The sequence below is a fragment of the Ensifer adhaerens genome, assembly GCF_028993555.1.
Taxonomy (GTDB): Bacteria; Pseudomonadota; Alphaproteobacteria; order Rhizobiales; family Rhizobiaceae; genus Ensifer; species Ensifer adhaerens_I.
Map to the genome: position 1 here is coordinate 3,576,184 of NZ_CP118610.1, position 54,378 is coordinate 3,630,561.

The window sequence follows — 54,378 nt, forward strand, 5'->3', positions numbered from 1 at the left end:
CGCCCGAGGATCATCGCGTCGGCGATGTCGGTGACGGAGAATTCGTCGAAGCAGAGCAGTCGCGCCTCGCCGAAAAGCTCCGAGGCGACGGGCGGGATCGGATCGGCTTGCTTCGTCTCACCGTTCTTCAGCTTCTGGCGATGCTTGTAGATGCGCTCGTGCACATCGGCCATGAATTCATGAAAGTGCGCGCGGCGCTTGCGCTGGATCGGCACCGTATCGAAAAACAGGTCCATCAGCATGGTCTTGCCGCGGCCGACACCCCCATGGATGTAGAGCCCCTTGACCGGAGGGTGATCCTTCTTGCGCGAGGCAAACAGCCAGCCAAGCGCATTGGTCTTGCGCGACGGGCGGCTGGCCAGCAGCTCGGCCGAAAGATGATCGAAGCGCCGCGCAATCGTAAACTGCGCCGGGTCACGCTTGCGCTCGCCGTTCGCAACGAGCGCTTCGAGCTTGCGGTAGATACTGTCGTCAGGATTGAGCACGTCTCACCCGAGAGGAGCCGGAAAACAAAAGCCCGGCGCAAGACCGGGCTGGATAAGCGTCAGCGGCTGAGGCTGACCGGCTGGCCGCCATTGGTCGAGCCGTCGAAACGGGCATCGGCCGTCTTGTAGAGACGAGCGATGGCATTGCCGCTGCGGTCCTTGAGCACCACCTGCTTGCCTGCCACTTCCCAGGAGCCCATGGTCGTCAGCTCGCCGGCGCAGCCACGCGTACCGCCGCGCGAGCCGGAACCGAGATTGGTAAGCGTCAGGAACATGTCGCAGGAACTGCCGGCGCTCGATACGCGCCAGTTGCCGACCATCGATTCCTTGGTGACGTCGAGGCCACCACCCGCCGCTGCAGCGACCTGGGTGCCGGGCTGCTGTACCGTACCGGGGGTCACCGTACCGTTCGTCGGTGCAGCCGGGAATTGTGAGGTGTTGCCGGTCGGCGCCGGAAGTTGGTTCGACGAAACCGAGGGAACCGGTGCAGCCTGGATGGGAGCGGGTGAAGCGTCCTGGGAGCTGAAACCGCCCATCGACGTCCGTTGGCATCCGGTCAGCGCAAGCACAACTGCCAGCCCCGCCGCCGCATGAATAACCCGCATATCCCTACTCCTGTTCGTGTCCGCGAACCATGATGCAACGCGATAATATAGGCCGAAATACAGCAAATCCACCTGACAAATCAAGGGACGACGAATCCTTGCGACCTGTTGCAGGATTGAAACGTCCTGACAGCCCCACCGCAAGACGCCCACTCGGGGCGATCGCCGCCACGCCGCCAATGAGCAGGCCTTGCAATCGTGGCACAATCAAAAATTGTCGATCGCCGTTTATCAAAAAGAAAACGGCGAGCCATGGCCCGCCGTCTTCTGAACTTCGTTTCCAATTCCGCCGGTCAGACGCGGCGTTCGACCAGCATCTTCTTGATTTCGCCGATCGCCTTTGCCGGATTCAGACCCTTCGGACAGGCCTGGGCGCAGTTCATGATCGTGTGGCAGCGGTAGAGGCGGAAGGGGTCCTCGAGATTGTCGAGACGCTCGCCGGTCGCTTCGTCTCTGGAGTCGATCAGCCAGCGATAGGCCTGCAGCAGCACGGCCGGACCGAGGTAGCGGTCGCCGTTCCACCAATAGCTCGGACAGGAGGTCGAGCAGCAGGCGCAGAGAATGCACTCGTAGAGGCCGTCGAGCTTCAGGCGGTCCTCGTGGCTCTGCTTCCATTCCTTCGCCGGCGTCGGCGAAACCGTCTTCAGCCAGGGCTCGATCGAGCGGTGCTGGGCGTAGAAGTTGGTAAGGTCAGGAACCAGATCCTTGACGACGGGCATATGCGGCAGCGGATAGACCTTCACCGCGCCCTTCACCTCGTCCATGCCCTTGGTGCAGGCGAGCGTGTTGGTGCCGTCGATGTTCATGGCGCAGGAGCCGCAGATGCCTTCGCGGCAGGAGCGGCGCAAGGTCAGCGTCGGGTCGATCTTGTTCTTGATGTAGAGCAGACCGTCGAGCACCATCGGGCCGCAATCGTCGACATCGATGTAGAAGGTATCGATGCGCGGATTGGCGCCGTCATCCGGGTTCCAGCGGTAGATGCGGTATTCGCGAACGTTGGTCGCGCCCTGCGGCTTCGGCCAGACCTTGCCTTCCGTCATCTGCGAATTCTTGGGGAGAGCGAGTTCAACCATTTGGCTTGTTCCTCAAGATCAATAGACGCGGGCCTTCGGCTCGATCTTCTTGGGATCGATGCCGTCGGCGATCAGGTCGGTATGAACAGGGCGGTAGTCGAGCTTGACGTCGCCGGCTTCGTTGACCCAGGCAAGCGTGTGCTTGCGCCAGTTGACGTCGTCGCGGCCGCCGAGCGCGCCTTCGGTGAAGTCCTCGCGGGCGTGCGAACCACGGCTCTCCTTGCGCGCTTCGGCGCCGTAGATCGTCGTGATGGCATTGGCCATGAGGTTTTCGAGTTCCAGCGTCTCAACGAGGTCGGAGTTCCAGATCATCGAGCGGTCGGTGACCTTGATGTCGGGCAGTTCCTTCCAGATCGCCGAGATGCGCTTGCAGCCCGATTCCAGCGATTCCTGGGTGCGGAACACGGCCGCGTCTTCCTGCATGGCGCGCTGCATCTTTTCGCGCAGCACCGCCGTCGGCGTCGAGCCATTGGCGTTACGCAGGCGGTCGAAGCGGTCCATGATCCGGTCACAGGCAGCCTTGTTAAGCTCCGGCACCGCCTCGTTGCGGTCGATCACCTGACCGGCGCGGATGGCAGCGGCGCGGCCGAAGACAACGAGGTCGATCAGCGAGTTGGAGCCGAGACGGTTGGCGCCGTGCACCGAGGCGCAGCCGGCTTCGCCGACCGCCATCAGGCCGGGCGCGATGCGCTCCGGGTTTTGGGCGTCGGCGTTCAAGACTTCGCCCCAGTAGTTGGTCGGAACACCGCCCATGTTGTAGTGCACCGTCGGCAGAACCGGGATCGGCTCGCGCGTCACGTCGACGCCGGCGAAGATCTTCGCCGATTCCGAGATGCCCGGCAGGCGTTCGTGCAGCACGGCCGGATCCAGATGATCCAGGTGCAGGAAGATGTGGTCCTTGTTCTTGCCGACGCCGCGGCCTTCGCGGATTTCCATTGTCATGCAGCGCGAAACGACGTCACGCGAGGCGAGATCCTTGGCCGACGGCGCATAGCGCTCCATGAAGCGCTCGCCTTCGGAGTTGACGAGATATCCGCCTTCGCCACGTGCACCTTCGGTGATCAGGCAGCCCGCGCCGTAGATGCCGGTCGGGTGGAACTGGACGAACTCCATGTCCTGCAGTGGCAGGCCGGCGCGCGCGATCATGCCGCCACCGTCGCCGGTGCAGGTGTGCGCCGAGGTCGCCGAGAAATAGGCGCGGCCGTAGCCGCCGGTCGCCAGCACCACCATCTTGGCGGAGAAGCGATGGATCGTGCCGTCGTCGAGGTTCCAGGCAACGACGCCGGTGCAGCGCCCGTCATCCGACATGATCAGGTCGAGCGCGAAGTACTCGATGAAGAACTCGGCATTGTTCTTGAGCGACTGGCCATAGAGCGTGTGCAGGATGGCGTGGCCGGTACGGTCGGCAGCCGCACAGGTGCGCTGCACCGGTGGACCTTCGCCGTAGTTCTGCATGTGGCCGCCGAACGGCCGCTGGTAGATCTTGCCTTCGGCGTTGCGCGAAAACGGCACGCCGTAATGCTCGAGCTCATAGACCGCCTTCGGCGCTTCCATGGCGAGATACTGCATGGCGTCGACGTCGCCGAGCCAGTCGGAACCCTTGACGGTGTCATAGAGGTGCCACTGCCAGCTGTCCGGCGTCATGTTCTGCAGCGATGCGGCGATGCCGCCCTGGGCGGCAACCGTGTGCGAGCGGGTGGGGAAGACCTTGGTGATGCAGGCGGTCTTCAGACCCTGCTCGGCCATGCCGAGGGTCGCGCGCAGACCGGCGCCGCCGGCACCCACGACGACGACGTCGAAGGCGTGGTCGACATATTGATAGGCCTTGCCGTTTGCAGCGGGTGAACTGTTCGATGCCATGGCGAAATTACCCTGCAAAAGCGATCTTCAGGATGGCGAAGAGACAGAGCCCGCCAACCGCGATCGTGAAAAACGTATTGAGCATGAGAAGAGCAATCTTCATGCCTTCGCCATGCACGTAGTCTTCGATGATCACCTGCATGCCGAGCCGCATGTGGATGAGGCCCGAGAGCACGACAAGTGCCATGACGACGGCAACGAAGGGGTTCGCAAGCGCGGCGACGACATCCGCATAGGGCGCGCCGGCGTAGCGAACGAGGAAGATGACGAAGAAGATTAGCAGCGGAACGTTGGCGACCGCCGTCAGGCGCTGGCGCCAGAAGTGATCGGTGCCTTCCTTGGCGGAACCGAGACCGCGGACCTTGCCGAGAGGTGTGCGCATATCCATGGGTGACTTTCCTCTCAGTTAGCGGACGAGATAGCCGACCACCCAGATCAGCAGCGTCAGCGCCACCGAACCGATGATCGTCGCCTTCGCCATCTTGGTGGCGAAGTGCTTCTCGTAGCCGTAGCCGAGATCCCACATGAAATGGCGCAGGCCACCGAGCATGTGGTGCACCAGCGCCCAGGTATAGCCAAAGAGCACCAGCTTGCCGATCAGCGTGCCAAACAGCCAGCTCACCCAGTCGTAGTAGGCCTCACCCGACGCAGCGGCGATCAACCACCAGGCAACGAGGATAGTGCCGAAGTAGAGCGCGCCGCCGGTGATGCGGTGCACAATGGACATCACCATCGTCGGGATCGGCTTATAGATTTGAAGATGCGGCGACAGCGGCCGGCTTCTTGTGACATCCGTCATCGGAACCTCACGGAAATGCCCGGATTTACGCCCTAAAAGTGGACGATTTTAGTCCGGTATCGCACCTGATTGTGCGCAATTCAGTCCTTCGGACCTTTAATCACCATAATGCTTAACGACAAGTGTGTTTGCAGTGCAAAATCAATTTAATCGATTAGACGAATTGCGCCATTTTTCAGCCTGCCGGAGACATGCGCATCCGTTAACGATAGCAGCAAAAAGCCAAGCAATTCCGTGACTTTCCCGCGAAAGTGGGCGAGAGTGATCTTAACCAATTGTTAAGTGTCATCCGGAGGGCGAACAGAATGACTCTGTTCAAGGCAATCCATGCGACCAAAGTGCTGGCGCTCGCCGGCCTGGTCATCGCCACGACCTGCATGCCCCTGGAGGCCCGTGACTGGGGCGGAGCACGCGGCGTTCAGACGCGAACCAACCATGTCCGCATGTATCAAGGTCACCCGGGGCGCGGCTTCGAGTTCGGCGGCATGAGCTACCGCAACGGCTGGAACCGCAATCGCATCCCCCGTCGTGACTGGGCGGGCAACAATGGTCCACCGGAAGTGAACACCCGCACCCGGCACGTTCGCTTCCCCCGATATCGCCCCTATCCCGGCCCCTACGCTGGACGCTGGGAGCATCGCGGCGGATGGGTCCGTGACAGGGCAGGCAACGACATCTGGACATCGGGGGGCCGTCGCCACGGTGGTCGCACGGACATCGCCAACGGACTGCCGGGAGTCGAGACACGCACGCGGCATGTTCGCCTCCCGCAGTATCGCCCCTATGCCGGCCCCTATGTCGAACGCTGGGGAAGCGGCGGCGGATGGGTTCGCGACAGGGCCGGCCGCGAGATCTGGACATCCGGTGGACAGCGCCGCAACTATCGCCAGGGCTACTATGGCGATGACGGGTTTCCGGACAGCATTCCGGGCCTCGGCGCCTATGGCGGCGGCATATCCGCCTATATCGACCTCGGCAACGGCATCTATTTCAACCAGGAAGGCGACTACGGCTATGCCGACGAGGGGCAGTCCGAAGCGCCGCCGCAAAACAAACGCGGCAAGATCATCAATGTCACGCCGCAGACGATGAACGGCTCCTGCACTTACGAACACGGCGTCTGCGTGATCCGGCGTTAGTCACGGCGCTGCCGGCCGGATCGCCCGACGCGCCCATGGCGCCGATGATCGCGCCCATTGCCAGCAACGCCAAGAGCCAGTGTCCGCCGTCGATCAGCGACAGGTCCCAGCCGAAGCCGTGGTTGGCGACGAGCATCGTCGCGATGAAGCCGAGCCAGAGGAAGAAGGCCGAGACGACGCCGTTGGCGAGCGCGACCGCGCCCGGCCCCAAATGCCTAACGACACCGGCGACCATGGTCGCCATCACCAATTCCGACACGAAGGAGGTGGCAAAGAGAACCGGCGACATTTTCGTCGCCGCGGGATCGATGCGCGCAGCCTTCATCCAGGGTTTGCCGAGAAGGCCTTAGTAGATCGCGCCGATGACGAACGCCGTGATCGCGGCGATCAGCACCGCCGGATAGTTCATACCCGTAAATGCCATGTTCATTCCCCCCGCTCTTGTGGGAATTGGGATCGAAGGCCTTTGGGCAGTCAATCGCCTGCAACAGTGCCGAAGCGCCAGACGGTCGTGCGCTTGACTTCGCTGTCTTCCAGCGCCCGGGTCACGGGGACTTCGTAGCTGGCAAGGGCCGTCATTATCTCGCGCGGGCAATAGGAGCGCCCGGGATCGCCGACGATCACCGTCGCCCCCTTGGCCACCAGGTCAAAAAACCACGGCTTCAATTGATCGGCAAAGGCCTTGTCGTAAAAGACGTCGCCGGCGAGATAGACATCGGCCTCAAGATCGCGGCCGGTCACATCCTCGCCCGTATAGGAAAGAGCGACCCCATTGAGGTCGGCATTGAGCCGGACCGCCGTTTCCGCCCAGGGATCGATATCGGCGGCAAGTACCGATGCCGCCCCCGCCTTCATCGCGGCGATTGCCACGAGACCGGAGCCGGAGGCGAAGTCGACGACCTGTCTGCCGCGCACCATCTCGGGATGATCAAGGATATAGCGGGCAAGCCCTTGCCCGCCGGCCCAGGCAAAAGCCCAGAACGGCGGCGGCAGGCCGATCTCCTGCAATTCTTCCTCCGTCTTCAGCCAGAGCTCATGCGCCTCGGTCGCCAGATGCAGGCGGATTTCCGGCACATGTGGCGGCGAGAGCACGTCAGTGTTTTCGAGGATGAAGCTTTCCGGATCGGTCTTCACGAAATTCTCCGCGCCTGCCCGAAGGTCCAGGCGCCACTCGGACCGCTAGCGCGGCGGATTGTCGAGCCCGCCCATACGGCAGACTTCGATCCACTCGTCCTCGGTCACCGGCTGCACCGACAGGCGCATGGAGGTGACGAGCGACATCTTGGCGAGCTTCGGATTGTCCTTGATCTCCTTCAGCGTCACCGGGCGCGGCATGTCGGCCACGGCGCGGATATCGACGCAGTCCCAGCGGGCGTCACCCTCGGCGGTCGAATCCGGATGGGAGAGAGCGCAGACCTCGGTGATGCCGACGATCTCCAGGCCTTCGTTCGAGTGGTAGAAGAAGCCCTTGTCGCCGATCTGCATCGACCGCATGTTGTTGCGCGCCAGATAGTTGCGCACGCCGGTCCATTCGGTGCCCTTGGCACCAGCGTCCTTCTGCATCTGCCAGGACCACTTGAACGGTTCGGATTTGTAGAGCCAATGCGCCATCGCGTCTCAGGCCTCCGGATTGTTGAAGACCCAGTTGAAGGCCTTGATCTCGACATTGGAGAAAAGACCCGCCTTGGCATAGGGATCCGCTCCGGCGAAAGCACGGGCCTCGTCCATGGTCTCGGCCTTGACGATCACCAGGCTGCCGGTCGGCTTGCCATCATCGCCGAGAAACGGCCCTGCCATCTTGAGGATACCCTTGGCATTGAGATCGTTAAGATATGCGACATGATCGGGGCGCGTATCGAGCCGGAGCTGCAGGGCGCCTGGCTTGTCGGTGCAATGAAGTGCGAAGAGCATGCTTCCTCCTGAAGTTGTCGTTTGGCACGGAATGCGAGCGCAGACCGCATTAATCCCGCTGCCTCTTCATTCCTGGGTGATCGGGCGTGTCATCAATTGTTCAAGTGCGGTGCGAACATCGAGCTTGCCATCGATGATCGCGGCCACCGCTTCGGTGATCGGCATTTCAACGCCGAGATCATGGGCAACGCGCGCGGCGACGGAAGCCGCAAAGGCGCCTTCGACCAGCTCGCCCTTGCGCCCATCGGCGCGGCCGTTCTGGCCGAGCGCGATGCCGAAGCGCAGGTTGCGCGACTGGTGGCTGGTGGCCGTGAGCACGAGATCGCCGAGGCCCGAGAGACCACGCACCGTATCGGCCTCACCACCCTCCGCGACAATGAAGCGAGACATCTCTGCAAGGCCACGCGAGATCAGCGCGGCGCGGGCGCTGTCGCCGAGACCGGCCCCCTCGACGATGCCGCAGGCAATTGCCAGCACGTTCTTGAGCGCACCACCGAGCTGCACGCCGATACGATCGTGCGACGGGTAGAGGCGGAAGGTCGGGCCGGAAAGCACCTCGGCAAGCATCGTCGCGGTCTCCGCATCGGCCGCGGCGACCACCATGGCGGTCGGCAGCCCCTTGGCGATATCGGCGGCAAAACCAGGGCCGGAGAGCACACCGATCGCATGGCCGGGCAGTTCCTCCGCCAGCACGTCGGTCAGCAGCCGACCGGTCGCCTGCTCCATGCCCTTGGCGCAGGTGACGATCGTAGCGTCAGCATTGATCTGCGGGCCATATTGCCGTGCTGCATCGCGATGCGCCTGGGATGGCATGGCAAAAAGCACGACTTCGGCATCGGTGAGAACCGAGACATCAGCCGTATGTTTCAGCCTCGGGGGCAGGTCGATGCCCGGCAGGGCATCCTCGTTGCGACCCGTATTGCGGCACGCTTCGGCGATCTCCTGGCGGCGGGCAAGCAGCGTCACGTCGCTGCCTTCGGCGGAAGCCGCGACTGCAGCCAGGGCGGTACCGAAGGCGCCAGCGCCGACCACGACGATTTTCGGCCCGATCTTGGAGGTGTCGTTCATTCCTCTATCCGTCATATTCTGGCGATCATGCCTTGGCGCCGCGCTTGCCGGAGCCCAGCAGTGCCTGCGCTTGCGCGTCGAGCGGCCAGCGCGAGCGCGGCGCGACATCGAGGCCATCGGCGGCCATGCCCGCCGCCAGCCGTTCGGCACCGGCCCAGGCGATCATCGCCGCGTTGTCGGTGCAGAGCGAAAGCGGCGGTGCGATGAACTCGAAGCCTGACTGCGCGCACAAGGTCTGCAGCGTCGAACGCAGCACCTGGTTGGCCGCAACGCCACCGGCAACCACCAAAGCAGGGCGCGCCACGCCGGCGTGTTCCGCCTTGAAGCGCTTCAGCCCGCGACCGACGCGATCCTTCAGCGTGCGCGAGATCGCCCGTTGGAAGGAGGCGCAGATATCGGCGATATCCTGCTCCGTCACCGGCTCCAGTGATTGCGCCGCCTGACGCACCGCCGTCTTCAGCCCCGAAAACGAGAAATCAAGCCGGGCATCGCCGACGAGCGGGCGTGGAAAATCGAAACGCTGCGGATCGCCGGCGAGCGCCGCACGCTCCACCGCCGGGCCACCCGGATAGGGAAGACCGAGCAGCTTCGCCGTCTTGTCGAAGGCCTCGCCGAGAGCATCGTCGATCGTCGTGCCCCAGCGTTCGTATTCGCCAACACCCTTGACGAGGATGAGCTGCGTATGGCCGCCGGAAACGAGCAGCATCAAGTAAGGAAAGGAAAGCCCGTCGGTCAGCCGCGCCGTCAACGCGTGGCCTTCGAGATGGTTGACGGCATAGAGCGGTTTGCCGGTTGCCCGCGCGATCGCCTTGCCGGTCATCAAGCCGACAATCAGCCCCCCGATCAGACCGGGACCACTTGTCGCAGCTATGGCATCGATGTCGGAAAGCGTCACGTCGGCGCGCAAGAGCGCCTCCTCGATCAGCGTATCGAGCGCCTCGACATGGGCGCGCGCCGCGATCTCCGGAACCACGCCGCCATAGGCGCTATGCTCTTCCAGCTGGCTGAGAACAACGTCGCCAAGAATGTGGCCCTTGCCGTCGGAATCGCGCAAAATGACGGAAGCGGCGGTTTCGTCGCAGCTTGTTTCTATGCCGAGGATGCGCAGGGGCGGAGACATCAGGAACTACTCAAAGATTGCGGTCGCACCGAAAGGTGGGTACACGGAACTCCGGTAACAATGGATAGCCTTTGATGCAAACAAAACCTTTCCGGATCGGCACGCGCGGCAGCCCGCTGGCGCTCGCCCAGGCCCATGAAACGCGCGATCGTCTCGCAGCGGCGCATGGTCTGGCGCCGGAAATGTTCGAGGTGATCATCCTCTCGACCAAGGGCGACCGGATCACCGACCGCTCGCTTGCCGAGATCGGCGGCAAGGGCCTGTTCACCGAAGAGATCGAGCAGCAGTTGCTCTCGGGCGAGCTCGATTTCGCCGTGCATTCATCCAAGGACATGCCGACGAAGCTGCCCGATGGGCTCTGTCTTTCCGCCTTCCTGCCGCGCGAGGATATCCGCGACGCCTTCATCGGCCGCACGGCGCGCAAGCTGATGGAACTGCCTGAAGGCGTGACCGTCGGTTCATCGTCGCTGCGTCGCCAGGCGCTGATCCGCCGGCTTCGCCCGGATATCAATGTCATTACCTATCGCGGCCAGGTGGAAACGCGGCTGAGAAAACTCGCCGAGGGCCAGGTGGATGCGACGCTGCTCGCCTATGCCGGGCTGAAGCGGCTCGGCATGACCGACGTTCCGACCGAACTGCTCGACCCTACGGATTTCCCCCCCGCCCCGGCACAGGGCGCGATCTGCATCGAAAGCCGGATCGGCGACCGCCGCATCAACGATCTGCTTGCCGCCATCGACGATCCGCGCACCCACGAAGCCGTCACCTGCGAGCGCGGCTTCCTTGCGACCCTCGACGGCTCCTGCCGCACGCCGATTGCCGGTCTCGCGACGTCGGATGGCACCCATCTCAATTTTTCCGGCATGATCCTCACGCCCGATGGCCAGACGTACCATCGCGTCACGATCGAAGGCAGGACCACCGACGCCGAAGCGCTCGGCAAGAAGGCAGGCGAGGAGATCCGCGCCAAGGCCGGCCCTGGCTTCTTTGCAAGCTGGACCTGAGCCGATGCGCGTGCTCGTCACCCGGCCGCTTCCCGCCGCCGAGTCGACGGCACGGCGGCTGGAGGCTGTCGGCCACCAGCCGGTCCTCCTGCCATTGATGCAGGCCACGCATCTCCCGGCCGCCGCCAACGCAGCACTGAAGATGCCATATGCGGCCACGATCCTGACCAGTGCCGAAACCGTCCGGGTTCTGGCATCACTCAACGGCAGCCCGACAGATCACTTGGCGATCCCGTGCTTCTGCGTTGGCGAGGCGACCGCGCGGGCCGCAGAAGATCTCGGCTTTGCCGATATCCGCGTCGGTAACGGAACCGGCGAAGCTCTGGCCGCGCTCATCGCCGCGACCATCGGAACTCGGGCAAAACGGCCGCTCCTCTATCTGACAGGAACGCCGCGCTCCGAAGGGCTGGAAAGCGCGCTTAGGCAGAGCGGCATCGATCACGAAGCGGTGGAATGCTATCGCATGGAACCCATCGCCCACTCCGCTGGCGCCTTGCAGGACGCCACCCGGACTGGGCCATTCGGCGCCGTTCTACTCTACTCCCGTGAAACGGCCAGCCGGCTCGCAATCCTCCTGTCCGAGAGTGGCATCAGCGCTCCCTCCTTCGCTTCGCGCTACCTTTGCCTCAGCGCTGCGATCGCCGATGCGCTGCCGCACGACGCGATGCGGGAGGTTGCCGCAAGGCCCGACGAAGAAAGCCTTTTCAGCATCCTCTAATGCCGAATTCAACCAAAATTGGAACGAAGGGGCTTTCCCTCGTCGTTTGGGCTGACTAGGTTTGAGAAGAGCCGACAGGAACCAACGGTAAGAGGTCACCATGGTATCGGAAAACCCGCCGCGCCGCTCGAAGTCCGAGAAGGAACCGCTGACGATCGACCTCGAAGCGGAAAAAACAGTTGTGGAACCGGAGAAGGAAGAAGCAAGCCGCGAGACGATAACGGACCCCGCGGCAACGCGCATCGAAGTCGACGCAACGTCGGATGAAGCAGCGGTCGACAGCGGTGACGACAGCGCTGCAGGCTCCCGCCTTGAGGAGGAAATCGAGGAGCAGCGCGCGGATGCGGCGGCCGATGCTGCCGCGGCTGCTTTCGCCGAAGAGCCACCACATGTCGTGACGCGTGATCCCGAGCCAACGCCGCGGCAAAAGCCGGTCTCCAGCTCCGGCGCACTTGCTGCCGGCATCGTCGGCGGCCTCGTCACGCTGCTCGGGTTCGGCGGTCTGCAATATGCGGGCTTCATCCCGGCGCTTGGACCCGATCGCAGCGCCGGCGTCGGACAATCCGTGTCCGAGGAGCTGCAGGCACTGCGCGATCAGATCGCAGCACTGCCCACGCCCGCCGCAGTCGTCGACAATACCGCGCTCGAAGGCCGCATCGCTGCTCTCGAACAATCCGCCTCTCAACCGGGCACGAACGGCGCGCCGAGCGCCGAGGTCGAACCGCTGAAGGCGCAGATCGACACCCTCACCAAGGAACTTGCAGGACTGAAGACGGCACTTGCCGACGCCCAACAGGCGGCGACAACAGAGAAGGCGGAACTGACGAGCCGCATCGAATCCGCCGAGCAGAAGCTGAACGAGCCGGTCAACGACATCCAGATGGCAAGGGCGGTCGCGGTCACCGCGCTGAAGTCGGCAATCGATCGCGGCGGCCCCTTCCTTGCCGAACTGGACGCGCTGCGTAGCATCGCACCGGACGAACAGGCCGTCGCCGCCCTGGCCCAGGATGCACAGGTCGGCGTCCCGACCCGCACCGATCTGCGCCGCGAGTTCCCCGATACCGCCGACGCCATGCTCGACGCCCTCAATCAACCCGATCCGAACGAGGGCATCTTCGACCGGCTGGTGTCCAGCGCCATGTCCGGCATTCGCGTACGCCCTGTCGGCAGCGTCGAAGGCGAGACACCGGAAGCCATCATCGCCCGCATCGAGGACAAGCTGAACAATGGCGATCTCAAGGGCGCGGCACTGGAATGGGAGGGCTTGCCGGCCGCCGCCAAGCCGGTAGGCGAGGCCTTCAAGGCCAAGCTCGACCAGCGCCTGCGCGTCGAAGGCGTGATCGATGCCGCCGTCGCCGCGACAATGGCAAAGCCAGGCACAGAGGGCTGAGGGGACCAGACATGATCCGCATTCTGATTTTCATCCTGATCGTGCTTGGTCTCGGCCTCGGCTTCGCGTGGCTCGCGGACCGACCGGGTGAACTTTCGCTCATCTGGCAGGGGCAGCTCGTCGAGATGAGCCTGATGCGCGCCGCATCGCTGCTGATCTCGTTGATCGCGGCTGTGCTGATCGCCGTCTGGCTGGTGCGCACCATCTGGCTCTCGCCCCACACGGTCACCCGCTATTTCCGCGCCCGCAAGCGCGACCGGGGCTACCAGGCGCTTTCGACCGGCCTGATCGCCGCCGGTGCCGGCGACGCCAACCTCGCTCGCAAGATGACCGCCCGCACCCGTGGATTGATCAGCGCCGACCAGGAGCCGCTGATCCACCTGCTCGAGGCCCAGACAGCGCTCATCGAAGGCAAGTATGACGACGCGCGCCGCAAGTTCGAGCTGATGGCCGACGATCCGGAGACCCGCGAGCTCGGGCTGCGTGGCCTCTATCTCGAAGCCAAGCGTCTCGGCGCCCATGAGGCCGCCCGGCAATATGCCGAACGCGCCGCCGAGAAGGCACCGCACCTGCCCTGGGCCGCGCTCGCGACGCTCGACAGCCAGAGCCAGGCCGGGCAGTGGGACGACGCTCTGCGTCTTCTCGACCAGAGCCGTGCTGCCCATGTGGTCGACCGCAAGGAGGCGGATCGCAAGAAGGCCGTGCTTTTGACCGCCCGGGCCATCACCAAGCTCGACGGCGACATGAAGGCGGCACGCGACGATGCGCTCGCCGCGCTGAAGCTCGACGAACATCTGGTGCCGGCCGCGCTGACCGCCGCCAAGGCGTTGTTTCGCGAGGACAACCTGCGCAAGGGGACTTCGATCCTCGAGAAGAACTGGAAGCACGAGCCGCACCCGGACGTGGCGCGGCTCTATGTGCGCGCCCGTGGCGGCGACACCGCTGTCGACCGTCTGAAGCGGGCGCGCAAGCTTGAAGCCTTGAGGCCCAACAATGCCGTGGCCATGGCCGCCGTCGCCGAAGCCGCGCTCGAGGCGCGCGAACTGCTTCTGGCCCGCACCAAGGCGGAAGCTGCCGCGAGACTCGATCCGACCGAGAGCGTCTTCCTGCTGCTCGCCGATATCGAAGAGGCAGATACCGGCGACGAGGGCCGCATCCGCCACTGGATGGCGCAGGCGCTGCGTAGCCCGCGGGATCCGGCCTGGACTGCCGACGGCGTGACGTCGCCGACCTGGCTGCCGGTCTCGCCGGTCAGCGGACGGCTCGATGCGTTCGAATGGCAGGCGCCGCCGCATACGCTTTCGGCGACCGTCGACCACGACCAATCCACCGCCGATGAGGCGATCCGTAGCCTGCCGCCGGTGACGGTGGAGCCACATGCACATGAACCGGCACCCGCAGCCCGCCGCAGCGAAGCGCCCGTCATCCTCGAGGCCGAGGAGCCGCGCCCGGAACCACAGCCGATCAAGGTGACGGAGCGGAAAGCGCCCGAACCGATTGCCGACAAGACTCCGGTGAAGAGGACGGCGAAGGAAGAGGCTGCCAACGGCGAGCATATGCCTGATCCCTTCTTCGGCCGCCCGCCGGACGATCCCGGCGTGCGCGATCCAGCCACCGGCGAGAAGGCGCCGGAAAAGGCCAGTTTCCGATTGTTCTGAATTCTCAAGGGGCTGTGGCAAGATACATGTTTGAACGCTTACGGACGTTTCTCGACGGCCTGACCGGCCCGGCGACGCGGATAGAGCGCGGCGATCCGCGCGTGGCCGTCATCGCCCTCTGTTTCCAGGTGATGGAGGCCGACGGCCGGATCCTCGCGTCCGAACGGCGCAAAATGCGCTCGGTTGTCAAGAAGCACTACAAGCTCGATGACGCCTCCCTTGCCGCACTGATCGAAGCGGGCGAGACGGCGGAAAGCGAAGCGATCGACTACTACCAGTTTACCGCCGAACTCAAACGCCACCTCTCGGAAGAGCAGCGCATCGAACTGGTCGGAATGCTCTGGGATGTCGTCTACGCCGACGGCGAGCGCAGCGAGATGGAAGACCACGTGATCTGGCGCATCGCCGATCTGCTCGGCGTCTCCGGTCGCGACCGGGTGCTGCAGCGGCAGGAGGCTGCGGCGAGAAGCGACACCGTCGAGGACGCCGAGCCGCAACAGGAAAACTGAAATGCCGATGCCCGACGCAAGCTCCCGAAAACCAGTCCTGATCGTGCTGCATCAGGAGCGGTCGAGTGCCGGCCGTGTCGGCCAGATTCTGGAGCAGAAGGGCTTTCGGCTCGACATCCGCCGGCCGGCACTGGGTGACGAGCTGCCACCGACCCTGGAACATCACAGTGGCACGATCATCTTCGGCGGCCCGATGAGCGCCAATGACGAGGAAGAGTTCGTTCGCCGCGAGATCGACTGGCTTTCGGTCCCGCTCAAGGAGAACAAGCCCTATCTCGGCATCTGCCTCGGCGCCCAGATGCTGGCGCGCAATCTCGGTGGCTCCGTGGCGCCTCACCATCAGGGCATGACCGAGATCGGCTGGTACCCGCTGGTCGCAACCGAAGCCGGCAGGGCGCTGATGGACTGGCCGGCCATGGTCTACCATTTTCACCGCGAAGGTTTCGACCTGCCTACCGGCGCCGAACTGCTGGCGACGGGTGATACCTACCCCAACCAGGCCTTCCGCTATGGCGACAATGCCTGGGGCATTCAGTTCCATGGCGAACTGACCCGCGCGATGATGCACCGCTGGGTCGTGCACGGCGCGCACCGCTTCGAGATGCCCGGTGCCCAGGTGGGCAAGGCGCATCTCGATGGCCGCATGCAGCACGACGGACCACTGCGCACCTGGATGGAAAACTTCCTAGAACTGATCTTCCTGCGCGACGAGCGGCCGAAGGCAATTCCAGGAAAAGGGTGAAGCGGTCTTCCGTTGGGGCGGCTTTGTTCAAAAGAACAGCCTGACGGTCCGTAACCCGCCTACTTGTGGTGGTCGGGCACGTCCAGCGTGTCGATCTTGCGCAATTGCGGGAAACCAAGAGCCCAGAGCCCGGACACGAGCAGCGTGCCCATGCCGCCGAAGGCCACCGCAAAGACCGCGCCGAAACCGGACGCCATCATGCCGGCGCGGAATTCGCCGAGCTCGTTCGACGCGCCGATGAAGACCATGTTGACGGCATTGACGCGGCCGCGCAGCTCATCCGGCGTCCAGAGGGTGATCAGGATTTCGCGCACATAGACCGAGATCATATCGGCAGCGCCCATGACGACGAGCGCAGCTATCGAGATCCACGGCGTCGCCGAAAGGCCGAAGATAACAGTACCGAGCCCAAAGAGCGCGACACCGATGAACATGTAGAAGCCGGCGCGATGGCGGATCGGATGTGCCGCCAGCCAGACGGCCATGCTGACGGCACCGATGCCGGGAGCGGCGCGCAGGAGGCCGAGACCCCAGGGACCCAGATCGAGAATATCGCGGGCAAAGACCGGCATCAGCGCCACCGCACCGCCAAGCAGTACGGCGAAGAGATCGAGCGATATCGCGCCCAGAACCACCTTCTCCGCCTTGATGTAGCGGAAACCGGCGGTGATCGTCTCCCAGCTCTGGGCGGAGGCCTGCGTACGGGTCGCCGGCTTCGGGATGGCAAAGACCATCAGCGCGGATGCCAGGAAGAAGCAGACGCCGACAGCATAGGGAACGACAGCACCGAGCGCGTAGATCAGGCCGCCCGCGACCGGGCCGACGATCATCGCGGTCTGCCAGGACGTCGAATTCCAGGCGATCGCGTTGGGCAGGTCTTCCGGCGGCACGAGGTTGGGCGCCAATGACTGGGACGCCGGCGCCAGGAAGGCGCGCTCGATGCCGAAGACGACCAGGATGGCGTAGACTGGCCAGGGCGAAAACAGTCCGGATACCGTCAGCAACAGCAGTGCCGTCGCGCAGAGCGTGCTGACGACCATGCAGATCCCCATGATCATGCGCCGGTTGTAGCGGTCCGCGGCCGAGCCTGTGACGAGGATCAGCACCAGAGACGGCAGAAACTGGAAGAGGCCGATCAGACCGAGATCGAAAGGGTCGCGCGTAAGGTCATAGATCTGCCAGCCGACGGCGACAGAAATGATCTGGATTGCGAAGTAAGCGAGGAACCGAGAGAAGAAATAGCGGCGATAGCCGACATGCCGAAAGGCGGCAAAACGGTGCGAGGCATGAACGGCGGACATGCGGAAGGGGCTCCTGGTGAGACTCGGTCGTCATGCGCTCCCATGTTAAACATGATCGCGCCCGACAAACCGGCGTACTTGCTCGTTTAGGTCTCAATGTCTACATGTCTGTCAATAACGATTTGGAGACCGGCATGCTTGCTGTCATCGGCACCTTGAACTTCATCATCAACATCGCGTGGTTTCTGGTCATCGCGTCGGCCATCTTTTCCTGGCTCTACGCGTTCAACGTCATCAACGTGAACAACCAGGCGATCAACATGATCGGCCGTTCGCTCTACCAGCTGACGGAGCCGCTCTATCGCCCGATCCGCCGCGTCCTGCCCGACATGGGCGGCGTGGACCTGTCGCCTCTCGTCGTGCTGGTGATCCTCTATTTCATCCAGCTGTTCCTGAACACGACGATCGCACAGGCACTGCTTGGCTAAACGATGGCCAATCCGGCCTTCACCGCGCATGGCGACCACGTTCGCCTGACGGTGCGCTTGACGCCAAACGGCGGTCGCGATGCCATTGATGGCTTGGAAGCGGCCGCCGACGGAGAAGAACATCTGAAAGTGCGCGTCAGCGCAGTTCCGGAAAAAGGCAAGGCCAACCAGGCGCTGATTGTCCTTCTTTCCAAGAAGCTCGGGCTCGCAAAGAGCAAGCTTTCCCTCCTTTCAGGCGAAACGCAGCGCAAAAAAATCCTCCGGATCGATGGCGACCCGGAGGACATATTGAGGCGACTTGCGGACCTTGTCGGCCGTTAAGCTTACTTGGCGCCCTTGGCGCGCTCGACGGCTTCCTTGATCAGCTGCCGCGCGACGGAAGCATCCTTCCAGCCGAAGATCTTCACCCACTTGCCGGGCTCCAGATCCTTGTAGTGCTCGAAGAAGTGCTCGATCTGCTTGAGCGTGATTTCCGGTAGATCGGTGTATTCATGCACCTTGTCGTAACGCTGGGTCAGATGGCCGGACGGAACGGCGATGATCTTTTCGTCCTTGCCGGAGTTGTCTTCCATCATCATCACGCCGATCGGGCGGACGTTGATGACGCAGCCCGGAACCAGCGGACGGGTGTTGCAGATCAGAACGTCGATCGGGTCGCCGTCATCAGACAGCGTGTGCGGCACGAAGCCGTAGTTACCCGGATAGGTCATCGGCGTGTAAAGGAAACGGTCGACGACCAGCGTGCCGGCTTCCTTGTCCATCTCGTACTTGATCGGATGGCCGCCGACCGGAACTTCAACGATGACGTTGACATCTTCTGGTGGATTCTTTCCGATGGAAATCGCGTCGATGCGCATGGATCTACTCCAGGGTCGGTTTGAGAAGTTTGCCCGTCGGATAAAGGGAAACATGCCGCGATGCAACATAACTTTCGTCCGTAGCGCAGATTCAACCGGTCGTTTCGTGCCGCCCGAGCGACCGCCACAGGTTCCCAATTCTCGTTCGAGGGAGTGCAAGATGATCGGAAGGGTTGCAAGCCTGGCGCTGTTGTTGTCCGCCGGGCCGGTGATGGCCAACGAGAGCGTCTACATCGACATCGGCCGCGACAAGTGCAAGACGATCGAGGAGGAAGAGGGCATGTATGCGCTCATGACCTGCCCCGGTCATGGCGATTACCCAGTCCGGTTCAAGGAAGCAGACATCCGCCAGAGCGTCTCGTTCGGCTATCTGAACCAGCGCTATGCCGACGAGGCATTCGAGAGCTTCATCCCGTTCAACCATACCGGCACGACGGTGGAGTGGCGTATCGCGAAGGACGGCACGCCGGTCGCGACGATCCTGCGCTGGTTCATCGAAAACACGGACGCCACGGGCGCGTCGGTCCCGGCGCTTCAGGGCCAGGTCCTCGTCATCTCCAAGGTTGCCGGGAAGGATGATGGCAAGGGCTGCGTTGCCGGCTATGTCGATGCGCTTGCCAATCCTGATCCTAATGCGCTTGCCCGCAAGCTCGCCGACGAAGTGGCGCCGACCTTCCGCTGCGGCATCGACAAGCCGGCCTATCACGGCACGCGCGGCGACAAGGCCGCCGAACCCAACAATGAGCTGCCTGAGTAAGTCCCTGGTTTCCGTATTGCGACCGGGCCGATACCAGGCCTAGTTCCAGGCGAAGCCGACCTTCTTCAGGTGCTTGTCGCCGAAATCTTCCATGCCTTCGGCAATGTCCGTGCCACCCGCACCCTGGAAGAACTGGTAGGCGTGCTCGCTGTCCTCGAGGCACCAGACGACGAGACCGCGGCAGCCGAGCGAACGCAGCAGGCTCTTCGCCTCGCCGAAAAGGACCCGCCCGAGGCCGATACCCTGATATTCGGGCCTGAGATAGATCTCGTAGATCTCGCCTTCCTGCGGCAGGGCCTTGGCGCGGCTGAGGCCGAGCGTTGCATAGCCGGCAATGGTTCCGGCGACGTCAACGACGAGCAACGTCGCAGGGCCGCGGGTCGCCTTGCGCCACCAGGTCTCGTCGCGGCGGTTGACCATCTGGACGAGCGGACGATGGGGGATGAGACCGCCATAGGCTTGCAACCACGAAACGCGGTGCACATCGGCAATTGCCGACGCTTCCTGCGGCTCTCCTGGCCGAATCTCTATCGAAACAGTCTTCATGACTCGCGACTCTAAACGCACACGGGGCGAACAGGAATCCCGCCCGGTTGCCGGCCAGCGTTAACCCACAGGCAACTTTAACGGCACCCTATGGAAGGTTAACGCCTTTTTAACTTTATCCGCAAGTCGCCCATCCGTGGCACACACAGCAAAAAACCCCGGATCGCTCCGGGGTTTTTTCAGGCTCGGCAATGTCAGAAGGCTTATGCCGCGCCGGCGGTGCGGGCCTTCTCGAAGCGCTTGCGATCGTTCGGATCGAGATGCATCTTGCGCAGACGGATCGACTTCGGCGTCACTTCGACGAGCTCGTCGTCCTGGATCCAGGAGAGCGCGCGCTCAAGCGTCATGCGGATCGGCGGCGTCAGACGAACGGCTTCGTCCTTGCCGGCAGCGCGCATGTTGGTGAGCTTCTTGCCCTTGAGAACGTTCACTTCCAGGTCGTTGTCGCGGGTGTGGATGCCGATGATCATGCCGGCATAAACCTTCTCGCCCGCGTCGATGATCATCGGACCGCGGTCTTCGAGGTTGAACATCGCGTAGGCAACCGATTCGCCGGCGTCGTTGGAGAGCAGAACGCCGTTCACGCGGCCACCGATCTCGCCCTTGTAGGGCTGGTAGGCGTGGAACAGGCGGTTCATGATCGCCGTGCCGCGGGTGTCGGTCAGAAGTTCCGACTGGTAGCCGATCAGGCCACGGGTCGGGGCGAAGAACACCAGACGGACGCGGTTGCCGCCGGACGGACGCAGCTCGACCATTTCGGCCTTGCGCTCCGACATCTTCTGCACGACGACGCCGGAATGCTCTTCGTCAACGTCGATGACCACTTCTTCGATCGGCTCGAGCAGCTGGCCGTTGTCATCCTTGTGCATGACGACGCGCGGACGCGAAACGGCAAGCTCGAAGCCTTCGCGGCGCATGGTTTCGATCAGAACCGCAAGCTGCAGTTCGCCACGGCCCGACACGAAGAACGAATCCTTCTCGGAGGATTCCTCGATCTTCAGCGCGACGTTGCCTTCGGCTTCCTTGAACAGGCGGTCGCGGATGACGCGGCTCGTGACCTTGTCGCCTTCGGTGCCGGCAAGCGGGCTGTCGTTGACGATGAACGACATGGTGACCGTTGGCGGGTCGATCGGCTGAGCGGTCAGCGCTTCGGCAACGGACGGATCACAGAACGTGTCGGCGACGGTGCCCTTGGTAAGGCCGGCGATCGCGACGATGTCGCCCGCATGCGCTTCGTCGATCGGCTGACGCTCGATGCCGCGGAAGGCGAGGATCTTCGAGATGCGGCCATTTTCGAGCAGCTTGCCATCCTGGCCCAGAACCTTGACGGCCTGGTTCGGCTTCAACGTGCCCGAATGGACGCGGCCGGTGATGATGCGACCGAGGAAGGGGTTGGCTTCGAGAATTGTGCCGATCATGCGGAACGGACCGTCAGCGACCGTCGGCTCCGGCACGTGCTTGAGCACGAGATCGAGCAGCGGCGCCATGCCCTGGTCCTTCGGACCTTCCGGGTTGACGTTCATCCAGCCGTCGCGGCCCGAGCCGTAGAGGATCGGGAAGTCAAGCTGCTCGTCGGAGGCGTCGAGGTTGGCGAAGAGGTCGAAGACTTCGTTGATGACTTCTTCGTGGCGACCATCCGGACGGTCGATCTTGTTGATCGCGACGATCGGCTTCAGGCCGACCTTCAGCGCCTTGCCGACCACGAACTTGGTCTGCGGCATCGGACCTTCGGACGCGTCGACTAGAACGATGGCGCCATCCACCATCGACAGGATGCGCTCGACTTCGCCGCCGAAGTCGGCGTGGCCGGGGGTGTCGACGATGTTGATGCGCACGCCATTCCATTCAACCGAAGTCGCCTTGGCGAGAATGGTGATGCCGCGCTCTTTTTCGATGTCGTTGGAGTCCATGACGCGTTCGGCAACGCGCTGGTTTTCGCGGAACGAGCCCGACTGCTTCAGGAGCTCGTCAACAAGGGTCGTTTTCCCATGGTCAACGTGCGCGATAATCGCGATGTTACGAATGCTCATTTTTCGTCTCGGAGGTTCAGGGCAAGCCCCGATGGGCCACGCCGCTTTTTCAATGGTCGCGCTCATACAGGTTTTTTTGCGATTGCGAAAGGGGGCGCACGCATCAGCGCCGCGGTCAAATGCCGGTAGGCCATGGGTTTGCACCCGTCAGGGGGCTCGCGTGAGGGATTTGGAAAGCGATTGGCCACGACCAGATTCGTCATGCAATCGCGGCCGGATCGAGGGTCACGCGCCAGAGTTCCTGGTCTTGCCGGTCCATCAATCGGACCGTCATCTGCTGCGTCTGACCGTTGATATCGACGATGCCGAAGAACTGCAGACCGGCCGATGGCGGCAGGTTGCTGTCGATGCCGCCGCCCGAGGCCTTGATGAACCGGACCTCAGGCCCGAAGGTCATGTCGAGCTCCTTCGGCCCATAGGTGCCGGAATGAAGCGGGCCGGAAACGAACTCCCAGAACGGTGTGAATTCCTTGAAGGCGGCGCGCGACGGATCGTAGTGGTGCGCAGCCGTGTAATGCACGTCCGCCGTCAGCCAGACGAGGTTGTCGATGCCGTTGTCACGGATGAAGGCGAGCAGATCGGCGAACTCCAGCTCGCGCCCTTTCGGCACGCCGTTGTCGCCGTTGGCGATCGCATCCGAGCCGCGCCGGTTGGCGTAATCGTCCCAGACGACGAGCCCGATCGGCATGTCGCAGGCGATCACCTTCCACACCGCACGCGAGGCGGCAAGCTCGCGCTTCAGCCAATCCGCCTGACGCCAGCCGAACAGCGTGCCGCCGCCGTCCTCGCCCTGGTTGGCGCCGCGATAGGAGCGCAGGTCGACGAAGAATACATCGAGCAGCGGGCCGTAGCCGACCTTGCGGAAGATGCGGCCGGGCTGCGTTGCCGGCGTCCGTATCGGCGTCATCTCGTGGAATGCCCGGGCGGCTCGCTCCGCATAGACGGCGACATCCTTTTCCGGATAACGCGCATCGTCGCGAAGATCCGTCGAGGCCGACCAGTTGTTCAGCACCTCATGGTCGTCCCATTGATAAAAGGTAGGACAGACGGCATTCAGCTGCCGCACGTGATCGTCGAGCAGATTGTATTTCCATTGCCCGCGATATTCCTCGAGCGTGCGCGCCACGTCGCGCTTCTCGTGGGTCACCACCCGGTTCTTCCAGAGACTGCCATCGCGCAGCGGGATCTCGTCGGGAATAGGATTGTCGGCGTAGATCGTGTCGCCGGAATGGATGAAGAAATCCGGTTCGTGCTGTCGCATGGTCGAATAGGTCTTCATGCCGACATCGTCGATACCCCAGCCCTGGCCGGCCGTATCGCCCGACCAGACGAAACGGACCGAGCGCTTGCGCAGAGGCGCCGTGCGAAAACAGCCGATCACCGGATCGGAGACACGGTTGACGTCGTAGAGATCCGTGGCGGTGAAGCGGTAGAAAATGTCCTGGTCCGGGAGCAGTCCGTCGAGCGAACATTTCACTGCGCAATCGGTCTGCGGCGTCGCCGTGAGATCGGCAAGGCGAACCGGATTGGTGAAGCTCTCGGTGGTCGAATACTCGACCGTCACCCGCGACGGCCGATCCACCCGCGTCCAGATCATGCCGGAGGACGTATCGACATCGCCCGATTGCACGCCGTGAACAAACTCCGGCCGGCCATAGCCTCGGGCGTAGAAGGGTGTCGCAAGTCCCGATGAAGCCACGAAGCCTGCGGCACCGGCGGACAGAAGGAAAGAACGCCGGGAAAGCGTCTTGAAGATATCGGTCAAACAGACCTCCGATTCGGCAGCGCAATCGCGCGTGCCGGACCTTTGGTCATGCCGATGTCAGCGACGTAACAGCGGCATGAAACTATTTGAACGGTTTGGCGACAGTTCGGTGAAGGTCGGACTGCCTCGTCGGTCGTCGGAGCCATGGCTTTCGCCGCCAATGCTGTTATCAAAGAACATGGCTCGGCAGCATTCGTGAATCCGGGCAATGATCCCGCCTCATGCCGCCGCGCGGCAACATCGAAATCGACAGGTCACATCGTGCCTCACTCCACCAACGCTCCCGCCCGCGACCGCCTGGAACAGATCCTGAGCCGGCTCAACGACCGCCGGCACGAAGAGAAAGCCTTCGTGCGCCTCTATGCGGAAACTGCCCGTGCGGAAGCCGATGCTGCAGACCGCCGCCGACGGGACGGCGCCAGCCTCGGTCCGCTCGACGGCAAGATCGTTTCGATCAAGGACCTCTTTGACGTCGCAGGCGAACCCACGCTTGCCGGCTCCATCATCCGCCGCAGCGCCGCGCTTGCCGAGAAAGATGCCCTCGTCGTCCAGCGGTTGCGCGAAGCCGGCGCGGTCATCATCGGCAAGACCCATATGACCGAATTCGCCTTCACGGCCGTCGGCCTCAATCCGCACTATCCGGTGCCCGGCAACGCCACCGACCAGCGCCTCATCCCCGGCGGTTCTTCTTCCGGTGCTGGGGTTTCAGCGGCCGAAGGCACCTGCGACATCGCCATCGGTTCCGACACCGGCGGCTCCATACGCATCCCCGCGGCGCTGAACGGCATCGTCGGCTTCAAGCCGACCGCCAGCCGCATTCCTCTCGATGGCGCCTTCCCGCTGTCGCCGAGCCTCGATTCGGTCGGCCCCCTCGCCCGCACCGTTACCGATTGTTTCTTTGCCGACACCGTGATGGCCGGCGAGCAACCGATGCCCCTTGTCGCGCGCCCGATTGCAGGCCTTCGCATTGGCATCCCTCGGGGAAGGCTGCTCGAAGAGCTTTCACCCGAGATCGCCGACGCCTTCACGGCAAGCCTCGACCGGCTCGCCAGATCGGGCGCCGAGATCGTCGACTGCACGTTCGACGATTTGATCCAAGGGCTCCGCGAGGCAACGAAGATCGGGTCGATCGCCGGCCTGGAAGCAAGCCGCGTTCATGCCGACTGGCTCGGCGACGAGGCAGCCCCGGTCGATGACAGGGTCAAGGCGCCGTTGCGGCGCCGTCTCGTCGTGCCGGATGCCGCCGTCGCTGCCCTGTTGGAAACACGGCGCGCGCTTGCCGCTGCAATGGACGAACGAATTTCGGGCTACGATCTCATCGCCCTCCCGACAACGCCGATCGCCGCCGTGCCGATCGCCAGCGTGGAGGCCGACGAAGCCGAATACGACCGGGTCGAAGGCCTGCTTCTGCGCAACTGTCAGGTCGCCAACCAGTTTGACCTCAACGCCATCACGTTGCCGATGCCGGGCCTCACGCGCCCGGCCGGCTTGATGCTGATGGGCAGGAATGGCACCGATGCGCGCGTGCTGGCGGCGGCTCTCTCGGTGGAGGCGCTGCTGCGGAACGGCTGACAGCGATCTGTCGTCGCCGCATTGCTGCTAGATTGTGAACCAACCGGGTCGGCGGGCAGGGATACCGCCCATCATGTCGGAGAAATGCACCCACTCAGTGCATGGTCTCGCCGGCAATCTCGTCGCTCAAGATACGAAAGGCGTCTTCGAGCGCTGCAACCAGCGCATCGGTCAGCTCGTCGCCGTCATTGTTGGCGAGATAGAGGGCGACCATCGAATCGGATGGGTCGCGGTAGTGCTCGATTTCATTCGACATATCATTGTCCTTCATTCGCCGTGTCACATCCCGGCCATTGAAGTGACGATAGGCGAAGGGACTTGCGTAAAGCTGGATGCATGATGCCCGACGAAGGGCACTCTGCACGCAGCATTGCGTTATTCTCCATGCGCTCCCTAACCGGATCGACCGACAAAGGATAGAGGATAGCGACCTATTTCGCTCGCGCCGGGCGCGCGAGCGCGCTAGAGCATGTCGCGGACGAATGACGCGGGAATGAGCATGTCGAAGAAAATCAAGCGCGATGAAACCGGTGACGCGCAGCGCCTGAAGCTCGATTTCCCAGACATCCATGCGGATCTCATGGCCGGTCGCATCCCGTCACTGCGCAAGGCGCTTGTCGCGGCAGGGCTCAAGGACGAGCGCACCCGTCTCGACAAGCTCAAGAATTCCTGGGCCAAGGCAAACCCCGCCGAGCGTGAGGCTTTCCTGAAGTGGCTGAGCAGCAATGGCGCCGTGGAACCGGCTGCCCCACAAGCTGAAACCGACCCGCCAATCGTCGCGCACCAAGTCGCGGCGATTGCCAGCGGTCGCTATCTGCTTCCCGAAACGATCGCCGAAATCCGCACCATCATGAATCGCCGCCGGATGCGGGCGAACGACATCATGGCCGAGATGGGTTTCGCAGGCGACGACATGTCCCTCACCCGCGCCTTGTCCAAAGGGGCGAGCCTTCGACTGTCGGTCATCGCCGCGCTGGAAAGCTGGCTCCGCAGCAACGCCGCGGGTTGAGCCGACCGGGCGATTTCAGGTCTTCGGCGTCACCTTTCTCTCCTGGTTCCGACGCGCTTTGCGCGCGTAGCGGTCGCTATCGCGTTCAATGCGGAAAAATTGCAACCTAAAACTGAGCCGCTCCTTGAAAGCACAAAAGCGGTGCTTTATGTAATTGTCCATGGCTCAGAGCAACCACACGTCGATCTTGTGCTACGATCTCGCGCCGGACGAGGAGGCCAGACACGCGCTCGAGGAAACCTTCGTTGCCTACGCCAACATGCTGGCGATGCTCGATGAACTGGCCGGTGAAAAGGCCGGCGCCAACCTCGTGACGCTGCACGAGCTTGCCTACGAGACAGTCCGGGAGCGCACCGGACTTCCGGCGCGCATGGTCACGCTGGGACTGCGCGACTTCGCGGCGAACCGGGGACAGGCGGCCAGCGCCGGAAGGCTGCCGCTGGACGACAAGCTTTTTGCCATCAAGGGACCGTCGGATCTGACCGTCGCCACCGTGCGCGGTCGCGTCGCGATCCCCTACGACGTCGCCGGTTATTCCCCCGGCACCTTGAATATCTTCGCCGCCCAGCTCGTTGCACAGGACGGCGGCTATCAGATCCACATCGGCGTCACCACGCATTCCGACCGAACGGAGAAGAAAATGATGACGAATGAAGGCATCCTATCCCGCATGGGCCGCTTGATCGCCGGCCTCGCCAACGCCGCCGTCGACAAGGCGGAAGGCAGCAACAAGATCGTGATCGTCGAGCAGGCGCTTCGCGAAATCGACGCGGCCGCCGAAGAGGCCCGGGTCGATATCGGCCAGGCACGCGCCGAGGAGTACCGCATTCTTAGCCGCCGCGACGAAATCGGCGCCGATCTCGAAAAGCTGGACGAAAAGATCCGGACCGCGATCTCGGCCGCTCGGGAGGATCTCGCCAAGGCCGGTGTCGCGCGCCAGATCGATCTGGAATCGCAGCTTGCGGCTCTGGACAAGGCGCTGGCCGGCGCCCGCACCGATCTCGAAGAGGGCCAGCAGGCGCTGCAGGCGGTCCTTGCCACCCGCCGCGAAGCCGAAGCGCGGCTCGCCGATCTCAAGCGCAGCATCGCCCAGTTCCCCGACAGCAAAGCTGCAGGCCTGACAAAGGCCAGCCCAGTGGACGGTGCGGCCCGTGCCGCCGCCGCCGTCTCCCGCGCGACGGGAGTCCCAGGCGGAGATCACAGCAACAGCGCCGAACTGGATGAGCTCGATCGCCTGCATCGCGACAGGGCAATCGAAGCAAGGCTGGCCGCGCTCAAGGCAAGGCAGCACTAACGCCCATGCTGTTCTTCCTCGCCCCGGAATCCCTGCCATTCGCGATTGCGGCGGTGATGCTGGCCGCGTTTACCGGCATCGAGATCCTCTGCCTGCTGCTCGGCTTCTCGCTGGGCGAGGCGATCGACAAGGCCTGGCTGGACGACCACAACGCGCTGGGCGGACTGATGTCCTGGTTCAATGTCGGCGGCGTGCCGCTGCTTGTACTGCTGATGCTCTTCCTCGGCCTCTTCGCCATGACCGGTTTTGTCATTCAGGCGGTGGCAGGAGCCCTGTGGGCGCCGCTGCCGGCGCTTGCCGCGGCCCTGCCGGCATTCGCCTTCTCGCTCCCCGCAGTTCGTGTGTCGAGCCGGTGGGTGGCGAAGATCGTCCCGCGTGACGAAAGCTATGTCGTCGACCTCGGTGATTTCGTCGGCCGCAGCGGCGAAGTCACCGTCGGTCCGCTGGACCAGGGCCTGCCGGGGCGCATCCGCCTCAAGGATCGCCACGGCAACTGGCATGTGCTGCGGGCGAGGGCCGCCCGCAACGAGCAGCCGATCGCCATCGGCGCGCAGGTGCTGATCGTTGATCGCGCATCAGACATTTTTATCGCGATATCCGCGCCGTCGGACCTGCTGACGCCGCCAAACCCTTAATCCTTCCTCATCGGAGCAACCATGTTTTACGACCTCTTGGTGCCGGCCGGCATCGGCATTGTCCTGATCCTCGGCATCGGTTTTGTACTTGCATCGCTCTATACCCGCTCCAGCCGCGACGAGGCCTATGTGCGCACCGGTCTCGGCGGTCAGAAAGTGGTCCTCGACGGCGGCTCGATCGTGCTGCCGATCTTCCACTCGATCGCCCGCGTCAACCTGAAGACGCTGCGCCTCGAAGTCCGGCGCGGCGAAGGCGATGCGCTGATCACCAAGGACCGCATGCGCGTAGACATCGGCGCGGAATTCTATGTCCGGGTGAAGCCGGACGCATCCTCGATCGCGCTCGCAGCCCAGACGCTTGGCGACCGCACCAATGATGCCGAACAGTTGCGTGTTCTGATCGAGGCCAAGTTCGTCGATGGCTTGCGCTCGGTCGCCGCGACGATGAGCCTCGACGCGCTGCAGGAGCAGCGCATGGATTTCGTCAAGGCGGTGCAGGAGGCGGTCGGCGCCGACCTGCAGTCGAACGGTCTCGAACTGGAATCCGTTTCGCTCACCCGCCTGGACCAGACGGACATCAAGCACTTCAACGCCAACAACTTCTTCGACGCCCACGGCCTGGCGGCGCTGACGCGCATTACCGAGGGCCGCAAGAAGGAACGCAACGAGATCGTCCGCGACACCGAAGTCGCGATCGCCCAGAAGGATCTCGAAGCCCGCCAGCAGTCGCTGGCGATCGAGCGCACCAAGCGCGAGGCGGAACTGAACCAGGAACGCGACATCGCCAACAAGTCGGCCGCCACCCGCGCCGAAACCGCCCAACAGGAGCAGGCTGCCAAGCGCGCGGAAGAAGAAGCCCGCATTGCCACCGAACAGGCGATCGCCGAGCGCGAAGCCGCCGCCAAGCAGGTCCGTGAAAGCGCCAACATCGACGCGACCCGATCCGTCCAGCAGCGTGATACCGAAGCCAAGCGCGACCTGCAGATCGTTTCCCAGGAAAGCGCGATTGCCGTCGCCAACAAGAGCCGCGAGGAATCGGAAGCCAAGGCCAAGGCCGAGAACGCCCGTGCGCTGGCGATCGCCGCGGAAGAAAAGGTTGAGACCGCAAAGGCCGTGGAAATTGCCGAACGCGAACGCCAGATCGCCGTCATCGACGCCCGCAAGAACGCCGAAACCGAAGCAACGGCCGTGACCGTCGGCGCCGAAGCCGAAAAGCAGGCGGCCCTCGACCAGGCCGATGCGATCAAGACGCTCGCCACCGCCGAAGCCGAAGCCGCCATCATCAAGGCCAAGGGCGTGCTCGAAACCGGCAAGGCGGCGGCCGAAAGCGAAGCCCTGCTCAACGACGCCCGCAACAAGCTGAGTTCGGCGATCATCGAATTCGAGATCCTGCGCGAACGCATCCGCATCATTCCCGAAGCGCTTGCCGAAGCGGTCAAGCCGATCGAGAAGATCTCGGATATCCGCATCTTCGACACGGGCGGCATGCTCGGCCGCGGCGCCGGCGGCGAAGGCGCCAAGAACGGCATCGGCCTCGGCGACGGCCTGGCGGGCCAACTGCTCGCCTACCAGGCCAACAAACCGGTCCTCGACCAGTTGTTGAAGGAAGCCGGATTTAACGGCGAAAACGCCATCACCTCTCTGCTCGGCGACCTGCAGGCCCCGGCCCCCGTAGAGAAGGCACCGAAGAAGTAAGGCAAGACTGACGCGATCCCTGGCCCCTTGCGGGGCCGGGGACCAACTGGTGAGCACCATCACCGGACCGGTACCGTCAACGGGGCGTCGGCGCGGCATCGGCCCTGCGACAGGCATTGCCCGACCGGCGAAACCGGCGCAACGAGCGGAACGTCCGCCGCCTTGGCTCCCGCTTCTGCAAATATGTAATCGGCTGGTCGAAACACGAGCGCACTTTGGCGGGTGTTGCACGCGTTCAACTTCGCTAGTTCCGCAAGTTGCCGAGAACTGGGCAAATACATCCACAAGTGCTAATATTTTCGCGCCGAGGGTTCCAGACGACCCGGTCTCGCGGACGATATTCATTTAAACGCGAATTGCTTGCAGCCAATTGCCGCGCCGTCGGACGACCGCTCCATGAGTGCTGTCGATGTCCGACGACATCAACGTGGAGGAAAAGCCAATGGCCAGCAATCTTGTTTCCTACATCGCGCAGATGCTTACCCCTGACATGATCGCACGCATCGCTTCAGCGCTCGGGCTGGATAGCAGCAAGGTGCAAGGCGCCGTCAGCGCTGCCATTCCCGCGGTGCTGGCGGGACTGTCCGGCGTTGCGACGCAACCAGGCGGAGCGCAAAAGATAGCCGTTACTGCCAGGCAAAGCGGCGGATCGCTCGACAACCTCATCGGAATGCTCTCGGGCGGCGATCAGACAACGCTTGCCCAGAATGGGTCGCAGATCATTTCGTCACTCTTCGGGGCCAAGAATGGCGGTGCGCTTGCGAGCGCGATCGGCGGGGTCTCCGGCATGGACCAGCGGGCGAGCGGTTCGCTCCTGGCGACGCTTGCTCCCCTCGTCCTGGGTGGCCTTGCCCGGCAGAGCGGCGGGGATCTTAGCGCCAATGGCATCGCCGGACTGCTCGCGAGCCAGAAGGACAACATCGCGGCCGCACTGCCCCCCGGTGCAAGAGAGCTGCTTGGCGGAACGGGTCTGCTCAGCGCACTTGGCGCTTCGGCGCAGACGGCCGCGACCTCGGCAAGCCAGGCCGCCGGTAGCGCCGCTGCAGCGGCGTCGTCCGTCGGTGCAGCCGGTCAACGTGCAGCCGCCGCTGCGGCTCCGTCCGGGTCGCGCAGCTGGCTCTATTGGGTGATTGCCGTGCTCGCGCTTGCAGCCGTGCTCTTCTATCTGTTCGGCAGGCCGAGTGGAGAGGTTGCGCCGCAGGCTGGCACGGCGGGGCCGAGCTTGACGGTCGGCGGGATCGACATCGGCCAGCAAGTCAAGGACAGCATGGCCAGCCTGCAGACAACGCTGACCGGTATCACTGACGCCGCCTCGGCCACGGCGGCCCTGCCGAAGCTTGAGGAGGTCGCAAGCGGGCTCGACAAGGTCAGCGGCGCGGCCGGGCAAATGTCGGCCGAACAGAAGGCAGCCCTTTCGGCTTTGGTCGGACCGATGATGTCGCAACTCAATGGTTTGTTCGACAAGGTTTTGGCCATTCCCGGCGTTTCCGACATTCTGAAGCCCGCGATCGACACGTTGAAGGCCAAGCTCGCCGCCTTGTCTGCCTGATCGGAGACAGCCGCGAGAAGCCATATCCATCGCCGCCGGCCCGGCGAGCATCGCGTGGACCGGCGGCAATTGTCATGGACGAAAGAGAACGAAGGAGGGTCAGCCATGGCTGACAAATCGACATTCACCGCAGACGAATGGACGTTGCTGCTGGAGAGCGTGATGATGGCCGGCATTGCCATGACCGCGGCAGAACCGAGCGGCCTCTGGGGCATGATGAAGGAAGGCATCGCCAACAGCAGCGCGCTTCTGCAGGCAAAGACGGATGCGGCGGCAAGCCCGCTCGTCAAGGCGCTGGTCGCCGACTTCGAGACCTCGGAAGGGCGGACCGCCGCGCGCGACGGACTGCAGGCAAAACTCAAGGGTGCCAAGGCGGCGGACATGAAGGCCAGATGCATCGAAACGTTGCAACAGGCCCGAACGGTAGTCGAGACCAAGGCGCCGGGCGATGTTACGGCCTTCAGCGCATGGCTGTACCAGATCAGCCAGAAGGTTGCGGAAGCCGCCAAGGAAGGTGGTTTTCTGGGCTTCGGCGGCGTCGCCGTCAGCGACGCGGAGAAGGCCACCTTGTCGGAGATTTCCGCAGCGCTGAAGGTCGCCTAGAGACGCTGCACTTCACCGCGGAAACATGGCCCCAGCGTCAATCGGCCCGGCGACGCTCTCGCGCAATTCGCGCTGATGTCGCCGGGTATCGCTTGGAGAACCGCACCATAACTGAAATTGCAAACGATGGAGGCAACGTCGCGCCACGGCGGGGTAGGTCCGCCAGACGGCACCGGGTTGCCTCCTGGCGCAGCGCCAGACCTCGATCGCCATTTCCGGGCACGTGCCGGGATGCACAATACGCCCGGGCGGCCACCGCGAATTGCGGCCGTCTCGCAACATCACACTGTGAAGGAGAAGGGAAGCATGGCGGAGAGGGTGGGATTCGAACCCACGGTACGGTTGCCCGTACGCCGCATTTCGAGTGCGGTGCTTTCGACCACTCAGCCACCTCTCCGCTTTGCTGGTCGGCGCTTGTCTAGCGCGGTCGGGTTCATAGCGGCAGATTCGGGTGCTGGCAAGTGCCTGTTTGAAGAATATGTAACGGCATTGTTGCTTTCGCCTTGACACACACGCGCAAATCCTTGTAATCCGCGCAATGAAGTGGTGTGGCCCAGCCATCCCGCATCGGGTGTGATTTGCGCCCTTTCACCGGTGGATAACCTATAAGGTGTTCCACTCAACTGTCGACTGACAAAAAGACGGCCTTGTCTTCGGGCAGAGAGCCGGATCGAACATGAAAGGATAAAAAATGTTCGCAGTCATCAAGACCGGCGGTAAGCAGTACCGCGTGGCCGCCAACGACGTCCTCACCATCGAAAAGCTGGAAGGCGTTGCAGGCGACAAGATCGAATTCACCGAGATCCTGATGGTCGGCGTTGGCGCCGATGCAACCATCGGCGCTCCGTTTGTCGAAGGCGCCGTTGTCAGCGCTGAAGTTGTTGAGCAGGGTCGCGCCAAGAAGGTCATCGCCTTCAAGAAGCGTCGCCGCCAGAACTCCAAGCGCTCGCGCGGTCACCGCCAGCACCAGACGACCGTCCGCATCCTGGACATCGCTGCTGCCGGTGGCAAGGCAAAGAAGGCTTCGAAGAAGTCTGACGCTGCCGAAGCCGCTGCAAACTGAGTTCCCGGATCTAAGGTTTAAAGGAGAACACCAATGGCACACAAAAAAGCTGGCGGTTCGTCGCGTAACGGTCGCGATTCTGAGTCCAAGCGCCTTGGCGTGAAGAAGTTCGGCGGCGAAAACGTCGTTGCAGGCAACATCATCGTGCGCCAGCGCGGCACGAAGTGGCATCCGGGCGCCAATGTCGGCCTCGGTAAGGACCACACGATTTTTGCACTTACGGCCGGCAACGTGGACTTCCGTACGAAGGCCAATGGCCGTGTGTACGTGTCTGTAATGCCGAAAGCCGAAGCAGCGGAATAAGCCGGTAGCGCTCTAAAACAGCCGGCGTCTCATCGACCCGGCTGACGCACCTGATGGTTCCAAGCCAGACTTCAAAGGGGAGATGGGGCAATACCCAACTCCCCTTTTTCGTTTCTGGAGGAAACCATGCAAACCGAGTTGTTGAGGGAAGACCAATCCCGGTCTCCCGAGCAGAGGCTGAGGCCCCAACGGTCAAGGACCGATTGCCCGATATTGTTGTCACCCAGGCTCGTTCTGCGCGCCCCTCATGAAGACGATATCGACGCCCTTGCCCATCTTGCCAACAATGCCAATGTCGCGACCATGGTCTCGCGCATGCCGCACCCGTATACGACGGCCGATGCCGCCGACTTCGTGCGACGCGCGAAAGCCGGCACGATTGGCAAGTGCGTCTACGCGATTACCAAGGCGGACAATGGTGCATTTCTCGGTTGCTGCGGTATCGAGCCGCATCCCGACGGCAAGACGGCGGAACTCGGCTATTGGTTGGGCGAGCCTTACTGGAACCAGGGTTATGCCACCGAGGCGGCCCAGGTCCTGACCGACATGGCCTTCCGCACCCGCGACATCGACCAGATCGATGCGCGCTGCCGGGTCATGAACCTGGCATCCCGCCGAGTCATCCAGAAGTGCGGTTTCCAGTTCCAGGGCAGCGGCATGGTCGGCAGCCTGGCGCTCGGCGGCTCGATCGCCGTCGAATGGTACCGGCTCGACCGCAAGACCTGGGTCTCCTTGAGAAGCTGGGGAGGCATGCGATGAACGCGCTCGTTTCCGAACGCCAGCGGGTCGTCGCCCGCCCCGGTCCCGGTCCCTGCCCGGTCATCGAGACGAAGCGTCTTGTGCTCCGCCCGCATCGCCGCAATGACGCCGAGGCGATCGCCCAGTCGCTCGGCGATTTCCAGGTCGCACGCATGCTGGCGCGCGTGCCGGCGCCCTATGACCTGCAGGACGCGCTCGACTGGCTGACCGCACGGACCTCGGGGCTGACAACCGACTGGACGTTCGCGATCACCACTGGCGACGATGTCCATATCGGCTGCGTCGGCATCGAGCTCAGGCATGGCCAATGGCATGTCGGCTACTGGCTGAACCGCTTCTACTGGGGCAAGGGCTATGCCTCTGAAGCCACCTATGCGGCGGTGGAGCGCTTCTTCCGCCGCATGCCCGAAACGACGCTGCATTCCGGTGTCTTTGCCGACAATCCGGGATCGCTGAAGGTGCAGGAGAAGATCGGCTTCAAGGTCACCGGCTGCACCCAGGTCTACGCGCTCGCCCGCAACGCCATGGTCGCGCATATCGAGACCAAGCTGACGGCTACGGACCTGCACCGCCCGCACTAAAGGAAGTTCCCCCGCAAAGTTCGCTTTGCGGGGGATTTTTTCATGCGAGCGTGAAGCCGACGGGCAGGTGATCGGAGCCCTTGGCTTCGTAATCGGTCCAGGCGTCTTCAAGACGCGGCACGAGACCGGCACTCAGGAAACAATAGTCGAGATGCATGCGTTTTTCGGGGTTTTCGGGATGGATCCAGCTATAGCTTTGAGACGTCAGCCGGCCGAGATGGGCAAGCGCGTCGACCGGATTTTCAAGCCGCAGCGAACGACCGTAATAGGCATCGCGCGAACCCACCATTGTGCAGTATTCCGGCGTCTCCGGCTCCATGTTGAAATCGCCCATGACGACGAAGTCCTCCGGATGCGGCGGCTCGGCAAGGCCGAAGTCGGCAGCCCCGGTGATCGCACCGCCCTCCAGCGGATAGCCGAGCAGCCGCTCCTTCAGGTAGCGGATCTGGGCGATGCGCTCTGCCGGAAGCACGTGATCGAGATGTACGGAGTACACTCGCAGGGCTCCGCCGGGTGTGGCGATCAAAGCTTCGGTCGCACCGCGCTGCACGTTCATCGGGCTGATCGTGCGGGTGCGCGGCAGGGGGATCGGCCGCGTCGCAAGGATCGGCCAGCGCGACAGGATCATGTTGCCGAACTGGAAGCGGCGGCTGACAGCACGGCCATCTTCGACCGCCGAGCCGATGTCGATATCGCAGGGCGCGTGAAACGCCGCGAAATGGCCCGGGAACAGTTTTCCGAAGCGGGCGACAAGGTCGACGTGATCGTTGCGGTGGAAACCACGCGTTACTTCCTGCAGCGCAATGATGTCGGCGTCCCCGATCGAGGCCGCGATGCGCTCGGGATCGAAGCGACCGTCGAGGCCGATGCCGTATTGGATGTTGTAGCTGACGAACCGCACGATATTCTTTGACCTCCGAATAAACCGCCTATATCGATGGCGGCAAATTAAGCCCGCGCACCTACACCGAACAGATGGCACCCAAATGAAATTTCTCGACGAAACGAAAGTCTACATCCGCTCCGGCGACGGCGGCGCAGGCGCCGTCTCGTTTAGGCGCGAGAAGTTCATCGAGTTCGGCGGCCCGGATGGCGGCGATGGCGGTCGCGGCGGCGACGTCTGGGTGGAGGCGGTCAACGGCCTCAACACGCTGATCGACTTCCGCTACCAGCAGCACTTCAAGGCGAAAACCGGCCAGCACGGCATGGGCCGCAACCGCACCGGCGCGGGCGGCGACGACGTGACACTGAAGGTACCGGTCGGCACCCAGATCTTCGAGGAAGACAACGAGACGCTGATCGTCGACATGGTGGCCGAGGGTCAGCGCTACCGGCTGGCCGCCGGCGGCAATGGCGGCTTCGGCAACGCCCATTTCAGATCGTCCACCAACCAGGCGCCGAACTGGGCCAATCCGGGCCTCGAGGGCGACGAAAAGACCCTCTGGCTGCGGCTGAAGCTGATCGCCGACGCCGGTCTCGTCGGCCTGCCGAACGCCGGCAAGTCGACCTTCCTTGCCGCCTGCACCCGCGCACGCCCGAAGATCGCCAACTATCCCTTCACGACCCTGCATCCCAATCTGGGCGTCGCGACCATCGACGGCAACGAGTTCATCATCGCCGACATCCCGGGCCTGATCGAAGGCGCGCATGAGGGCGTGGGCATCGGCGACCGCTTCCTCGGCCATGTCGAGCGCACGCGCGTGTTGCTGCACCTGGTTTCCGCCCAGGAAGAAGATGTCGCCAAAGCCTACAAGACGGTGAAGTACGAGCTCGAAGCCTATGGCGGCGGCCTCGAGGACAAGCCGCAGATCGTCGCGCTGTCGCAGATCGACGTGCTCGACGAGGACGAATTGAAGGTGAAGGCCAAGGCGCTGGCAAAGGCCTGTGGCGAACAGCCCCTTCTGCTTTCCGCCGCCGTCGGCAAGGGCATGACCGAGGCGCTGAGGGCGCTGCGCAGCGTCATCGTCGCCGCCAAGGCCGGCGAAGGCTTCGGCGAGGAGGACCTCTAGGATGACCAAGACCCGCAAGCCGCTTCAAAAGTATCGCCGGGTCGTCATCAAGATCGGGTCGGCCTTGCTGGTCGACCGCGCCACCGGGCTGAAGAAAGCCTGGCTCGACGCGATGTGCGCCGACATCGCCGGTCTCAGGGCCAAGGGCGTTGAAGTACTGGTCGTCTCCTCAGGCGCGATCGCGCTCGGCCGCACCGTGCTCAATGTGCCTGCAGGCGCGCTGAAGCTGGAGGAAAGCCAGGCGGCTGCCGCCGTCGGCCAGATCGCGCTGGCGCGCGCCTGGTCCGAGAGCCTCTCGACCGACGCGATCGTCGCCGGCCAGGTGCTGCTGACGCTTGGCGACACTGAGGAGCGCCGCCGCTACCTCAACGCCCGCGCCACCATCAATCAACTGCTGAAGCTCGGCGCCGTGCCGATCATCAACGAGAACGACACGGTCGCGACCACGGAGATCCGCTACGGCGACAATGATCGCCTGGCCGCCCGCGTCGCCACCATGGTCGGTGCCGACCTGCTGGTGCTGCTTTCCGATATCGACGGGCTCTATACCGCCCCGCCGCATCTCGACCCGAACGCCCGCTTCCTCGAAACGATTGCCGAGATCACGCCCGAGATCGAGGCCATGGCCGGCGGTGCCGCATCCGAGCTTTCGCGCGGCGGCATGCGCACCAAGATCGATGCCGGCAAGATCGCAACGACCGCGGGCTGCGCGATGATCATCGCGTCGGGCAAGCCCGACCATCCGCTGGCAGCGATCGAGGACGGCGCCCGTTCGTCCTGGTTCGCGCCCTCGGGTTCTCCGGTGACGGCGCGCAAGACCTGGATTGCCGGGCAGTTGCTTCCGGCCGGAACGCTCAGTGTCGATGCCGGCGCCGAAGAGGCACTGCGGTCCGGCAAGAGCCTGCTGCCGGCGGGTGTGCGCGAGGTGACCGGCAGCTTCAGCCGCGGCGACACGATCGCCATTCTCGGCACCTCCGGTCGCGAGATTGCTCGCGGGCTTGCCGGTTACGATGCCGACGAGGCGCGCCAGATTGCCGGCAAGAAATCGGCCGAGATCGCCGCGATCCTCGGTTATGCTGGCCGTGCCGCCATGGTGCACCGCGACGATATGGTGATGACCGGAAAACGCGTCCAAGAAGAGGGCAGCCGGAAGGATGAGGTCCATGCTTGACGAGGTGAAGAACAAGGACGACGTCGAGAGCGTCATGCTGGAAATCGGCCGCAGGGCCAAGGCCGCCAGCCGACCACTTGCCGTCGCCAGCGCCGAACGCAAGCACGCCGCGCTCATCGCCATGGCCGACACGATCGTCACACGCAGACAAGAGATCCTGGCCGCCAACGCGATCGACCTTGAAAATGCCCGCGAGACCGGCGTCGCCAGCGCCTTCATCGATCGCCTGACGCTCACCGAGGCGCGCATCTTCGATATGGCGAATGGCATCCGCGCGATCGCCGAGTTCAAGGATCCGGTCGGCGACATCATCGCCGAATGGGACCGGCCGAACGGCCTGCATATCGAGCGCGTACGCACCCCGCTCGGCGTCATCGGCGTCATCTATGAAAGCCGGCCCAACGTGACGGCAGACGCCGGCGCGCTCTGCCTCAAGGCCGGTAATGCCGTGATCCTGCGCGGCGGCTCCGACAGCTTCCATTCCTCCGGCGCCATCCACGCCTGCCTCGTCGAAGGGCTGAAGGCCGCCGGCCTGCCCGAGCATGCCATCCAGATGGTGCCGGTCGCCGATCGCGCCGCGGTCGGCGCCATGCTCTCGGGTCTCGCCGGCGCGATCGACGTCATCGTGCCGCGTGGCGGCAAGAGCCTGGTCGCCCGGGTCCAGAACGAGGCGCGCGTGCCGGTCTTTGCCCATCTCGAAGGCCTCTGCCACATCTATGTCGACGCTTCGGCCGACCTTGCCATGGCCGAAAAGATCGTGGTCAACGCGAAGATGCGGCGCACCGGCATCTGCGGTGCGGCCGAGACGCTGCTGATCGACCGCAACGGCGCCGACCGGCTGGTCAAACCGCTGCTGACGGCGCTGCTTGCGACCGGCTGCGAAGTGCGGGTTTCGGACGAACTTGCCGGTACCGTCGACGGCCTGCAGGCCGCCACCGACGAGGACTGGTCGACAGAATATCTCGACGCCATCATCTCGGTGAAGCTGGTCGACGGTATCTCGGGCGCCATCGAGCACATCGCCACCTGGTCATCAGCCCATACGGAGGCCGTCATCGCCGAGGATGCCGCGGTCGTCGAGCGCTTTTTCGCGGAGATCGATTCCGCGATCCTGCTGCACAATGCCTCGACGCAGTTTGCCGATGGCGGCGAGTTCGGCATGGGCGGCGAGATCGGCATCGCGACGGGCAAGATGCACGCGCGCGGACCAGTCGGTGTCGAGCAACTGACCTCCTTCAAATATCGGGTGCGTGGTGCTGGACAGGTCAGGCCCTGAGGTGATGGCGGGCACGGTCAACGCCCGCTACCTGCGCATGCCTCATGTCGAAAGCGGCATGGTGGTCGGCCTCTTCGGCGGGTCCTTCAATCCGCCGCACGAGGGCCATGTGCTGGTCGCCGACACCGCGATCCAGCGGTTGGGACTCGACCAGCTCTGGTGGATGGTGACCCCCGGCAATCCGCTGAAGGACCACAACAATCTGGCACCGCTTTCCGACCGCATCGCCATGAGCGAAGCGATCGCGCGCAACCCGCGCATCAAGGTGACGGCTTTCGAAAAGGCAATGGGGCAGAGTTATACCGCTCGCACGCTGGAAATCGTGCGGGCCCGCAATCGCAACATTCGCTTCGTCTGGATCATGGGCGCCGACAACCTGAGGGGTTTTCATCGCTGGCAGAACTGGCAGAAGATCGCCTGCACCTTCCCGATCGCCGTCATCGACCGGCCAGGCTCGACGCTTGCCTATCTTTCTTCGCGAATGGCGAAGACCTTCGACTATGCCCGCATCGACGAGGACGACGCGCGGCGCCTGGCTTTTCATCCAGCCCCTGCCTGGACCTTCATTCACGGCCCACGCTCATCGATGAGTTCGACGGCGCTTCGGGCTGCAGGCGGAATATGATTTTCTGGGAATCAGTTCTGCTGTCTTGAAACCACTACCGTTTGGTGCCTACATTCATGGACGGTTCGATCTTTGTTCGAATCGAAAGTGCCTGTTCTGTTCATGTGGAAAGGAAAGACCCTGACAACAGCACACGCCAAGGGATATGCGGTCTCCGCATTCCCGCGCAGCACGGGATCTAGCGACGAAGCCGCTGTCCGTGCGCTTCAACTGGTCCTCGAAAGCCTAGAGGACTCGAAGGCAGAAGATATCGTCAGCATCAACATTGCCGGAAAATCGGCGCTGGGAGACTTCATGGTCGTTGTCTCCGGGCGATCGACGAGGCATGTGATGGCCATTGCAGATCACCTGACGACCGACCTGAAAGACGGGGGCTTTGGCAATGCCCGTGTCGAAGGTCTGGAAGGCGGTGACTGGGTGCTGATCGACACCGGCGATGTGATCGTTCACATCTTCCGGCCGGAGATCCGGGAGTTCTACAACATCGAAAAGATGTGGGCGGCTCCTGAGATCGAGGACGGCACCTTGCATTGAGACCGACCGGGTCGCCGCGCAGCTGAATGCCGGACGAGCCGAGGTGTGGTCATGCATGAATTTGAAGGGCTGGCGCCGTATTGAGCGGCGTTGTCAGCCGGAAGTTTGTTGCGACTGATCGTAACCTTCGGCCCCGTTTTCCGGACAAGGCGCGTAACGACGCTGCAAGGCTCCATGGACGCGGGATAAGATTCTCCTTGAATCGATCCGATTTCAGGAACTATGCAGTGCGCGTTGCAGCGCAAGCGAGGACGGATAAGGTCATGCGTATCGGACTTTTCGCAGTCGGCCGCCTCAAGGCGGGGCCGGAAAAGGATCTCGCGGCCCGTTATCTCGATCGCTTTTCCAAGGCCGGTCCGGCGATCGGTCTGGAGCTTTCTCGCGTCGTCGAAGTCAACGAAAGCCGTGCCTCCAATGCCGAGACGCGCAAGCGGGAGGAAGCCTCCCAGCTCGAAAAGTCACTTGTCGAGGGCAGCCTGCTCGTGCTTCTCGACGAACGTGGCAAGGCGCTCGATTCCGAAGGCTTTGCATCGCTCCTCGGCATGTTCCGCGACAGCGGCAAGCGCGACCTGATGATCGCGATCGGCGGCGCCGATGGCCTCGACCCGAGCCTTCACGCCCGCGCCGATGCGGTGCTGAACCTTGGAAAGATGACCTGGCCGCACCAGTTGGCGCGCATCCTGATCGCCGAGCAGCTTTACCGCGCCGTCACCATTCTCTCCGGCCACCCCTATCATCGAGTCTAGGCCAGGTGGCCGTTTTGCGCGGGATGCTTCACCCGGCAACACGCAGCGATAACGAGAATATGCTTGGTCGTGCGCGACAAATCAGATTAGGTTTTTCCTCGTATTTTCGGATGGACGCACACGAACCGATGACGCGCCGAGGCAGGACCAGCGTTTTCAGCATGGGAAGAGACGACGCAGGACGGCTTGCCCGTAAGGCGGCGGCCTTTGCGCTCGCGCTGGCGATCGGCCTGCCGGCAGGCGCGCAGGAGGTCACGCCGCCCGGCGCCTCGATGGCCGGCCAGGAACAGGGGCCGCCTGATCCTGCCGCTGACCTCACGCTTCGCCGGAACAGCACGCGCAGCGAACTCGACGCGCTGTCGAAGACCATCACGCTGTCGCAGGAGCGCGCCAACGCGCTGACGGAGACCATCGCCGAGATCGACAAGACCAACGAGACGCTGCGGGCTGCGATCGTCGATTCCGCCAAGAAACGCCAGGCTCTTGAGCAACAGATTGTCGACGGCGAAACGAAACTGAGTGACCTCCGGACCAAGGAGGACGTCGTCCGAAAGTCGCTGCACGCACGCCGCGGGGTGCTTGCCGAGGTTCTCGCCGCCCTGCAGCGGATGGGACGCAACCCGCCGCCGGCGATCCTGGTGACGCCGGAGGATGCGCTCGCATCGGTGCGAAGCGCCATTCTGCTCGGCGCGGTCGTACCTGGCCTGCGCAAGGAAACAGAGAACCTCGTGGCCGACCTCAAGGCATTGGCCGACATTCGCGCCGGCATCGACCGGCAGCGAGAAGAGCTGACCGCGACGATGACGGCCAATGTCGAGGAAGAACGCCGCATGTCGATGCTGGTGGCCGAAAAGGAGAAGCTGCGCCAGTCGAGCGCCAGCGAGCTCGCCGCCGAGCAGCGCAAGGCGCAGGAACTTGCCGGCCAGGCCACCAATCTCCAGGGCCTGATCGGCTCGCTCGAAAGCCAGATCGCCTCCGTTCGCGAGGCCGCAGAAGCAGCCCGCGCTCAGGAGCAGGAGCGCCTGCGCATGAGTGAGGCCGAGCGTGAAGCGGCACGCGAGTTGGCCCGCAGTGCCGTGCCCGACAAAAACCGCATTGCGCCAGCATACGTGTTTTCGGAGCTGAGGAATAAGCTTGCCTATCCGGCCGCGGGATCGCTTTTGCGAAAGTTTGGTGATGCCGATGGCACGGGGCACTCCCTGCAAGGGATCATGCTGGAAACCAATCCCGGCGCGCTGGTGACTGCGCCGTCAGATGGCTGGATCGTCTACGCAGGCAATTTCCGCAGTTATGGGCAGATGATCATTCTCAATCCTGGTGACGGCTACCATGTGGTGCTGTCAGGCATGGAGACGGTGAGCGTGCAGACCGGACAATTTGTCGTGGCGGGTGAACCGCTGGCGACCATGGGCGCAAAAAGAGTCGCAAGTGCTGCGGCCTTGGCGCTGGAAACGGACCGGCCGACGCTTTACATTGAATTCCGAAAAGACGGAAAACCGGTTGATTCCCGACCATGGTGGACCGCAGCAGAGGTTGGAAAGGCGCGAAATGATACGTAGGGCTTCACTTGTTCTGGTCGGAGCGCTCATGGGCGCGACCGCGATGGGCGTGGTTTATTCGGCTGTCGTTCCGGCCGTCGCCGCCAATACCTCGACCTATCGCGAACTGGCAATTTTCGGCGACGTATTCGAACGCGTTCGCGCGCAATATGTGACGCCGCCGCAGGACGACAAGCTGATCGAGAACGCCATCAATGGCATGCTCTCGTCGCTTGATCCGCATTCGAGCTACATGAACTCGGCCGACGCCGAGGACATGCGCACCCAGACCCGCGGTGAGTTCGGCGGTCTCGGCATCGAAGTCACGATGGAAGACGATCTCGTCAAGGTCACGAGCCCGATCGACGACACGCCCGCAGCCCGGGCTGGCGTTCTCGCCGGTGACTTCATCTCGAAGATCGACGGTGCGGACGTTCGCGGCCTCAAGCTTGAAGACGCCGTCGAGAAGATGCGTGGCGCCGTCGGCACCCCGATCAAGCTGACGATCCTGCGCAAGGGCGCGGACAAGCCGATCGAGCTGACGATCGTTCGCGATGTCATTGCCGTTCGCGCCGTCAAGTTCCGCACCGAAGGCGACGTCGGCTACCTGCGCGTCATCTCGTTTACCGAGAAGACCTATGACGACCTGAAGAAGGGCATCGAGAAGATCAAGGCGGAAGTGCCAGCCGACAAGCTCAAGGGCTATGTCCTCGACCTGCGCCTCAATCCGGGCGGCCTGCTCGACCAGGCGATCAACGTCTCCGACGCCTTCCTGGAGCGCGGTGAGGTCGTTTCGACCCGCGGCCGCAACCCGGACGAAACCCGTCGCTTCAACGCCACGCCGGGCGACCTGACCGATGGCAAGCCAGTGATCGTGCTCGTCAACGGCGGCTCAGCTTCCGCTTCGGAAATCGTCGCCGGCGCCCTGCAAGACCTGAAGCGCGCGACCGTTCTCGGCACGCGTTCCTTCGGCAAGGGTTCGGTCCAGACGATCATTCCGCTCGGCGAAGCCGGTGCGCTGCGTCTGACGACCGCGCTCTACTACACGCCGTCGGGCAAATCGATCCAGGGCACGGGCATCACGCCCGACATCAAGGTCGAGCAGCCGCTGCCGCCGGAACTGCTCGGCAAGGTCGAGGCTCAGGGCGAATCCGATCTGCGTGGCCACATCCAGGGCCAGAGCGAGACCGACGAAGGTTCGGGCTCGGTCGCCTATGTGCCGCCGGAAACGAAGGACGACCTGCAGCTCAACTACGCGCTCGACCTGCTGCGCGGCAAGAAGACGGATCCGACCTTCCCGGCCAATCCGGAACAGGCTCAGCTCAAGAAGTAAGCATGCGAAGGTATCCAATTAAGGGCGCCGCGTGTTCGAAAGGACACGCGGCGCTCTGCATTTCAGCATAGTGCATCCCCCGCCCAAGGCAGATGCACTGGTCAACGCGGCACAGCTAAATTATAGGGGTACAGGTGCTGCCGCGGCCCCTGATTCTCAGGGCGATCGGCGCACTGAAGGAAGAACAGGCGAAGCGTCTCAGCGCCGCCTGGCTCGACAGCGGCCGCACGTCCTGTTCGATGCGCAAAGGTCGCTGCAGCACTTTGAATTACTACGTGTTTTGTCCTTTGATCGAATATGATTTCGGGCAGGCGTGCAAAAGCGGCAACATCGCACAGATCGACCGAGGCTCCGTTTGGGAACTGATCTCAATGCCCCCCTGGGCCAGAACCGGCGGGTGAAGCTGGCGGCGAAGCGCAATCCGCGACGTGTGCTCGGTTTCTCCTTACTCGGTCTCTGTTTGGTGTCGGTCGTCGGACTGTCGCTGTGGGGCACGCTTATGCCGGACGGGCTGAAGCGCGGTCCGATCGAAACGGCGGCGAGCGAGAGCGCCAAGGGCGCTGGCGAGACACCGTCAAAGGTGGAAAATGGCCAATCGGGCGCGGGCGGAACGATGAAGCCGGGAACCGCTTATTCCGGCGCCGACGTCGAACATACGCTCACCGATGACGGGTCCACCGTTACGACGTTTTCGCCGCGCAGCCGCGATGGCAAGGGCCCTGCCCTCATCAATGTCGGCCCGATCCGCGGCCAGGATCCGCGCATGGCGGCCATGCCCAATGACGATCTCCTGGAAGAGAGCCCGGCCGGCCGCCTGCCGATCGTCGGTCCGGACGGGCTGCGCCCGATGGATCAGTATGCCCGTCCCTGGTCGGGCGCGCGCGGCACCCGCATTGCGCTGGTGGTCGGCGGCCTCGGCCTCAGCCAGACCGGTACGCAGAAGGCGATCCGCGACCTGCCGGGCGACGTGACGCTGGGCTTTGCAACCGCCGGAAACAGCCTGCAGCGCTGGATGCAGGAGGCCCGCCGAAGCGGCCACGAGATCCTGCTGCAGGTGCCGATGGAGCCATTCGACTATCCGGCCAACGATCCCGGCCCCAACGCCTTGCGCATCGGTGTCGGCGCCAAGAAGAACCTGTCGGAATTGCACCAGAACCTCGCCGAGATCACCAATTATACCGGCATCATGAACTATCTCGGCGGCCGCTTTCTGTCGGATGCCGATGCGCTGGAACCTGTCATGCGCGATCTCGGCAAGCGCGGCCTGCTGTTCCTCGACGATGGCACCTCGGCGCAATCGCTCTCGGGCAAGCTCGCCGATGCCTTCGACGTGCCGCATGGCTTTGCCGACCTGACGCTCGACACGGAGCTCAGCCGTGGCGCGATCCTGAAGAAGCTCGACGAACTCGAGCGCATTGCGCGCCGCAATGGCACAGCCATCGGCGTCGCCTCCGCCTTCGACGAAAGCGTCAGTGCCATTGCCTCCTGGATCGGCGAGGCACAGGGGCGCGGCATCGAGATCGTCGGCGTCTCCGCGCTCGTCAAGGATCCGCAACAGAACTAGCTTACACGCATTCCAACCGGAATGATCTGATATGGAAGAACGAGGCAGCCGATGAGCAAGGACAAGAAACTGAAAGCGGATGACCTTCCCTATCGCCCCTGCGTGGGGGTGATGGTGCTGAACCGTGCGGGCCTCGTCTGGGCCGGACATCGCATCGCCGTCGGCAATTCCGAATATGATGGCTCGCCGCAACAATGGCAGATGCCGCAGGGTGGCATCGACAAGGGCGAGGATCCGCTGAAGGCCGCCTATCGCGAGCTATACGAGGAAACCGGCATGAGCACGGTGTCGCTGCTTGCGGAAGCGCCGGGCTGGATCAACTACGATCTGCCCGAGCACCTGATCGGCATCGGCCTCAAGGGCAAGTATCGCGGCCAGACGCAGCGCTGGTATGCCTTTCGCTTCGAGGGCGAGGAGAACGAGATCGCCATCAACCCGCCGCCGGGCGGGCACGATCCGGAATTCGACGCCTGGGAGTGGAAGCCGATGCGCGAACTGCCGGAGCTGATCGTGCCGTTCAAGCGCAAGGTCTACGACGAGGTTGTCTCAGCCTTCGCGCATCTGGCGCCGTAGGGCCGCCGCGCATTGTCAGGAAACAAAAAGGGCCGGCGAAATCGCCGGCCTCTTCTTTTGCTGTTGCCTGAAGATCAGTCCGCTTCGGCTTCGTTGGCCGGCGCCGCATTGAGCTGGCCGTATTTCTCTTCGCCGATCTTGTCGAGCAGCTCGAGCTGGGTTTCGAGGAAGTCGATATGGCCTTCCTCGTCGGCGAGCAGCTCTTCGAAAAGCTTCATGGAGACATAGTCTCCGGCGGCGTGACAGATATCGCGCGATTTCTTGTAGGCGGTGCGCGCATCGTATTCGCCGGCAAGGTCGGCCTTCAGCACTTCCTTGACGTTCTGGCCGATGCGCAGCGGCGCAACCGTCTGCAGGTTGGGATGACCTTCAAGGAAGATGATGCGCGCTACGAGCTTGTCGGCATGCTGCATCTCCTCGATGGATTCCGCGCGCTCCTTCTTGGCGAGAAGCGTGTAACCCCAGTCTTCGAGGAGGCGGTAGTGCAGCCAATACTGGTTGACGGCACCGAGTTCGAGATAGAGCGCTTCGTTAAGCTGCTCGATGACTTTTTTGTCGCCTTTCAAGATCCGCCCTCCGATTATCCTCATGGAATTGTTTGAGGCGGGTCATGAAATCAAATATCTCGGCGTCCGTCGAGTCGCGGTGCGCGTGATATTGCTCGGTGGTGCGGATGATGATGTCGACGACATTGGGGAAGCAACCGCAGCAACGGCCGCGTTTTTCCATCGCGTGATAGACTTTCGCCGGCACGATCAGCTGCCAACAGTCCTCGTCGAGGAGGCCGATAATCGTGTCCTCGATCTCTTTTTCCGTGATGAAATTGCAGCTGCAAACCAGCATGTCGTCTCGCCTGTCGTACGCAACGCCCTGTATCAGCGCATAAAGCAAAACAGGACATTTAGTGTCAACTAAAAACTCCGCGAGCGAAAGTTGCAGCCCAATTAGAATAACTCTAAACCGGACAAAAAGCTTCGTCTTTTCAAAATTTTAGAGAAACGTGAACGACTATTCGTGTAGACCAGAGGTCGATCAGGCCACGCCTGTCCTGCGACATTTTTACACACCGCAGGCGCTATGCTGCCAGGAAGAGCCAGACTGTGGCTTCCACCGCATGATGATCCGGACCGTTCCGGACCTCGCGTAAGGTGATCTGCTTCTTTCCTCCAAAGGCCACCCGACTGCCCGTTGAAGCAGCCGGGTCGGAGTTCTGTCTTTAATGAAAATTACGCCCCTTCGGCATCACCTCCGCCACCTCGGCGGTCGTCTGCTCCGGGCTGGCGCCGGCACGCCGTGCCATGGTCAGACGTAGATCGCCCTGCGCCTTCTTCTCGCGCGCGTCGCCGGTCGGCTTTAGCGCTTCGTCGGCGCGGTCGCTTGCACCGAACCGCCGCGCCTCTGTGCGCAACAGCCCCAGCATCGGCGTGATGTCTTCGATGTGTTCGGCAACCACATGGATGACGCTGCTTTCGCGCTGCAGCCGGCCGCGGATCTTGACGAGCCGCGCGCCCATGACCACCGGACGATAGGCGGTAAACACCTTCGGCCAGACGATCGCATTGGCGACACCGGTCTCGTCCTCGATGGTCATGAAGATGACCCCCTTGGCGGAACCCGGGCGCTGGCGCACCAGCACCAGTCCGGCGACCGTGATCCGTCGCCCGACCGGGGCGGTCGCAAGCGTGCGGCTCGGCACGATGCCCTGTTCGGACAACTGCGACCTCAGGAACGAAACCGGATGCGCCTTGAGCGAGAAGGAGAGATAGCGATAGTCGTTGATCACCTGCTCACCCGGCAGCATCTCCGGCAGGACCATCGCCGGCTCCGGCCGCAACTCCTCCTTCGCCGCGCCCTCGAAGAGCGGCAACCGTTCCGCAGCACTCTTTTCATCCAGCGCCTTCACCACCCAGAGCGCCTTGCGGCGGTCGAGCCCGATCGAGCGGAAGGCATCCGCGTCCGCAAGCCTTTCGAGCGCCGAGCGAGAGAGGCCCGAGCGCAGCCAGAGATCGCGCACCGTCCGGTAGCCGGCGCCACGATTGGCGACGAGCTTCTTCTCGATCTCTTCCTGTTTCAGACCCTTGATCGAATTGAAGCCGAGGCGCATCGCCCTCTTCGTCTTGATCACGTCCTCCATCTCACGGTGGCGCGGCTCGATGGCACCGCGATCGAGGCTCCCCTCTTCGAGGTCCGCATCCCAGACCGAATGGTTGATGTCGACGGGTCGAACCCGGACCCCATGCTCCCTTGCATCGCGCACCAGTTGCCCGGGCGCGTAAAAGCCCATCGGCTGCGAGTTCAAAAGTGCCGCGCAGAAGACATCCGGGTAATAGGTCTTCAGCCACGACGAGACATAGACCAGCAGCGCGAAGGACGCCGCATGGCTTTCGGGAAAGCCATATTCGCCGAAGCCCTCGATCTGCTTGAAGCAGCGCTCTGCAAAATCGCGCGGGTAGTTGTTCCTGACCATGCCTTCGATCATCTTCTGATGGAAAGTATGGATCGTGCCGGTGCGCTTGAAGGTCGCCATGGCACGGCGCAACTGGTCGGCCTCGCCTGGCGAGAAACCGGCAGCGGTAATGGCGATCTGCATCGCCTGCTCCTGGAACAAGGGCACGCCGAGCGTCCGCTCCAGAACCATCTCCAGTTCCTTGCTCGGATATTCGATGGGGATATTACGAGCGCGCTGCTCCCTTCGCTTCAGATAAGGATGCACCATGTTGCCCTGGATCGGCCCCGGCCGGACGATCGCCACCTCGATGACGAGATCATAGAAGATACGCGGCTTCAGCCGCGGCAGCATGCTCATCTGTGCCCGGCTCTCGATCTGGAAGACACCGATCGTATCGGCGCGGCAGATCATGTCGTAGACGTCCTTCTGGTCATCCTTGAAGAGCTGGTGCAGGGTTTTCTTCTCGCCGTAGTGCCGGTCGAGCAGTGCGAAGGCACGGGCGATGCAGGTGAGCATGCCGAGCGCCAGCACGTCGATCTTCAGGATCTTCAGCGTATCGAGGTCATCCTTGTCCCACTCGATCATGAAGCGGTCGGGCATCGCCGTGTTCATGATCGGCACCACCTCGTCGAGCCGGTCGCGGGTAATCACGAAGCCGCCGACATGTTGGGAGAGATGACGCGGAAAGCTCATCAGCTCGGTGGCGTAATCGAGCACACGGACAGTGGTCGGGTCCTTCGTGTCGAGACCGGCGGCCTTTGCTTCACGTTCGGAGAGATCGGCGACCGACCAGCCCCAGACAGAGCCGGCGAGTGCCGATTGCACGTCTTCTGAAAAGCCAAAAGCCTTGGCGGTCTCCCGGCCGGCAGAGCGCGCCCGGTAACTGATGACGGCGGCCGTCAGCCCCGCATGCTCCTTGCCGTAGGTCCGGTAGATATGCTGGATCACCTCTTCCCGCTTCTCGTGCTCGAAATCGACGTCGATATCCGGCGGCTCGTCCCGTTCGGTCGAGATGAAACGATCGAAAAGCAGAGTGGTCGAAAGCGGGTCGACCTCAGTAATGCGCAGGCAGTAGCAGACGGTGGAATTCGCCGCCGAACCACGCCCCTGGCAGAGGATTTCGGCGCTGCGCGCAAACTGCATGATGTTGCGCACCGTCAGGAAGTAAGGCTCGTAGCGCTTTTCTGCGATCAGGCCGAGTTCGTATTCGATCTGCGTCGAAACCTTCTCGGAAATGCCGTCCGGATAGCGCGCATGCGCGCCCTCCATCGTCAGCCGCCGCAGCGTCTGTGTCGGTGTCTCGCCCGCAATGCTTTCGTCCGGATATTGATATTCGAGGTCAGACAGCGAGAACTTCAAACGCCTGAAGAACTGTCCGGTATTGGCGATCGCTTCCGGATAGTCGCGGAAGATGCGCGCCATTTCCTCAGGCGTCTTCAGATGCCTTTCGGCATTGGCGTGCAGCCGATAGCCGGCCGAAGCGATCGTCACATGCTCGCGGATGGCGGTGACGACATCGGCGAGCGGCCGTCGCGCGGCCGTGTGGAACAGCGGACTGTTGGTGGCGACGAGCCTGACCGCCGCATGGCGGGCAATGGTCGCAAGCCCGGCAAAGGCAAGCTGATCGAAGCCGTCATAACGCGGCACCAGCGCCAGATGGAGCCGATCGGCAAAATGCGGCTTCAGGCGCTTGAGGAAATCGGCAAGCAGGGTCGCCTCCGGCGCGCCGATGACCGGATCGGGCAGCACGACGAGCAACAGGTCCTCGCCCCATTCGATGAGATCGGTCTCGTAGAGCGTGCAGGTGCCCTTCGTAGCCCGCAGGTTTCCGGCGCTCAGCATGCGGCAGAGATTGCCCCAGCCACGGCGATTTAAGGGATAGGCAAGCACATCGGGCAGCTTTTCGGCGAAAGAGAGCCGCGCCCCCGGCTGGAAGGCATACTTCTCCACCTTGGCCTGCGCATGGGCGCGCACGACGCCGGCAACCGTGTTGCGATCGGCAATGCCGATACCGCCAATACCGAGGCGGCTTGCAGCGACCACCATTTCGCCCGGATGGGAGGCGCCTTCGAGGAAGGAGAAATTCGACCAGGCGCCGATCTCGAAGTAGGGGGTGCTCATGCGAAGACTCCATGCATGAACCAGCGCGGCGGGGCGCCAGCCCCATAATGGCCTTCACGAAACAGCCAGAACCGCCGGCCGCGTTCGTCTTCCACCCGGAAATAGTCGCGCTCCATCGCCGGCTCACCGTCGAGCCACCATTCACCGGCAATCCTCTCCGGCCCTTCGGCCCGCGCAATGCGATGCAGCGTGCGGCGCCAGCGGAAGCTTCGGGGCGGCCCCTCCGGCACCTCGGCCACCGCCTCCACCGGCTCGGGACTTGGAAAGAGCCGCTGCGGCCGGGCCGCAACGGCAAGCAGGGTCGCCGGAATGTTTTCCGCCGGTCCATCGACCTTGCCCATGAGCCCCAGATCCGTGAGCGGGCGGAAGCTTGCCGCCCGCTCTGGCACATGGCTTTCCGAGAGAGCCGGCACAAGAAGGCTCTCCGCCCCGAAGCGGGCCATGACCCGATCGGCAAAGGCCGCAAGCGGCCGCTCACGATCCGGCGTGCCGGAAAAATCCTCCTGCATCACCTCGTATTTTTCGCTCTTCGGCACCGAGAGCCGGAGGATCTCAAAACCGAAGCCGGCATCGAGGTCCTCATGCACCGCCTGCAGGCGCTCGCGGAAAAGCCCCGCGACACGCCGCGGCTCGTTGAGCGGCGCAGAGGTTCCGGCGGCGATGCGGAAGACGGCACCGTCGACACGAAACAGCAGAAGCTCGAACAGGCGCCCGCCCTCGCCACGTTTTTCCAGCTCCGGCTTCAGCCGGGCCGCCAGCTCCTCCGCCAGACCCAGAATATCGTCTTCGCCCTGAACCGGTTCGCCGAGCCGCCGCTCTACGGAAAGGGCAGCGACGGGCAGCCGCGGCGACAGCGGCTCGTCCTCCCGTCCGAGTGCCTGATCGAGGCGCAGAAGCAGGCTCGCACCGAACCGGCGGGCAAGCGGCGCGCGCGGCGCCTCGAGGAGATCGCCGACTTGTTTGAGCCCAACCCGGCCAAGCGTTTCGATCGTCTCTTGCGGCAGCCGGAGGGCTGCCATCGGCAGCGGCGCCAGCACCCGTGCGGCCTCATCCGGAGCAATGACGCCTTCGGAGCCGAAGCGCGCCACTGCCCAGGAAAGCCCGGCGGAGGATGAAATCGCCGCCCGCGCCTCGACGCCCAAGTGAAAGAGGCGGGCAAGCAGGTCGTCGAGCAGCGCTTTTTCGCCGCCGAGCAGATGGGCGCAGCCGGTGATGTCGAGAAAGAGGCCGCTGTCACCATCGAGCGCGACGAGCGGCGTGTAGCGGCAGCACCAATCCGCAAGGCCCGCAAGCAGTGCCCGATCGGCAACGGGATCGGCCGGCAGCACATCGATCTCGGGACACATGGCCCGGGCTTCGGCAACGCCCTGGCCGATTTGAAAGCCCGCCCGTTCGGCGAAACCATCGAGGGCGACGAGGCGCATCGCGCTCTTCACCCTGTCGGCGAAGACGACGGGCGGATGCTCAGGACGCCCGCGGGAAAGCCACGAGTTCCCCCAGCGCTTGCGGGCGACCCGATCGGCCGGAAGATGCGGAAAGGCGAGCGATAGAATGCGCTGGTTCTGGATCTGCCGCAGCAGCGGCTGGTAGGGGCTCGACGGGGTAAAGGCGGCGGTCATGGGGGTTCCACTCCAGCAGGAAGCCGAGCGGCGCAGGAGCCCTGCTCTTCTCGGCGATGACATGAAAGACGGGATGGCCGATGCTGCCGCGAAGCATCGATCCATCCGGTAGCGGACGCTCGCGCGCCGGCGCCGGCTCGACGAGGAAGCGAAAGAAGGCACTGCTCGCCTCCTCGTGTCCGGATTGGCGCAAAAGCAGAAGAGGAACGTGGCCCGCCCGTGAGCGGACATGCAGGCGCCGGCTCTCGCTGAGCGCAAGGGCGCCAGGGTTGCCGCGAATTTCGAGAATGACGGCGCAGAAGCTCGGGACGGAAAGGGCCGCTTCGGCGATCCAAAGCGCATCCTTCACGGTGCGCGGCAGGCTGAAGACAAGGCCGCGGACATCGAGCCCGTAGGCCCTGAGACCAAGCCCATAGGGCAGGCCCGCCTCGGTGGACGCCATCGACTGGCTGATCCAGAGAACGGGAGCCACAAGCTCGCCCTTTTCAAGCCGCGCCTTTTGGCAGAGCACGCTGAGAGCGGCGGCAAAGCCGGCGGCGGCGCCAGCATCGCGCGTCTCGGCATTGCGGATTTCCGTCATGCCTTCGAGCGGCAGACCGCCTTCAAGAAGATCGTCCAGATCCGGAATGCCGAGCGAAAGCGCTCGGCGTCCGGGCTCATCGTCGTCCTCGCGCTGACGGAAGCCGCCGGGATCGGCCGCCTTGGCGGCGCGCACGACGCCCGGAAGCCGACGGTTTTCGATCCTGGCGATCGTCTCTCGGAGCAAAAGTACCGTCTCCCGCTCCACGGCTTTGTCGGCCATGACGGTCAACTCCCATCAAATGTTCGTGTTATGTTCTATTAGATTCCAGAGCTTCCCAAATGAGTCAACAGCCAATTATGAGAATTTATTCCTGTCCCTGTAAGCACGGAATTCAACACTCGAAAAACACTGGCAAAATCGCTATATGGAGGGCAACAAGGAGTGCCTATGGCCCGCATTGACCAGACCGATGATTGGCGGGAACGCCACGCACCGACGCTTACCACTTTCGAGCAGCTTGCGCTGGAGGCCTATGGCCACCTGCCGCAGGAATTCCGTCAGCTGACAACCGACCTCATCATCGAAGTTGCCGACTTTCCGAGCGACGACGTGTTCGAGGACATGGCGCTGGAAACGCCTTTCGACCTGCTCGGCCTCTTCGAAGGCCGTGGCATCAGTGAGCGCTTCACCATGGAAACCGGCCAGTTTCCGAACCGCATCACCCTCTATCGCCGTCCGATCATCGACTATTGGGCCGAGAACGAGGAAACGCTGGGCGACATCATCACCCACGTGCTGATCCACGAGATCGGCCACCATTTCGGCCTTTCCGACGACGACATGGAACGGATCGAAGCCAGCGTCGAGCATGTCGGCGGCTAACAAGCTCACCGTTTCGCTTTGCCCCTCATCCGGCCTGCCGGCCACCTTCTCCCCGCCTGCGGGGAGAAGGAAACGCGCAGCACCCACTCGTCTCGATGAACCATCCCCGCAGAGGGACGACACCAAGTAACGACGGAGCTTTCGCCCGCGTCCCTCTCCCTGCCTGCGGGAAGAGGGTTAGGGTGAGGGAGCAGTCGCTGATGGCAGCTGCGACTACTGCTCCGACAGCTTGATATCCGGGGTGTACTCTTTCCCCTCGACCTCTTTCACCACCGCCTGGCCGCACTGCATGTGCTGCGTGTCGGCGTTGAAGGCGTAAGTCGGCGAGCCGTGCAGGCTCCAGCCCTGGTTCAGCGCCGCCGTCACTTTGTGGCAGAAGGAGGCGTCGTCGGGTCCGGTCAGGAAGCGGTAGAGTTTCAAGATCTTGTCTTTCGTTTTTCGATGAGATCCGCCTTGGCGGCGAGCGTCACGGCCTGATCGAGGTGCAACCGCTCGACCATCCGGCCATTGAGATTGATGACGCCCTTGCCGGCGTTTTCCGTGAGCGCGAAGGCCGCGATGATCGCGCGCGCCTCGTCGACGGCGAT

At 63.3% G+C, this 54,378-nt stretch carries 59 protein-coding genes and 1 tRNA gene (2 of these 60 cut by a window edge); 33 read left to right on the plus strand and 27 right to left on the minus strand.

Going from position 1 to position 54,378, the window contains the following annotated elements; translation table 11 throughout:
* The 6 genes from zapE to sdhC form a co-directional block, all read right to left on the minus strand.
* On the minus strand, positions 1-485 hold the 5' portion of the coding sequence (zapE, locus tag PWG15_RS17285) for a cell division protein ZapE (RefSeq protein WP_275021751.1). The gene continues 670 nt to the left of window position 1, outside the view; the window shows 485 of its 1,155 coding nt (coding positions 1-485); the start codon lies at positions 483-485; its stop codon lies beyond the left edge, outside the window.
* Between the two features lie 59 nt (positions 486-544).
* A complete protein-coding gene (locus tag PWG15_RS17290; RefSeq protein ID WP_275021752.1) occupies positions 545-1,090 on the minus strand; it encodes a protease inhibitor Inh/omp19 family protein in 546 nt (181 codons plus the stop codon).
* A gap of 293 nt (positions 1,091-1,383) precedes the next feature.
* Positions 1,384-2,163: a succinate dehydrogenase iron-sulfur subunit gene (locus PWG15_RS17295; RefSeq protein ID WP_065374169.1), complete on the minus strand. Its 780-nt coding sequence runs from the start codon at positions 2,161-2,163 to the stop codon at positions 1,384-1,386.
* A gap of 18 nt (positions 2,164-2,181) precedes the next feature.
* On the minus strand, positions 2,182-4,023 hold the full coding sequence (gene sdhA / locus PWG15_RS17300) for a succinate dehydrogenase flavoprotein subunit (protein WP_275021753.1): 1,842 nt from the start codon (positions 4,021-4,023) through the stop codon (positions 2,182-2,184).
* Between the two features lie 7 nt (positions 4,024-4,030).
* On the minus strand, positions 4,031-4,411 hold the full coding sequence (sdhD, locus tag PWG15_RS17305) for a succinate dehydrogenase, hydrophobic membrane anchor protein (RefSeq protein ID WP_275021754.1): 381 nt from the start codon (positions 4,409-4,411) through the stop codon (positions 4,031-4,033).
* Positions 4,412-4,429: 18 nt separating this feature from the next.
* Positions 4,430-4,822 carry a succinate dehydrogenase, cytochrome b556 subunit gene (sdhC, locus tag PWG15_RS17310; RefSeq protein WP_275021755.1) on the minus strand — a complete coding sequence of 131 codons (393 nt, stop codon included), beginning with the start codon at positions 4,820-4,822 and terminating at the stop codon, positions 4,430-4,432.
* Positions 4,823-5,127: 305 nt separating this feature from the next.
* On the opposite strand from sdhC, the gene PWG15_RS17315 reads away from it, so the two are divergent.
* Positions 5,128-5,961 (plus strand): hypothetical protein, encoded by an 834-nt coding sequence (locus tag PWG15_RS17315; protein ID WP_275021756.1) that lies wholly within the window; start codon positions 5,128-5,130, stop codon positions 5,959-5,961.
* Here the strand turns inward: PWG15_RS17315 and PWG15_RS17320 are convergent.
* The 6 genes from PWG15_RS17320 to tsaD form a co-directional block, all read right to left on the minus strand.
* Complete coding sequence (locus tag PWG15_RS17320; protein ID WP_342457043.1) at positions 5,897-6,286, minus strand: DUF1761 domain-containing protein; 390 nt, start codon at positions 6,284-6,286, stop codon at positions 5,897-5,899. The two genes, PWG15_RS17315 and PWG15_RS17320, sit on opposite strands and share 65 nt — an antisense overlap.
* Before the next feature lie 149 nt (positions 6,287-6,435).
* A complete protein-coding gene (locus PWG15_RS17325) occupies positions 6,436-7,095 on the minus strand; it encodes a class I SAM-dependent methyltransferase (RefSeq protein ID WP_275021757.1) in 660 nt (219 codons plus the stop codon).
* A gap of 45 nt (positions 7,096-7,140) precedes the next feature.
* Positions 7,141-7,572, minus strand: a complete 432-nt coding sequence (locus PWG15_RS17330) for an EVE domain-containing protein (RefSeq protein WP_275021758.1) — start codon at positions 7,570-7,572, stop codon at positions 7,141-7,143.
* 6 nt (positions 7,573-7,578) lie between these two features.
* Positions 7,579-7,872, minus strand: a complete 294-nt coding sequence (locus PWG15_RS17335) for a YciI-like protein (protein WP_275021759.1) — start codon at positions 7,870-7,872, stop codon at positions 7,579-7,581.
* A 66-nt stretch (positions 7,873-7,938) separates the two neighbouring features.
* Entirely contained in the window at positions 7,939-8,940 is a 1,002-nt protein-coding gene (locus PWG15_RS17340; RefSeq protein WP_275021760.1) for an NAD(P)H-dependent glycerol-3-phosphate dehydrogenase, read from the minus strand.
* A gap of 25 nt (positions 8,941-8,965) precedes the next feature.
* Positions 8,966-10,060, minus strand: coding sequence for a tRNA (adenosine(37)-N6)-threonylcarbamoyltransferase complex transferase subunit TsaD (gene tsaD, locus PWG15_RS17345; RefSeq protein ID WP_275021761.1), 1,095 nt, complete (start codon positions 10,058-10,060; stop codon positions 8,966-8,968).
* Positions 10,061-10,134: 74 nt separating this feature from the next.
* Between tsaD and hemC the strand changes: the two genes are divergently transcribed.
* The 6 genes from hemC (at position 10,135) to PWG15_RS17375 (ending at position 16,081) form a co-directional block, all read left to right on the plus strand.
* Complete coding sequence (hemC, locus tag PWG15_RS17350; RefSeq protein ID WP_275021762.1) at positions 10,135-11,064, plus strand: hydroxymethylbilane synthase; 930 nt, start codon at positions 10,135-10,137, stop codon at positions 11,062-11,064.
* Positions 11,065-11,068: 4 nt separating this feature from the next.
* Positions 11,069-11,782 carry a uroporphyrinogen-III synthase gene (locus PWG15_RS17355; RefSeq protein WP_275021763.1) on the plus strand — a complete coding sequence of 238 codons (714 nt, stop codon included), beginning with the start codon at positions 11,069-11,071 and terminating at the stop codon, positions 11,780-11,782.
* 100 nt (positions 11,783-11,882) lie between these two features.
* Positions 11,883-13,172, plus strand: coding sequence for a COG4223 family protein (locus PWG15_RS17360; RefSeq protein ID WP_275021764.1), 1,290 nt, complete (start codon positions 11,883-11,885; stop codon positions 13,170-13,172).
* 11 nt (positions 13,173-13,183) lie between these two features.
* Positions 13,184-14,830 (plus strand): heme biosynthesis protein HemY, encoded by a 1,647-nt coding sequence (locus PWG15_RS17365; RefSeq protein WP_275021765.1) that lies wholly within the window; start codon positions 13,184-13,186, stop codon positions 14,828-14,830.
* 26 nt (positions 14,831-14,856) lie between these two features.
* Positions 14,857-15,339, plus strand: a complete 483-nt coding sequence (locus tag PWG15_RS17370; RefSeq protein WP_275021766.1) for a tellurite resistance TerB family protein — start codon at positions 14,857-14,859, stop codon at positions 15,337-15,339.
* A gap of 1 nt (position 15,340) precedes the next feature.
* The gene (locus PWG15_RS17375) at positions 15,341-16,081 is read left to right on the plus strand and encodes a glutamine amidotransferase (protein ID WP_275021767.1); all 741 of its coding nucleotides are present in this window, start codon (positions 15,341-15,343) and stop codon (positions 16,079-16,081) included.
* A gap of 59 nt (positions 16,082-16,140) precedes the next feature.
* On the opposite strand, the gene PWG15_RS17380 is transcribed toward PWG15_RS17375, so the two are convergent.
* On the minus strand, positions 16,141-17,382 hold the full coding sequence (locus tag PWG15_RS17380; RefSeq protein WP_275021768.1) for an MFS transporter: 1,242 nt from the start codon (positions 17,380-17,382) through the stop codon (positions 16,141-16,143).
* 134 nt (positions 17,383-17,516) lie between these two features.
* Here PWG15_RS17380 and PWG15_RS17385 point away from each other — a divergent pair, with 134 nt between their 5' ends.
* Together PWG15_RS17385 and PWG15_RS17390 are read left to right on the plus strand one after the other, a co-directional pair.
* The gene (locus tag PWG15_RS17385) at positions 17,517-17,810 is read left to right on the plus strand and encodes a YggT family protein (RefSeq protein WP_113535285.1); all 294 of its coding nucleotides are present in this window, start codon (positions 17,517-17,519) and stop codon (positions 17,808-17,810) included.
* A gap of 3 nt (positions 17,811-17,813) precedes the next feature.
* On the plus strand, positions 17,814-18,131 hold the full coding sequence (locus PWG15_RS17390) for a DUF167 domain-containing protein (protein WP_275021769.1): 318 nt from the start codon (positions 17,814-17,816) through the stop codon (positions 18,129-18,131).
* 2 nt (positions 18,132-18,133) lie between these two features.
* Here the strand turns inward: PWG15_RS17390 and ppa are convergent, their stop codons facing one another.
* The gene (gene ppa / locus PWG15_RS17395; protein WP_223725808.1) at positions 18,134-18,667 is read right to left on the minus strand and encodes an inorganic diphosphatase; all 534 of its coding nucleotides are present in this window, start codon (positions 18,665-18,667) and stop codon (positions 18,134-18,136) included.
* A gap of 160 nt (positions 18,668-18,827) precedes the next feature.
* Here ppa and PWG15_RS17400 point away from each other — a divergent pair, with 160 nt between their 5' ends.
* On the plus strand, positions 18,828-19,424 hold the full coding sequence (locus PWG15_RS17400) for a hypothetical protein (RefSeq protein WP_275021770.1): 597 nt from the start codon (positions 18,828-18,830) through the stop codon (positions 19,422-19,424).
* Between the two features lie 39 nt (positions 19,425-19,463).
* Here the strand turns inward: PWG15_RS17400 and PWG15_RS17405 are convergent, their stop codons facing one another.
* From PWG15_RS17405 to PWG15_RS17415, 3 genes are all read right to left on the minus strand, one after another.
* Positions 19,464-19,970 carry a GNAT family N-acetyltransferase gene (locus PWG15_RS17405; protein WP_275021771.1) on the minus strand — a complete coding sequence of 169 codons (507 nt, stop codon included), beginning with the start codon at positions 19,968-19,970 and terminating at the stop codon, positions 19,464-19,466.
* A gap of 203 nt (positions 19,971-20,173) precedes the next feature.
* Positions 20,174-22,000 carry a translational GTPase TypA gene (gene typA, locus PWG15_RS17410; protein WP_275021772.1) on the minus strand — a complete coding sequence of 609 codons (1,827 nt, stop codon included), beginning with the start codon at positions 21,998-22,000 and terminating at the stop codon, positions 20,174-20,176.
* A 199-nt stretch (positions 22,001-22,199) separates the two neighbouring features.
* Positions 22,200-23,765 (minus strand): alkaline phosphatase D family protein, encoded by a 1,566-nt coding sequence (locus PWG15_RS17415; protein WP_275021773.1) that lies wholly within the window; start codon positions 23,763-23,765, stop codon positions 22,200-22,202.
* A gap of 261 nt (positions 23,766-24,026) precedes the next feature.
* Between PWG15_RS17415 and PWG15_RS17420 the strand changes: the two genes are divergently transcribed.
* Positions 24,027-25,337: an amidase gene (locus PWG15_RS17420; protein WP_275021774.1), complete on the plus strand. Its 1,311-nt coding sequence runs from the start codon at positions 24,027-24,029 to the stop codon at positions 25,335-25,337.
* Positions 25,338-25,431: 94 nt separating this feature from the next.
* On the opposite strand, the gene PWG15_RS17425 is transcribed toward PWG15_RS17420, so the two are convergent.
* On the minus strand, positions 25,432-25,593 hold the full coding sequence (locus PWG15_RS17425) for a hypothetical protein (RefSeq protein ID WP_275021775.1): 162 nt from the start codon (positions 25,591-25,593) through the stop codon (positions 25,432-25,434).
* A gap of 243 nt (positions 25,594-25,836) precedes the next feature.
* Here PWG15_RS17425 and PWG15_RS17430 point away from each other — a divergent pair, with 243 nt between their 5' ends.
* From PWG15_RS17430 to PWG15_RS17455, 6 genes are all read left to right on the plus strand, one after another.
* Positions 25,837-26,346, plus strand: coding sequence for a hypothetical protein (locus PWG15_RS17430; RefSeq protein ID WP_275021776.1), 510 nt, complete (start codon positions 25,837-25,839; stop codon positions 26,344-26,346).
* Between the two features lie 160 nt (positions 26,347-26,506).
* On the plus strand, positions 26,507-27,640 hold the full coding sequence (locus PWG15_RS17435; protein ID WP_275021777.1) for a PspA/IM30 family protein: 1,134 nt from the start codon (positions 26,507-26,509) through the stop codon (positions 27,638-27,640).
* Positions 27,641-27,645: 5 nt separating this feature from the next.
* The gene (locus tag PWG15_RS17440; RefSeq protein ID WP_275021778.1) at positions 27,646-28,275 is read left to right on the plus strand and encodes an OB-fold-containig protein; all 630 of its coding nucleotides are present in this window, start codon (positions 27,646-27,648) and stop codon (positions 28,273-28,275) included.
* A 21-nt stretch (positions 28,276-28,296) separates the two neighbouring features.
* The gene (locus PWG15_RS17445) at positions 28,297-29,970 is read left to right on the plus strand and encodes a flotillin family protein (protein WP_275021779.1); all 1,674 of its coding nucleotides are present in this window, start codon (positions 28,297-28,299) and stop codon (positions 29,968-29,970) included.
* A 442-nt stretch (positions 29,971-30,412) separates the two neighbouring features.
* A complete protein-coding gene (locus PWG15_RS17450) occupies positions 30,413-31,519 on the plus strand; it encodes a DUF937 domain-containing protein (RefSeq protein WP_275021780.1) in 1,107 nt (368 codons plus the stop codon).
* A gap of 105 nt (positions 31,520-31,624) precedes the next feature.
* Complete coding sequence (locus PWG15_RS17455; protein WP_275021781.1) at positions 31,625-32,122, plus strand: hypothetical protein; 498 nt, start codon at positions 31,625-31,627, stop codon at positions 32,120-32,122.
* Between the two features lie 307 nt (positions 32,123-32,429).
* Here PWG15_RS17455 and PWG15_RS17460 read toward each other — a convergent pair.
* Positions 32,430-32,519 (minus strand) — tRNA-Ser (locus tag PWG15_RS17460).
* A 294-nt stretch (positions 32,520-32,813) separates the two neighbouring features.
* Here PWG15_RS17460 and rplU point away from each other — a divergent pair.
* The 4 genes from rplU (at position 32,814) to PWG15_RS17480 (ending at position 34,828) form a co-directional block, all read left to right on the plus strand.
* Positions 32,814-33,185 carry a 50S ribosomal protein L21 gene (gene rplU / locus PWG15_RS17465; protein WP_275021782.1) on the plus strand — a complete coding sequence of 124 codons (372 nt, stop codon included), beginning with the start codon at positions 32,814-32,816 and terminating at the stop codon, positions 33,183-33,185.
* 33 nt (positions 33,186-33,218) lie between these two features.
* Positions 33,219-33,488 carry a 50S ribosomal protein L27 gene (gene rpmA, locus PWG15_RS17470; protein ID WP_037470908.1) on the plus strand — a complete coding sequence of 90 codons (270 nt, stop codon included), beginning with the start codon at positions 33,219-33,221 and terminating at the stop codon, positions 33,486-33,488.
* Between the two features lie 126 nt (positions 33,489-33,614).
* Positions 33,615-34,247, plus strand: a complete 633-nt coding sequence (locus PWG15_RS17475) for a GNAT family N-acetyltransferase (RefSeq protein ID WP_034802649.1) — start codon at positions 33,615-33,617, stop codon at positions 34,245-34,247.
* The gene (locus tag PWG15_RS17480; RefSeq protein ID WP_275021783.1) at positions 34,244-34,828 is read left to right on the plus strand and encodes a GNAT family N-acetyltransferase; all 585 of its coding nucleotides are present in this window, start codon (positions 34,244-34,246) and stop codon (positions 34,826-34,828) included. The genes PWG15_RS17475 and PWG15_RS17480 overlap by 4 nt, the downstream gene beginning before the upstream one ends.
* Before the next feature lie 40 nt (positions 34,829-34,868).
* On the opposite strand, the gene PWG15_RS17485 is transcribed toward PWG15_RS17480, so the two are convergent.
* Entirely contained in the window at positions 34,869-35,729 is an 861-nt protein-coding gene (locus PWG15_RS17485) for an endonuclease/exonuclease/phosphatase family protein (RefSeq protein WP_275021784.1), read from the minus strand.
* Positions 35,730-35,814: 85 nt separating this feature from the next.
* Here PWG15_RS17485 and obgE point away from each other — a divergent pair, with 85 nt between their 5' ends.
* From obgE to PWG15_RS17540, 11 genes are all read left to right on the plus strand, one after another.
* Positions 35,815-36,837, plus strand: a complete 1,023-nt coding sequence (obgE, locus tag PWG15_RS17490) for a GTPase ObgE (protein WP_275021785.1) — start codon at positions 35,815-35,817, stop codon at positions 36,835-36,837.
* A gap of 1 nt (position 36,838) precedes the next feature.
* Positions 36,839-38,008, plus strand: coding sequence for a glutamate 5-kinase (gene proB, locus PWG15_RS17495; protein WP_275021786.1), 1,170 nt, complete (start codon positions 36,839-36,841; stop codon positions 38,006-38,008).
* A complete protein-coding gene (locus PWG15_RS17500; protein ID WP_275021787.1) occupies positions 38,001-39,284 on the plus strand; it encodes a glutamate-5-semialdehyde dehydrogenase in 1,284 nt (427 codons plus the stop codon). The genes proB and PWG15_RS17500 overlap by 8 nt, the downstream gene beginning before the upstream one ends.
* 58 nt (positions 39,285-39,342) lie before the next feature.
* A complete protein-coding gene (locus tag PWG15_RS17505; protein WP_275024450.1) occupies positions 39,343-39,909 on the plus strand; it encodes a nicotinate-nucleotide adenylyltransferase in 567 nt (188 codons plus the stop codon).
* A 102-nt stretch (positions 39,910-40,011) separates the two neighbouring features.
* The gene (rsfS, locus tag PWG15_RS17510) at positions 40,012-40,443 is read left to right on the plus strand and encodes a ribosome silencing factor (protein ID WP_077968685.1); all 432 of its coding nucleotides are present in this window, start codon (positions 40,012-40,014) and stop codon (positions 40,441-40,443) included.
* A gap of 263 nt (positions 40,444-40,706) precedes the next feature.
* Positions 40,707-41,189: a 23S rRNA (pseudouridine(1915)-N(3))-methyltransferase RlmH gene (gene rlmH, locus PWG15_RS17515; protein ID WP_275021788.1), complete on the plus strand. Its 483-nt coding sequence runs from the start codon at positions 40,707-40,709 to the stop codon at positions 41,187-41,189.
* Positions 41,190-41,350: 161 nt separating this feature from the next.
* On the plus strand, positions 41,351-42,748 hold the full coding sequence (locus PWG15_RS17520) for a murein hydrolase activator EnvC family protein (protein WP_275021789.1): 1,398 nt from the start codon (positions 41,351-41,353) through the stop codon (positions 42,746-42,748).
* A complete protein-coding gene (locus PWG15_RS17525) occupies positions 42,738-44,060 on the plus strand; it encodes a S41 family peptidase (RefSeq protein WP_275021790.1) in 1,323 nt (440 codons plus the stop codon). Before PWG15_RS17520 ends, PWG15_RS17525 begins: the two co-directional genes overlap by 11 nt.
* A 134-nt stretch (positions 44,061-44,194) precedes the next feature.
* Positions 44,195-44,461: a hypothetical protein gene (locus PWG15_RS17530; RefSeq protein WP_275021791.1), complete on the plus strand. Its 267-nt coding sequence runs from the start codon at positions 44,195-44,197 to the stop codon at positions 44,459-44,461.
* Positions 44,416-45,624, plus strand: a complete 1,209-nt coding sequence (locus PWG15_RS17535; RefSeq protein WP_275021792.1) for a divergent polysaccharide deacetylase family protein — start codon at positions 44,416-44,418, stop codon at positions 45,622-45,624. Before PWG15_RS17530 ends, PWG15_RS17535 begins: the two co-directional genes overlap by 46 nt.
* A gap of 51 nt (positions 45,625-45,675) precedes the next feature.
* Positions 45,676-46,197, plus strand: coding sequence for an RNA pyrophosphohydrolase (locus PWG15_RS17540; protein ID WP_275021793.1), 522 nt, complete (start codon positions 45,676-45,678; stop codon positions 46,195-46,197).
* 74 nt (positions 46,198-46,271) lie between these two features.
* On the opposite strand, the gene bfr is transcribed toward PWG15_RS17540, so the two are convergent.
* The 5 genes from bfr to PWG15_RS17565 all read right to left on the minus strand — a co-directional run bounded on the left by bfr (position 46,272) and on the right by PWG15_RS17565 (position 53,188).
* Positions 46,272-46,763, minus strand: a complete 492-nt coding sequence (gene bfr, locus PWG15_RS17545; protein WP_034802698.1) for a bacterioferritin — start codon at positions 46,761-46,763, stop codon at positions 46,272-46,274.
* A complete protein-coding gene (locus PWG15_RS17550) occupies positions 46,729-47,040 on the minus strand; it encodes a (2Fe-2S)-binding protein (RefSeq protein WP_057254958.1) in 312 nt (103 codons plus the stop codon). The genes bfr and PWG15_RS17550 overlap by 35 nt, the downstream gene beginning before the upstream one ends.
* A gap of 373 nt (positions 47,041-47,413) precedes the next feature.
* Positions 47,414-50,767: an error-prone DNA polymerase gene (locus tag PWG15_RS17555; RefSeq protein ID WP_275021794.1), complete on the minus strand. Its 3,354-nt coding sequence runs from the start codon at positions 50,765-50,767 to the stop codon at positions 47,414-47,416.
* Complete coding sequence (locus tag PWG15_RS17560; protein WP_275024451.1) at positions 50,764-52,347, minus strand: Y-family DNA polymerase; 1,584 nt, start codon at positions 52,345-52,347, stop codon at positions 50,764-50,766. Before PWG15_RS17560 ends, PWG15_RS17555 begins: the two co-directional genes overlap by 4 nt.
* Entirely contained in the window at positions 52,232-53,188 is a 957-nt protein-coding gene (locus PWG15_RS17565; protein WP_275021795.1) for an ImuA family protein, read from the minus strand. The genes PWG15_RS17560 and PWG15_RS17565 overlap by 116 nt, the downstream gene beginning before the upstream one ends.
* Positions 53,189-53,356: 168 nt before the next feature.
* Here PWG15_RS17565 and PWG15_RS17570 point away from each other — a divergent pair, with 168 nt between their 5' ends.
* On the plus strand, positions 53,357-53,791 hold the full coding sequence (locus PWG15_RS17570) for a metallopeptidase family protein (RefSeq protein ID WP_034802708.1): 435 nt from the start codon (positions 53,357-53,359) through the stop codon (positions 53,789-53,791).
* A gap of 213 nt (positions 53,792-54,004) precedes the next feature.
* Here the strand turns inward: PWG15_RS17570 and PWG15_RS17575 are convergent, their stop codons facing one another.
* Positions 54,005-54,211 (minus strand): DUF1737 domain-containing protein, encoded by a 207-nt coding sequence (locus PWG15_RS17575; RefSeq protein WP_275021796.1) that lies wholly within the window; start codon positions 54,209-54,211, stop codon positions 54,005-54,007.
* On the minus strand, positions 54,208-54,378 hold the final stretch of the coding sequence (locus PWG15_RS17580) for an HpcH/HpaI aldolase/citrate lyase family protein (RefSeq protein ID WP_275021797.1). It continues 735 nt past the right edge of the window; only the last 171 of its 906 coding nucleotides appear in the window; the start codon falls outside the window, past its right edge; the stop codon is at positions 54,208-54,210. The genes PWG15_RS17575 and PWG15_RS17580 overlap by 4 nt, the downstream gene beginning before the upstream one ends.

Excerpts from the sequence above, each read along its gene's own strand:
- PWG15_RS17290 (WP_275021752.1), bottom strand. The coding sequence starts at position 1,090 with ATGCGGGTTATTCATGCGGCGGCGGGGCTGGCAGTTGTGCTTGCGCTG.
- PWG15_RS17295 (WP_065374169.1), bottom strand. The coding sequence starts at position 2,163 with ATGGTTGAACTCGCTCTCCCCAAGAATTCGCAGATGACGGAAGGCAAG.
- sdhA (WP_275021753.1), bottom strand. The coding sequence starts at position 4,023 with ATGGCATCGAACAGTTCACCCGCTGCAAACGGCAAGGCCTATCAATAT.
- sdhD (WP_275021754.1), bottom strand. The coding sequence starts at position 4,411 with ATGGATATGCGCACACCTCTCGGCAAGGTCCGCGGTCTCGGTTCCGCC.
- sdhC (WP_275021755.1), bottom strand. The coding sequence starts at position 4,822 with ATGACGGATGTCACAAGAAGCCGGCCGCTGTCGCCGCATCTTCAAATC.
- PWG15_RS17315 (WP_275021756.1), top strand. The coding sequence starts at position 5,128 with ATGACTCTGTTCAAGGCAATCCATGCGACCAAAGTGCTGGCGCTCGCC.
- PWG15_RS17320 (WP_342457043.1), bottom strand. The coding sequence starts at position 6,286 with ATGAAGGCTGCGCGCATCGATCCCGCGGCGACGAAAATGTCGCCGGTT.
- PWG15_RS17330 (WP_275021758.1), bottom strand. The coding sequence starts at position 7,572 with ATGGCGCATTGGCTCTACAAATCCGAACCGTTCAAGTGGTCCTGGCAG.
- PWG15_RS17335 (WP_275021759.1), bottom strand. The coding sequence starts at position 7,872 with ATGCTCTTCGCACTTCATTGCACCGACAAGCCAGGCGCCCTGCAGCTC.
- PWG15_RS17340 (WP_275021760.1), bottom strand. The coding sequence starts at position 8,940 with ATGAACGACACCTCCAAGATCGGGCCGAAAATCGTCGTGGTCGGCGCT.
- tsaD (WP_275021761.1), bottom strand. The coding sequence starts at position 10,060 with ATGTCTCCGCCCCTGCGCATCCTCGGCATAGAAACAAGCTGCGACGAA.
- hemC (WP_275021762.1), top strand. The coding sequence starts at position 10,135 with ATGCAAACAAAACCTTTCCGGATCGGCACGCGCGGCAGCCCGCTGGCG.
- PWG15_RS17355 (WP_275021763.1), top strand. The coding sequence starts at position 11,069 with ATGCGCGTGCTCGTCACCCGGCCGCTTCCCGCCGCCGAGTCGACGGCA.
- PWG15_RS17360 (WP_275021764.1), top strand. The coding sequence starts at position 11,883 with ATGGTATCGGAAAACCCGCCGCGCCGCTCGAAGTCCGAGAAGGAACCG.
- PWG15_RS17365 (WP_275021765.1), top strand. The coding sequence starts at position 13,184 with ATGATCCGCATTCTGATTTTCATCCTGATCGTGCTTGGTCTCGGCCTC.
- PWG15_RS17370 (WP_275021766.1), top strand. The coding sequence starts at position 14,857 with ATGTTTGAACGCTTACGGACGTTTCTCGACGGCCTGACCGGCCCGGCG.
- PWG15_RS17375 (WP_275021767.1), top strand. The coding sequence starts at position 15,341 with ATGCCGATGCCCGACGCAAGCTCCCGAAAACCAGTCCTGATCGTGCTG.
- PWG15_RS17380 (WP_275021768.1), bottom strand. The coding sequence starts at position 17,382 with ATGTCCGCCGTTCATGCCTCGCACCGTTTTGCCGCCTTTCGGCATGTC.
- PWG15_RS17385 (WP_113535285.1), top strand. The coding sequence starts at position 17,517 with ATGCTTGCTGTCATCGGCACCTTGAACTTCATCATCAACATCGCGTGG.
- PWG15_RS17390 (WP_275021769.1), top strand. The coding sequence starts at position 17,814 with ATGGCCAATCCGGCCTTCACCGCGCATGGCGACCACGTTCGCCTGACG.
- ppa (WP_223725808.1), bottom strand. The coding sequence starts at position 18,667 with ATGCGCATCGACGCGATTTCCATCGGAAAGAATCCACCAGAAGATGTC.
- PWG15_RS17400 (WP_275021770.1), top strand. The coding sequence starts at position 18,828 with ATGATCGGAAGGGTTGCAAGCCTGGCGCTGTTGTTGTCCGCCGGGCCG.
- PWG15_RS17405 (WP_275021771.1), bottom strand. The coding sequence starts at position 19,970 with ATGAAGACTGTTTCGATAGAGATTCGGCCAGGAGAGCCGCAGGAAGCG.
- typA (WP_275021772.1), bottom strand. The coding sequence starts at position 22,000 with ATGAGCATTCGTAACATCGCGATTATCGCGCACGTTGACCATGGGAAA.
- PWG15_RS17425 (WP_275021775.1), bottom strand. The coding sequence starts at position 25,593 with ATGTCGAATGAAATCGAGCACTACCGCGACCCATCCGATTCGATGGTC.
- PWG15_RS17430 (WP_275021776.1), top strand. The coding sequence starts at position 25,837 with ATGTCGAAGAAAATCAAGCGCGATGAAACCGGTGACGCGCAGCGCCTG.
- PWG15_RS17435 (WP_275021777.1), top strand. The coding sequence starts at position 26,507 with ATGGCTCAGAGCAACCACACGTCGATCTTGTGCTACGATCTCGCGCCG.
- PWG15_RS17440 (WP_275021778.1), top strand. The coding sequence starts at position 27,646 with ATGCTGTTCTTCCTCGCCCCGGAATCCCTGCCATTCGCGATTGCGGCG.
- PWG15_RS17445 (WP_275021779.1), top strand. The coding sequence starts at position 28,297 with ATGTTTTACGACCTCTTGGTGCCGGCCGGCATCGGCATTGTCCTGATC.
- PWG15_RS17450 (WP_275021780.1), top strand. The coding sequence starts at position 30,413 with ATGGCCAGCAATCTTGTTTCCTACATCGCGCAGATGCTTACCCCTGAC.
- PWG15_RS17455 (WP_275021781.1), top strand. The coding sequence starts at position 31,625 with ATGGCTGACAAATCGACATTCACCGCAGACGAATGGACGTTGCTGCTG.
- rplU (WP_275021782.1), top strand. The coding sequence starts at position 32,814 with ATGTTCGCAGTCATCAAGACCGGCGGTAAGCAGTACCGCGTGGCCGCC.
- rpmA (WP_037470908.1), top strand. The coding sequence starts at position 33,219 with ATGGCACACAAAAAAGCTGGCGGTTCGTCGCGTAACGGTCGCGATTCT.
- PWG15_RS17475 (WP_034802649.1), top strand. The coding sequence starts at position 33,615 with ATGCAAACCGAGTTGTTGAGGGAAGACCAATCCCGGTCTCCCGAGCAG.
- PWG15_RS17480 (WP_275021783.1), top strand. The coding sequence starts at position 34,244 with ATGAACGCGCTCGTTTCCGAACGCCAGCGGGTCGTCGCCCGCCCCGGT.
- obgE (WP_275021785.1), top strand. The coding sequence starts at position 35,815 with ATGAAATTTCTCGACGAAACGAAAGTCTACATCCGCTCCGGCGACGGC.
- proB (WP_275021786.1), top strand. The coding sequence starts at position 36,839 with ATGACCAAGACCCGCAAGCCGCTTCAAAAGTATCGCCGGGTCGTCATC.
- PWG15_RS17500 (WP_275021787.1), top strand. The coding sequence starts at position 38,001 with ATGCTTGACGAGGTGAAGAACAAGGACGACGTCGAGAGCGTCATGCTG.
- PWG15_RS17505 (WP_275024450.1), top strand. The coding sequence starts at position 39,343 with ATGGTGGTCGGCCTCTTCGGCGGGTCCTTCAATCCGCCGCACGAGGGC.
- rsfS (WP_077968685.1), top strand. The coding sequence starts at position 40,012 with ATGTGGAAAGGAAAGACCCTGACAACAGCACACGCCAAGGGATATGCG.
- rlmH (WP_275021788.1), top strand. The coding sequence starts at position 40,707 with ATGCGTATCGGACTTTTCGCAGTCGGCCGCCTCAAGGCGGGGCCGGAA.
- PWG15_RS17520 (WP_275021789.1), top strand. The coding sequence starts at position 41,351 with ATGGGAAGAGACGACGCAGGACGGCTTGCCCGTAAGGCGGCGGCCTTT.
- PWG15_RS17525 (WP_275021790.1), top strand. The coding sequence starts at position 42,738 with ATGATACGTAGGGCTTCACTTGTTCTGGTCGGAGCGCTCATGGGCGCG.
- PWG15_RS17540 (WP_275021793.1), top strand. The coding sequence starts at position 45,676 with ATGAGCAAGGACAAGAAACTGAAAGCGGATGACCTTCCCTATCGCCCC.
- PWG15_RS17550 (WP_057254958.1), bottom strand. The coding sequence starts at position 47,040 with ATGCTGGTTTGCAGCTGCAATTTCATCACGGAAAAAGAGATCGAGGAC.
- PWG15_RS17555 (WP_275021794.1), bottom strand. The coding sequence starts at position 50,767 with ATGAGCACCCCCTACTTCGAGATCGGCGCCTGGTCGAATTTCTCCTTC.
- PWG15_RS17565 (WP_275021795.1), bottom strand. The coding sequence starts at position 53,188 with ATGGCCGACAAAGCCGTGGAGCGGGAGACGGTACTTTTGCTCCGAGAG.
- PWG15_RS17570 (WP_034802708.1), top strand. The coding sequence starts at position 53,357 with ATGGCCCGCATTGACCAGACCGATGATTGGCGGGAACGCCACGCACCG.